This is a genomic window from Pseudomonadota bacterium (assembly GCA_018817425.1).
Taxonomy (GTDB): domain Bacteria; phylum Desulfobacterota; class Desulfobacteria; order Desulfobacterales; family RPRI01; genus RPRI01.
On the sequence record JAHITX010000014.1, the window covers coordinates 1 to 57,671 of the forward strand.

The following is a 57,671-nucleotide window of genomic DNA, read 5'->3' on the forward strand; positions in this document are numbered from 1 at the left end:
CCCGAAGCATCAGCACCACTGCCATCTTCTCCATCTGTTTTAGAATCAGTTATGTTTCCGGATTTGTCTCCCGAACCTTCTTCAGTTCTACCCTCTGATTCAGAGCCTGTTTGATCAGAACTACTTTTTGTGGATATTCCTGAAATATCTTCTTTGCCACTTTCTTCACTTTCCGATCCACCTTTGTCTCCGCTTTTATGTCCCGTGCCTGTTGGATCAGAATCGTCATCAGATATTCCGCTATTACCTTTTTCATCACCTCCTGCATCTTTAGATTCAGGGCTTGAACCAAACCCGCCATATTTTTCGGACATCACTCGGATCGTTTCTTTTAATTTATCAAGTTGATTCAGCTTATCCTTTACTGAATCAGTTCCTGAATCTGACAATATTTTATCGATTGCGCTTAATGCCTTTGCTACATCATCAAGGTTAACTTCCCCTTCTATCATAACTTTATTTGCAAATGTCTTCAGCGTATTATCTTTTGCTTCCTCTGACATTGAAAATATATAATTTGCCCCAATAACTATTCCTTCGGGGTTTTTATCTTCTTCATATATTTTTTTCAGGTCTGCATTTATGGATGACTTAAGGCTGTTTAGGTTTTTGCGTTTGTTATTAACGGCGGCTGGATTGTTCTCTGTATTCCATAGCAGACCGATTAGTTTCTTCGGATCTATTTCTTCCAAAGTCTCTACAGAACTGTCATCGTAATAAAACTCTCTGATAGCGTAAATAAGCTTATATTTAAGGGCATTTTTATTCCGATAATTAAGCCCTTCTATAGCTTGATCGATACCTTTTAGAGTAATTGCTTCATTCACAGGGAACTCCTTTCCATTAGAAGTGTTGAAGCAAAGTTCATACCATTCGCGCAATACCTCCGTTTTCCATTCTCAGATATCAAGAGTCTGTTATTATTTAACAATATCTTGATAAACATTAACCGTCGTAACGCACTGGCGATTAGTGGTATATTTGACGGATTCATAAGAAACCGGCTTATATATAAATTGGAATATATATAATAATAAACCATAATATTAAGCTGTTGCAACTATCATCAAATTATATTTATAAATGGTATATTATTTGCTTATTTTGTTAAGCTACAGAGGAATTATAAATATGGGGCGCATTATCTGCATAACTGCCAGAAAAGATGGCGCAGGAAAAACTACTACGGCCATTAACCTTTCAGCTGCATTTTCAATAGCTGAAAAAAAAACCCTTCTTGTTGATTGTGATCCTATCGGTCATGCCACAACAGGTCTGGGAGTGGATGAAACATTGATTACCAATTCTCTGTATCAGGGGATGGCCGGCAAAGTTCCGATAACAAAACTCATAATAAATAAAGGCCCGGGTTATCCTAATCTGATTCCCGCGAAATTGGACTTATATAGATTTCCAGTGGGCATAGGAAATAATAAGGAATCAGTTTTACGCAACCTTCTGGCAGAAGTTAAGGAACGGTATGATTATATTGTTATTGATACGCCTCAGACTCCTGTAATTTTAATGATAAATGCCTTTGTCGCAGCAGAGTTGCTATTAATAACCATACCTTGTGAATATCTATCACTTGCCGGGTTTGGTTATCTGTTTGACACGTTTCAAATGATAAAAAAAGGGTACGGCTTAAAAAATGATATAGCAGGAATACTTATTACAAAGATGAATAAACAGGAAAAATCTTCCAGATTGATTGCGGAAGAATTAAGGAATCGTTTTAAAAATATCATATTTGATACCAGCATTCCAACATGTGGCAAGTTAAGAAGTTCTCCGGCTTATGGTAAACCTGTATTTATGACTGATATAAAATCTGTTGGCGCAAGGAGCTATCTTAAGCTTGCTTCTGAAATAATGAATAAATGGGAAAATATAGCCATAAAACAATAAAGTTATATATTATGGAAACTAAATTTGCTGCTACCATTCTTTCCTCCATAATTTATAAGGGAGAATTTAAACATGAAAATAATTGATAAGGAAGTTATAAGAAATGGAGAGCAAGATCTAATAGATTCAATAAACGGTGACCTTGACTGGGGTACTGTTGAAGAAATATTCAAACAGCAGCATCGTATGGATATTGGTGATGATATAGAATATAAACATGGAGATATTGTTGTTTATAATGACCAGGTGGCTTACAGGCTTGAGTTTGATGTCAAGGTCAATTTTACTGTTTTATTGGATAGAGAAGGAAGCTGTCTTTTGGTAAACACGCCGGGATGTGATGAAAGCTCCTGCAAGGATACCATTCAAAACAATCTTCCTTGTGATGAATCTGCCAGCGAAGACAACCTTAAGAATATAGATAATGATGAAGAGGTAATATCGGAATCATACGATCAAAGTGATATTCATGATACTGATAATATGCAGGAAAGAATTGCACAGGCAGTATCTGATGTATCGGGCGCAATTACTGAAAATTAATGATATATTATATTTAAAAAGCCAGTTTCAAAAGGATAGGCTGTAGGATTATATATGGAGAATCAAACCGATAAACTTGAAATCAGAAGTAAATTTAATGAAATTCTTAAACAGCATATTACAAAACTAATAGGTGTATATGATGAAATTTTTGACTTATCTTTTACTTTGAAACAAATTGCGTGCCTTATACTATTACGGGAACAGATTGGCGGCCAATCTGATAATTTTCCGGTTTATATTGAAAAATATTTTAAAGAAACTTTATTTAACGAAATATCCGAACTCGGGTTGGAAACAGATGATGAACTCGATAAGATTTTTGAAGAATTAATTCAAAAAAAATATCTTCAAATTAATGAAGACAATACTATCTGCGTAAACAAATTAACATATAGTATTACAAATCTTTTAGACCTGATTTACCCTAGCATGAGTGGAATGAATTTCCCGGCCTACATAATTCAAACTATGGATGAAGTAATATCAGGCCGAAAAGAACTTGCCCATGCCCTTGATCAATTTGGTCAGACCTTACAACTTCATGGGGTTATGGTAAAAAAACAAGACAGCAAAACAAAGCAGCAAAAGTCTGACAGTTTAATTTCCGACAGTAAAATCATCAAGCCAAAAAAGACAGAAACCCATAGCAAAAAACAATTTTTCTCCGCTAAAAATAAGATAGAAACCAACAATGAAAGCAATATTATTAAGTCAGGAAATTTAATTAAGCCCTTTTTCTCTCCTTTTTCAGAATCTAAGATTACACCTGCATTTGAAAAGAAAGAGGAAATAATTATAGAAGAAACCTCTTTTATTGATAAAGAAATTACCAAACAAGCCATAAACAATTCTGAAGAAAATGAAGAAGTCATAAATATAACCGAAGTTGCAGAAAAAACAGATAAAAACGAATTAAACGCCTGTGATGATAATATTTCAATATGCTCTGATACCGAAAATACAGTTGAGCCTGATTCTGAAAACGATAAAATTCAAAATGATGAATTACTAATAAATAAAGAACAAATCATCACAGCTAAAATTCATGACAATGCAGACAAAAAAGATATATTGCCCGGAGTACTTGAAACGGAAAAGTATGAGGAAGAAATAAATCCCGGTTTAATAAATGAAGATAATATAGTTGAAAACCAGATCGCTGCTTTTGAAGAAGAATTGGCAATGCAATGCCCTGTATGTAATAATGGGAAAGTTATTTCAAATAAAACCATAAAAAATAAAGTGTATTTTAGATGCTCAAACAAACAATGCAGTTTTATAAGCTGGGGAAAGCCTTATTATCTATCTTGCCCTAAATGCGGCAACACTTTTCTTATAGAATCCACTCTAAGCAATGGGAAAGCCGTACTTCGATGCCCAAGGGCAACATGCCGTTATACTCGGGCTATTCCCGGAGAAGAAGCAGAAGGCTTAGTTGAACAAAAAGCTTCAATAATTGATTTGGCAGATCAAAAAACTAAAACAACCCGTTTGCCGGTCAAAAGAGCTGTAAGAAAAAGGGTTGTTCGGAGAAGAAAATAGAAAATGCTATATAATCTATTGACGGGAGGCCATCAATAGATGTCAATAATATGACACAAAGATATGCCGGAAATATTTTCCCCTTAACTTATTAAACAGTCAAGAACTTGCCCTATACTATTTAATTAGATGATCCAGTTTCAAAAGCAACCTTGCGGTTATGCTCCTGTAGTCTATTTACCATCATTTCCATATCCGTTGACATAAGGACACCTTTTTCCACAAAAAATGCACCTATTGGCCTTTGGAGACTGCTTTGTTTTCCAAGCAGTGCTAATCGCTGAAAAGAGGTTAAATAACCTTTCAGGCAGGCATATTCGACAAATCGCTTATCATGTTTTCGTTCAAGTGCCCGTTGTTTAAGTATAATGTATATATCATGTTTACTAAGGATTCCCCATTTAAGGGCTATCTGACCTACCGAGGGTCGCTGCATTTTTTGCCGGGCTAATGCATCAATTAGTGTTTTCCACGAAACTATGCCAGAATAGTATAGAAATTGGCCTATCAATAATTTTCGTTTGGGAAGAAATCCTCTGTAAAAATGGTCAGCAGAATTTTTGCTATTGTTTGTATTAGTATTTTTTTTCTTAAGTTCTTTGTTAATAATAGTAGTAGTACTGCTTTTGTTTATCACAGGGCTGCTGTTTTTGATAGCTGTTTGCAGTGTTTCGTAAGCAATATTCAGTTCAATGAATTGCTCATTCATTTCATTTTTCATTTTCCCTATAACCAAACAACGGTCAGGATGTGTTTCAAGTGCTTTTTTTCGGTAAGCGGTTTTTAACATTATCGGACGGATATCCATTATAGTATCAATCGAAACGTTAACTGCTGGCCCGAATATTATATTATAAGCATTCATAATGTCTTGAGTATGTAAAACGTTCGGCAAAATTTGCCCTCCTTGATACGTTATACTTAAAAGTTTGGCTTAAATACTTAAGCCTTGTTGTAAAGTACATATTTCAGCGATTTAATTATATGCATAATTGATGCCTTAACTAAAAGTTTTATATAATAAATTTTAAAAAATTAAAAGTAATAAATTTAAATATTTTAAATTGGTATAATTGTTGCTTCAATAATTGCAAATCTTGAATCTTTATGAAACTTCAAAGGAGTTAAAAAGAAACCGAAATGGCGGAAAAAGTATTAATTATCAGCAATAGCGATACTGATGTTAATCTAATTAGCAAAAGTATTAATTTTAAAGAATCTGATACTGTAATATTTACATCTTCTTGTGATATGGAGGAATTGATTTTCTCCGGAGATTTTGCAGCTATACTCGCAGACTATGATTTTGTTGGAGACAGAGTTTTAGGCTGGATAGATATGCTCCAGAAAAATAAGTCCACGTCATGTCTGATTCTTTACGGCGAGAAAAGCAGCGCTGAAAATATTGCAGAAATACTCCGAAAGGGAGCTTATGGATTTATACCACGTTCGCTGCTTGCAGAGCGAATCCATGACACACTTATAGACGGGTTGGAAAATCGGCGGGCTTTTGCTGAAATATTGGAGATTATTGAAGAACAAAAAACTGCAAATGAGCGGCTTGAACAGGAAAAAAATTCATTAAGAAATAAAAACAAAGAGCTAAATTTTATTAATCGCTTCAGCTGTGAGGTTTCTTATGATTTGAATTGGGAACATATTCTCCCTAATATGATTAATGCAGGATTCTTAAATATAATTGATGCTAAATTTATATCAGTGCTTTATAGGATCGGCAATGATTGGAATTTTTCCTGCTATTCACCTGATGGATTGTGTGATGAAAGTACTACAGATAAAATCAAGAATGATATTTGCGATAAATTTGTTTCAATATCAGGAGAAAAAATAGACAGCAAAGAGGTTTCAATGTCTGTATACCCATCAGAGTCCAAAGCATTATCCAATATCCCGATATTATCTTCTGATCAATTGATTCTGCCTTTAATATTTGGAAAACATCAGTTGGGAGTACTAACTATGCTCCCAAAAAGCAGTAAATCATCGATTAATAAAAACAGCGAAATACTGTCGACCATTTCAAATATCATGGCCATGTCCTTAAATAATGTACAAGAATATGAAAGAGTGAAAAAAATGACTGTCAGGGATGGTCTGACCGGGGTTTATAACCAGAAGGGTTTTAAAGAATTTATTGAAAATGAGTTTCAAAAGGCAAGAAGATATAAAAGATCGCTTTCTTTGATTATGATTGATGTAGATAATTTTAAAATTATTAATGATACTTTAGGCCATTTGGCCGGAGATTATGTTCTGATAGAACTGGCAAACCGCTTAAAAATATCTTTAAGAAACACCGATATTTTAGCAAGATATGGTGGAGATGAGTTTGCAATAATTCTACCGGACACAAAAAGTAAAGAAGCCGAAATACTTATAGAAAGAGTTCTGACTCATGTTAGAAATGATTTTATTGAGTGTAATTGTGAAAAGCTCTTAGTAGATGTAAGTCACGGCATTGCTGCGATTGATGAGCTTGAACTTACGGATAATGCCCTGGATTTAATCGCTGTCGCAGATTCAAAGCTTTACAATGCAAAACGGCGTTTGCACGAATATTCATCCATTGTGCTAAATGAAAGTGTTCCTTGTTTTGGAAATTCTTTAGCTTCCTGAGATCATGCCAGGATTTATTAGTACTATATTCTTGTCAGGATTGAAGGATATTTTCTGTTTAATCGGCTCTGTAATCTTGCAAAGCATGAATTTATCGGGAAGGAAACTAAGCGTAAAAAGATAAATAATTACTTACCAAAGGAAAAAGCAATTGAAAAAGCAACTTATTTTTTCCGGCAATTTTGTTGTCGGCAAAGAAAAAGATATAATTTTGGAAGCCTGCCTGGGCTCATGTGTGGGAGTAGTTATCTGGGATAAAGAAGCAAAAGTCGGCGGGTTGATTCACCTGCTATTGCCGGAATGGACAGGGTATGGCGAAATCCTAAAGCCAGCACTTTATGCAAAAACAGGGCTGCCTCTTTTCATTAATGCTTTGAGCGAGGCAGGAGCCGATAAAAGCCGCATGAAAGCATATGTTGCCGGAGGTGCTTTGATAGGACCGATATCTCAATTGGATATGGATCTTAATATCGGCGGCAGAACTGCTGATATTGTCCAGAAAATACTGGCTGATGAATCTATAGAAGTCTGCCAGGCTGAAACCGGTGGATTTTTTGGATATCGTTTAAATCTTGATTTAAGATCATTTAAAAGCTCCATTAATCTTATAGTTGATATGCCATCACAAGAAGATAATGATTTCAAAAAACCTGTACCTGCTGATATTATCCAGTCAATTAATGTGGTACGGCCGATTCCTCAAATCATTCTTAAGGTCGTACAAATGATAAACGACGGCAATTATAATATTAATGAGGTTGCTAAAGATATAAAAAAAGAACAGGTTATAAGTGCTGCAATTTTAAGATTGTGTGCTTCATCTTACCTGGGATTAAAGGAAAAGGTTACATCTATCAGCCGCGCGCTGGCTCTTTTAGGAGAAAAAAATCTTTTTAAAGTGATTGTTTCAGCTTCACTGGAGCTGTACTTTTCAGATGCCGCAAGAGGCTACTCTCTTTGCAAGGGAGGTCTGTTCCATCACGCTCTTGGCACAGCAATGATTGCTGAAGAACTGGCAAAGTATACCGCAATAATCAAACCCGATATAGCATATACAGCCGGGCTTTTACACGATATCGGAAAGGTAGTGCTGGATCAGTATATTTCATCGGCATATCCTCTTTTCTATCGACGTACTCAGATTGATATGGTTGGACTTGATGAGGCGGAAAAAGAGCTGGCCGGTATTACTCATTCTGAGGCTGGAGCAATCTTAGGTGAACGCTGGTCAATAAATGAATCCCTTATAGACGTGATAAAGCACCATCATCAGCCTGAACTGGCATCTAAAGCTCCGGAATTGACACACATAGTTTATGTGGCTGATTTACTTATGAGCAAATTTCAGGCAGGGCAGGAATTAGCTACTCTTGATAAAGGTGATATTTCTTCAAGGCTTAATAAAATCGGTTTGACAACATCAAAGTTCCCCGTTATTGTGAATCTTATTCCACAAAGCATATTGGAAGGAACAATAAATCTTCCCGCATTTTCTCAATAACTATTTTTGCTTAATATGTTTGATAAATGCTAATGACGTAACTAAATCCCTATAGACTTATGTAATTCCCCGGAAACCGGCAGGTAATACTCTTGATCTTTTAATCCTTTATTTTCTTCACCTGATAAAGACTGGAAATCATTTTGCTTGTGGCTTTCTATAAATGCATCAACTACTTTTGGGTCAAATTGGCTGCCCGAATTTTCTGTAATAATATTTAATGCAACAGCATCATCCATTTTCTTCCGGTAAGAACGATCAGATGTCAATGCATCATAGACATCTGCTACCGACAGAATGCGTGAAAGAAACGGAATATCCTCCCCCTTTAAGCCATCAGGATATCCTTTCCCGTCAAATCTTTCGTGGTGGTGGTGAATTATTTTGCATTCATCGATCCACATGCCCAGATGTCCTATAATATTGCTGCCAATAACAGGATGCTTTTTTATTATATCATATTCTTCATCCGAAAGTTTTCCGGGTTTAAGAAGAATACTATCAGGAGTTCCAATTTTACCTATATCGTGCAACAAACCGCATATGTTTAGTTTATCTATATCTTCTTGTGAAAATCCTGCTGTATTGCCTATGGATTTTGCATATAAAGATACCCTGTGTGAATGTTCTTTTGTATAAGGGTCTTTTGCTTCAATAATTTTCACTAACGCATAAAGCGTTGAAAAAAGATTTTCAAAAATATTTTCATAAAGCACCTGATTTTCTACCAGAGAAGATGCTTTACTTAAAAGAAAATTCATATAATAAAGGTCTTTTTTTATAAAGTATCGGGCGTTATCATTGATAAACAATACAAGAACACCGAATGTATTGGTTTTAATTTTGAGAGGTGCTGCCATGGTGCTGCTGTAAATGTTATTACTTTTGATAATAAGCGGCATCCCTTCTTCTGCAACTTTTTTGATATTATGCGTTACTATCTTTTCGCTAACAGCAGCATAGTTGTTATCAAGCTGCGGATAAGACGCAAGAATAGTTGGATCTTTATGATATTTATCAAAGATACAGAAGTATGCTTCATTACATTTAGTAATTTCACCAGCCAGGTCCACAAGAATGTTTAAAACTCCACTTGTGCCCGGAGGGTTTTCCAGTTTATGAAGAATAAGGTTTATTATTTCGACTTCCTTAATTTTCTTCTGTAATTCCATATTGAGTTTTAGGACTTCCTGATTTTTTTCGTTCGCCTCGTTGAGTAGTATTCCGTTAACAAACAGTTCCCTTTCTTGCATTATACGCTGGATAGTCTGCTTAATTTTTGACATTTCAAACGGCTTGGTTAAAAAATCCACAACTCCGTTTTTTAAGGTATTTATTGCATTATCTGCTGTAGGATGGCCGGTTATCACAACTATCGGTATGGTATTATCATAAAGATGGATTCGTTTGGCTAGCTCTATCCCATTAATTTCCGGCATGGAAATATCCAGAAAACAGCAGTCGATTTTTTGCTGTTTAATGGTTTCTAAGGCAATTAATCCATTCGTTTCAGTAAATACTTTGTAATTGGTAGTGGCTTCAAGATATTCCTTGAAAATCTCCAGAATGGACTGTTCGTCATCAACGATAATTATGTTTAGATTATCTCTCATAGATCGCTCATTTATATTACTTTTCAGTTCTCATAAATTTGAGATAATGATTTTTGAATGTCCTGAATTCACTTTCCGTCAGCAAGCCTTTGTCCATAAGGGATGACAGTGCTTGCAATTTGTCTGTATAGTTATCAGGCGCGGAATCGTTATATATATAATGAAGACCGGCCATGCCTGATGAGAAAAAATTTAAACTCTTTATCTTTTCAGATTTATATTTTTGGCTATTTAAAAGCATTAATTCCTGGTAAACTTCCTTTAATTTTTTTTCTAACTCTTTATTTTGTCTGTTTAGTTTTATTTTATCTATAGCCCTGTTGATAACTATTTTTATTTCTCCCATTTTACATGGCTTCATTATATAATCATAGGCACCTTCTCTTACAGCAGCTACCGCTGTTTCCAGAGAAGCATAGCCGGTAACAATAATAACAAGGATATCCGGATTCTTTTTTTTTGCATATTTTAAAACATCCAACCCGCCCACATTGGGCATAATAAGATCAGTTATAATCAGATCGAAAGGTTCTTTATTGATCATACCAATAGCTTCGGCTCCATCATAACATACCGAAACCGATCTTTCCTGCCCATCCATTAAAGTAAGATCCTTTAATATATCTGCAATTACTTTATCATCATCGACTATCAGAACTTTAAAAGGATTAAACATATCTATTAATTTCGGATCGGGCATAGCCATTATATCAAACCTTTTTATCAAGCATCAGGCCTATGGTTTCTTCAAGCTTTGTTGCCAGACTGAGCAATTCCGAAGAAGGAATTTCCCTTATAACTTCACCGGTATTTTCATTGACAACTGTTACGATAATTTTGCCCGAAGCTTCATGAACTGAAAACGACAAATCAATATTTTGAAGAACTTTCATTTTGTTTTGCAAACTTGCAAATGCATCATTTGCATTTGCTGCATTTACAGGCTTTTTTTCTTCTTCTGATTTACTGTTTTCTTCCACGGGAGTCTGATCCCGGACTGCAACATTTGGTTGTGATAAAGAATCTAAACTTTTTCCTGATAAAGAAACAGGTTCAACATACATCAGTATCACCTCCTTTACTATTTAAATCATCAGAGCTTATCTTTTGTCATCAAGATATCTTGGAAATTGGTTTCCTTTTTGGCCATACCCTCTACTAGCATGCCTGACACTATTCATCTTAAGAAGCTCATCTTTAATGCTTCTGCTTTCCGCCTTAACCATTATCATTATACTTGCATCAATCGGCACAATTTGTTCCAAAAGAATTTTTATGCGGTTAAAATATTTATCGAAAATTTCTTTAAACCTATCGGAACCGTTATGAATGGCACTTTGTACGGACATGTCTATTCTTTTAATTTTATTTATACAGTCCAGCCTTTTCGATATAAAAATATTAATATTTTTCTCCGCTTTATGTTTCAAGGATTCTTCCATTTCCTTTGTGGCAGAAAGATATTGGGTAGTAAGAAAGATTTTTTTTTCAAGGAGTAGGCCAATATTAACATCTTCATCGATTTTATTCATTTTTTAATACTCCTGATCATATACTCATATAAAATTGGAAGCATGCTGTATACTTTCTTCTTTAAATCGGACAGGTTCATGCTGAGTTTTTTTATGTCTTCCATTAATGATTACCTCCCAGGCCGATAAAAGTTCTGATAGTATTCCAATAACTTCATCAATTCCATTAAGATCTTTGTTTATATCAGCCAAAAGAATTTTTCGGTTCATGTATTTATACAAATCCGATAAATTTCGTGCAATGGCACCGCCTTTTTCCAAATCAAGCGAGCATAAAAGTTCGTCAATAAAATCCATGGCCTTTTGTAAGGCCTTACATTTTGCCTCAAATTTATTTTCCAGGTACTTGATTTTTGTAATTTTAAGCTGATCTATAGCGCCTTCATAACACATTAATATCAGTTTCCCGGGATCAGCAGTGATTACGGTCGTTTTACGATAAGCCCTTATACCGTTATTGTTCATTTAAAATCTCCTTTATTTCTTTTTAATTATGATTAACCACTACACCCAACCGTTTTGAGCTGCACTTATCTGGCCTGCCAACCAATCGCTCTGGCTCTGTATCTTTGCAAGGGCTGTTTCCATAACCACAAACCGGTTGATCATCATTTCCATCTTTCGGTCTAAACGATCTTCCATTTGATCAATCTGGGTTTCATAACTTTCTATGTTATCCTGAAGGGATTTTTGTTTAAATCCGACATAACCTTCATATTGATCTGTAATGTCAAAAAGTTTTCTGTCAAATAACTCTGCAACTCCCAAGGTAAGTTTTACGGTACCGATTTCACCTGTTGTTGTTCCGGTATATTTTATAGACAGACCGTCAATATTTGCCTCACCGCTGTTTCCCCCGAGCATCTGACCTTTGCCGGTTGCAGTTTCACCATTGATTGTTCCGGCTACATCCACTCCATTGTCAACGGTTTGGTCACCCCCTGTCCACAACAGGTTGTTTGCCTGACTGATTGTAAATGAATTTCCCGTTCCGTAATTATTATGTTTAAGAACCATGTGATTTCCGGCATCAACAGATGCTGTTATGCCCATAGCATAGCGTCCTGTCTGCCCACCGGTATTTGCAGTAAGTACTGTTCCAAAATCGAGATCGTGTGCGCTTGTAAAATCAAATGTCAAAGAAACACTGCTAGCTCCTGATGAATTATCTGTTATCAAGATCTGTCCTGATGCATTAATATCGGCCGTAACTTCATTTCCGAAAGCTGTTTCTATGGAAGAAAGCAAACCCTGAACAGAATCTGCAGCAATATTCGAAATAGTATAAGACCCGTTTATCTCGGTTCCATTATGATCTACCGCTGAAAAGGAAATTACATCACCATTGACCAGATTGGCAGAATCGCCTGTTGCGTTATAAACGCTATCCCATTTTGTCGATGAGGTTATTGCCGCTGCCTGGCCCGAATCGGCGTAAAGCTGTTCGGATCCTGAAATAATCTGAGTATAGACTGTAGATAATTCACTGTTTACAGCATTAACCATTTGGGACATGGTCATTGAACTGGTAAGATTTACGACGGATGTGCCGCTTCCTTCTGTAATAGTAAGGGTTTCATCACTGCTTAAACTTGTGTTGTCCGATGCATCCGATGTACTTTGTGTTGCAGCAGTATCAATATTAACCGTGTACTCGCCATAATTGGTATCATTAGAATGTCCCAAATACTTTATAGTGCCAACACTTACTTCGCTGCTTGCTGTAAAAAGCTTCTTCACATCATTAAAATTGCTTTTGAGATAGCCGCTTAGTTTATCATTGTCTATGTTAAGCTTACCGTCCTTATCTACATTTATGCCGACTAAACCCATTGTGGAATAATCGTATGAAACACCCCAGACGCTCTGTGTTAAAATAGATGTCAAATCCGATTTGACCGATATCAGGGTTCCGTCTCCAAAAAGAATCCCTCCTGTTTCCTGGGTTGTTTCATCAAAAGAAAATTGGGATTGAATATATGATGAAATACTATTGTAGCTGGAAACAAAATTGCTGATATTTGATATAATGGCATCGGTATCACGACGTATATTAAGCGAAACGGTAGTTTCGGTATCGGCTTTCAACAAATTCAGAGTTACGCCGGAAATTATATCGTCAATCGCATTTTCAGAACGTGTGACAGTTACCCCGTCCAATGTAACGGAAGCATCTGCTCCTGCAACTATTTCACGTTTACGGGCAGTGCCGGAAAGGATGCCGTCCGTATCAAATTTGAGAGTAGTATCATCTGTTCCGCCGGAATCTTTTACTCCTATTCTTATGTCAAGATAGCTGGTTCCTGATGTATTATTCACAATCATTAATTTGCCGTCACCGTTAACAGAGGCGGTTACATTGCCAAAAGCCGATTCTATCTTTGAAAGAAGATCACCTAAAGTGGTTGTATCGGTAATGATAAGAGTATCATCTGATACAGGATTGTTATCCGTATCCGTGCCTTCCAGATGTATGTAATCTGTATTCAGAAATCCGGTATAGCCGTCAATATCCATGATTAAAGTATCTGAGGTAATTACAGCTCCACCGCTTGTGTTTTCAATATCGCCTGTTACGCTTGATTCATCTGAAACGCCGCCTTTTATTATACCCAGTGTTTCAAGAATATTATTCTTATCAGTATATGTATTGGCGGCCCCTTCAACCATCAGTCTGTAATATGTGTTGTTATTTTCCGTTTCGGAAGTAATTGAAGCCGTAAGGCCGGCAGCGGCAAATTTGGTCTGCAAACTGCTTAAGGTGTCTGTGCTTAGATCTATATCGCCAATTGACATGCCGTTAATTATAATTTCCCCGGCGCTTGAGGTTTGAGTGGTTGAAAGGTTAAGAAGAGATTTTATGGAGATGCTGGTACTGCTGAACCCATCCGTCTGGTCCCCACCGGTGAGATGGTTTTTTGCAGTTCTGTCGGCATCTGTAAAGCCAAACTCATAAAGAATATCAGATACTCCGCCGTTTTGCAGTCCGATTCCCGAAGCGCCTGTTGTATCACTGGTAAGTACCAACCGGTGGTCACCTGTTCCATAGCTTATAATGCTGGATGTAACTCCGGTCGGATTTGAGCCTGAATTTGCATTGTTAATTTTATTGCTTACATCAGCCAATGTATCGGTTGCTGCGATATTTATAGCAGTTCCGTTTATCAGGATATCACCGGAGTAATCTGATCCCAGAGCATCGGATATTGATGCAAATGACCCTGAAGACAGTTTTTGGGCAGCAGCCAGATTATTGACTTTTAGTGAATAGGAACCTATGGATGCCGTATCGGATGTACTGACAGTCAGAAGGTCGGAAGCTTTAACTGTTGAACTATCAGTTGTCATAGACGCTTTGAATATATTAAAATCATCGGTATCCTTAAGAGTACCAACTGCTGTCTTTAAGGATAGCAATTTGCTGTTTAAAGACTGCCATTCGGTAAGTTTTGATTGTGTTTCAGTTTTTTTTCCGGTAACAAGATCGACTCGACGGTGTTCAATTTCCATAAGCGAATCAATCATGGACCGCCAGTCAAATCCGCTCGAAAGACCTGATATTAGGTTGGTGCTCAGAGCCATGTTACCTCCATTTTAATATGTTACCAAAACAGACCGGAAAATAATTCCGGTCCATATTTCGTTTATCGGAAAAATTTGTTAAAAACTTGAGTCTTTTGTTGCTTTCCAAATACATAGCAAAATGCCTGCCATAAAAAATCCCGTTTCCGGAAATCCGAAAACGGGATTTTTGTTTAAGTTACAAGTTACCAAGATAAAATTGTTTATGGCTCTTTTTATAAAAGTATTTACGACCTCATTATCCAAACAATGAGAGAACACCCTGAGGCGCCATGTTAGCCTGAGCCAGCATTGAAGTACCGGCCTGAAGCAGGATCTGGTTCTTTGTAAAAGTCGTCATTTCTGAGGCCATATCCACATCACGGATTACAGATTCAGCCGCCTGAGAGTTTTCAATTGTAGTTGCCAGGTTCGCAGCGGCATAAGAAAGCCTGTTCTGAGCCGCACCGATATCACCTCGCCGTGACGCAAGGGTGTCGATGGCTGTGTTAATGGTTGTTAAGGCAGCTTGCGCCCCTGTTGCAGTACTTAGATCGATACCGCTGATGTTTAAACCTGACGACCCTGTCGTGGCATCCCCAACGCTTATGTCAATCCGGTCATTGGATGTGTTTTTAGCTCCTACCTGGAAAGTGGACGCTCCGGAATTGTCGACGGCAAAGGTTACAGCATCATAGTCGCCATCCGCATATCCTGAATCAAGAGTTAGCTTGATACCTAACTGATCAAAGTCCAGTGTTTGTGCAACGCCGTCAGTAGTTGCAACCGCTTGGGATGCTCCAGTGGTTCCATTAGTAAGTGTCATGGAATTTGAAGCACCAGCATTAGTAATAGTCCAAGTTCCGGTCGCAGTGGAACTTCCTAACGACATAGATGAATAACCAACATCGGCTACTATGATAGTATCATCAGCTATATCTGCTGCGGCTAGAGTACCAGCACCGGTTATAGTCAATCCAATATCAGCGAACGTTATGGCATTGGTTGCTGAATCGTAGGAACCAGCATATACCGCACCGTCTGTCGCACCGGTCATCAGAACACTACCTACAGTTGAGGATATAGTAGCAGCACCGGTTGACAAAGTGTATGTCTGCGCAGCAAGGTTAGATACATCGCTGCTGAATGAAAAACTCATTGTTTCGGTATCTGTACTATCATCAGTGAATGTGTACTTGTTGCCATTGACTGTATCAAGAGCGACAGTGGTAGTTGCACCAGTAGTTTGCCAATCGGCCGAAGATGCACCAAAGGTTCCATCAAGCAGCTTACTGCCTGCATACTCGCTGGAGTTTGCAATACGATCAATTTCATTAATCAGCTGTACTTTTTCTGCCTCGATCTTGTCCAGGTTGGACGATGCATTGGCTGAAGCAGCCTGTGTTCCGAGTTCCTTTAAGCGGGTAAGCATGTTGCCGATCTGGTCCATGGCACCTTCTGCAACCTGTAAAAGCGAGTTTGCTTCCGATGTGTTTCTGCTTGCCACTTTGTAACTGGCGATATCCGCACGCATTCCCGAAGAAATTGCCAGTCCTGCGGCATCATCTGCCGCCCTGTTAATCCGGTAACCTGAAGAAAGTCTTTCAAGAGATTTGCTCATTCCGCTGTCAGCGATCTGCAGATTCTTGTGTGCGTTCATTGCTGCGATGTTGTTTTGAATTCTAAGTCCCATTGTTTAATCCTCCTTGATTTTATGTGATTTTTGCCGTTTATCCGGCTCAGTATTTTCGGGCGTCCCTGCCCAAATGTTTACGATCCTATCAATAAGAATTTGCTTATCACCTCCTTATTTTTTATTGGATCGTTTTAACCTTTAGCTGAATTATCGGATGAAGGATAAAAAAACTTTAAAAAAAAATCACGATCTGCGGATTTCTTACGGATTCATCAATCGGAAGGAGATAAACTTTAACAAATAGTTTGGGAGTGTAGAGCAAGCCTTGTCAAGCGTTCATCCTTTGGATTCAGGGATAAACCTGTTTCCAGTAGCCTAACCGCCGTGCCGTATTCACCCTTTTCAATAGACTCACGGGTAAGATCAGCAATTATATCTGTGTTTCCCGGCCCCAGCCTGAGCCCGATATCTACAGCCATTTCAAATGGCGATGCACAACTTTTGGCCAGAAAGCTGTGTGCAATCATCAAATAAAGGTCTGCAAGATCCGATATGGATTGCAGTATGCTATTCGATGGTAATTCCAGTATTCTGAGCAATGATTCGCAAGGTCCTATCATGCCCTCGATATTCCCGGTTTCCAGACAGACTATAGAAAGAGTCAATGCTATGTGAATATCTGCCGGATAAACGGCAAAAGCTATTGCAAGAAAATGCAATGCTTCCTGATGACACGATTTTTGAAACAAAAGCAGGCCGAGGTTCAAGGCAGCCTTTGGAGATTCAGGATCAATCAGTAACACTTTGCGGTATTTGTCTTCGGCCTTTTCAAACAGCCGCTGTTTTTCAAGAGCAATGCCCCAGTTTATAAAAGCATCTGAATTCTCCGGTGCTTTGGCCACAACAGTTTCAAACGCTCCGGATGCTCTATCGTAATCGCAAAGCTCCAGAAGCAACAACCCCATACGGAATGGTATATCAGTATCCTCCGGCAAGAGATCCTGAAGTTTTTGATAGATGGAAACGGCCTCATCTTTGCGACCCGACATTTTATAAGCCCTAGCCAGGGCGTGAATACCTTTGGAAAAACCAACTTGTTCAGTAGGAAGCATTTCCAGAACTTCGATTGCTGTATCGCTTAGTCCTAGCTTCAAGATGTTTATGCCTATTTCTTCTATGATTTGAAATCGCGCATTCTTTGAAACACTCTTTACGGCCTTTTTTAAAAATACGACCCCTTGATCCTGCTTCCCCAAATAAATACTTGCATAGCCCATGCTCCGGTAAACCACCCAGTCCTGATGCACTGTCTCAAACTGAAATACAGGAAAGAAGCTGATATCAGTGGTGAGCTTTTCACAAAGGTCCAGGAATGTGTAACCGTGCTTTAAGGTGTTGTCATAATCATTTTCAGAAAAATAAATTTGAGTCAGGCAATGATGAAGATCAATGCTCCAGACAAAACGCTCCAGACCTTCAAGGCCGGTGGTTTTAGCTTCATCGAATCTTCGCATCTGTAAAAGTGAATTTGAAGCTACAAAATATGTCCAGGAAAGCTGTGATGAGCGCTCTTCTTTAGCTCTGGCCATATCTAAGGTGAGCGCTGCCTCCCGGTAGGCTCCTTCCCAGTCCTTTTCGGCCATCAGCGTCATGGCCAGGTGGTGATGAGTAGGAATATCATCGGGCCACTCGGCTGCTTGCTGGCGCAAAAGTGCAAGAGAACGCTCAATCTTGGTACGCTTTTTCTCAGGGGTCAGGTCATAGCCGTAATGCCATAGTACAACCGGAGATGGAGTAAGCGATTCTTTAAAAATTATTTGGTTATGAACCTTGCCACGATAGTAAATGTCCAAACCGTTTTTGAATAATCTGGGCGAACTCCCCTCACTGTAATATGCGCCATCCTCCAGGTAACTCCTTACTTTAAATAAGATAACTCCAGTTGGAGCATTTCTGACAAGCGTCCTGACAATATGGCCGGTCTTTGCTTCCAGCTCTTCGTCCGCATCTATTATCAGAATCCATTCGCCGGTGGCGTATGAAATAGACTGATTGCGGTGCTTGCTGAAATCATTTTCCCAGAGATGGTGATAGACCTTAGCACCGTAACTTTTGGCTATCTCGACTGTGCTGTCCGAAGACCCGGTATCAACCACGATAATTTCATCCACTACATCTCTTATGCTTTTCAGGCAATTAGGAAGCAGTGCCTCTTCGTTTTTTACAATCATACATGCCGAGATGAGAGGTTTGCCCAACTTTTTCTCTTTCGCTTTTACTTTCTTTATTTTTTTGCTCATGACAATGTTTCCTTTGCTACCGGCGCTTGCTGGTATTTTCCAATATCATAACCAGTTGAGTACCAATCTACCTTTTCTGTTGTCAAATGTTTGCATAGAGCACCCTATAAGACAGCCTTTAGTGTGCATCTTGGAAACCGAATCCTTTTTGTCGAAATGATATTAGCAACATTAGTGCCAGAAACTTAAAATAGCTTAATATAGACTTAACAGCGGGTGCAAAACTTCCACGATGATGATGTGACGCCTGATGGCACTTTGAACAACAATGCCCCATGAGGAAGGTGGAAAGTATTTCATAAAGAACACCATCACAGTAAAAGCATAATCACCGACCACCAGCATAGCTGGTGGTTTAATGTAAGGCAATTTATGAGCTGTACATTAAAGTTTACCCTATTAATAGGTTGTGGGGATTGGTTTCTTGCTCTGGGTATTTGCTTGGCTCAAACCTCTTTCGTGAAAATAGTGCGTATCTTTTGCGGGTGGTAAAATAGGAAAAGAAGTCAAATCTTTGACATAGTGTTTTTATAAAACAGATTTATGGTTTAAGTTTTATTCTCAAACCTTTCTCGCTCATTTTATATTGATTTCCGCAGGTCGTGCAAACCAGATCTTCTGTAAGCCGTTCCCCGCATACACATACCCAACCAATTTGCTTTGCAGGATTACCCACTATTAGGGCATGATCGGGAACGTCTTTAGTAATTACTGCTCCTGCACCGATAAATGCAGATTGGCCTATGGTATGCCCGCATACTATGGTGCAGTTGGCCCCTAATGTCGCTCCTTTCTTAATTAGAGTGGGGCGTACCTGATCCATTTTGGAAATTTCTGCTCTTGGGTTGTATATGTTGGTAAATACCATGGAGGGACCACAAAAAACTCCGTCTTCAAGAGTGACACCTTTATATATCGAAACATTGTTCTGAAGCTTACAATTATTTCCAATAATAACATCATCGGCCACGAACACATTCTGCCCTATAGAGCAGTTTTCTCCGATGACAGCGGTGGAGCTGATATGCGTCCAGTGCCAGATACGTGTTCCTGCGCCAATTATTGCACCATCGTCTACACAGGCCAATTCGTGTATGAATATTTCAGACATATCCAACCTCATTTTACTTTATGGCAGAAAGGATGGTATTCACCAATAAGCCCTTTGGCGTCAGCATTGCGAATATTGTGAACCGTCTCAATGCTCGACCGCGCTTCCTCCACGCCGAACCCTTGCCCGGCCAGGATCGCCTCATAACTTCGGGTGTGCAGCTCCTTAAAACCGCCTGAGAATTCAATTTCCTCCCCGTCCACGGTGATCGACCGGTAGGTGCGCATATTACCACTTATTACCTCATTGGGCAAATATTCGGCATTCACACTAAGAAACCAGCGTACCCGGGCGTGCGCCAGCTTAATATAGCCAGCAGCCGTGTCCTTGTGATGGATGTGCACGACATGTATCTCCACCGGGCCGAAAATCCAAGTCAGCATGTCAAAAAAGTGAACCCCGATGTTCGTAGCTATCCCCCCGGATTTCTCCGGATAGCCCTTCCAGCTTACGGAATACCACCGGCCTCTGGAGGTAAGATAGGTCAGATCGATATCATACATCTTTCGGGGATCTTTAGCAATTTCCACAGCTACCTTGTCTTTCAAGGCAATGATGCTGGGATGTAGTCGAAGTTGGAGGATATTCCAGACCCGGCAGCCGTACTCGGCCTCGAGTTCGGCCAGGGCGTCCAGATTCCATGGATTGAGCGCCAGCGGCTTTTCGCATATCGCCTCGGCCTTGATGCGTAACGCGAACCGGATATGGGCATCGTGTAGGTAGTTGGGGGAGCAGATACTCACATAATCAATGGGTTTCTCCTTGCGACGCAGTTTTTCGGCGTGGCGATCAAAGCGCTCAAATTCGGTAAAAAAGGCTGCCTCGGGAAAATAGCTGTCGATAACGCCAACTGAGTCGTTAGGGTCTGCTGCGGCAACCAGCTTATTCCCGGTCTCCAGAATGGCTTTCATATGCTGCGGGGCGATATATCCGGCAGCACCTATTAATGCAAAGTGTTTGGGGTCCATTTTGTTTTTCTGATCTATCAGGTTTGAATGTTTAATGGTGGAGATATCCCTCTGTTTAAAATTTATCCTAAAAGATTTACCATAAAATTAAGCAATCAATATGCCAAGTTCTTTTAACTGTTAAATATTTTGTGTAATTGAATAATTGGGCTTCATATGGAGATATCTGCAAGGCGCAACCGGAAACAGTGTTGGTTTTCTTTTTCCCGATTTCTGCCTGTCCATGGTTTATGCTGTTCTTTTTAGTACAAGAGCGCGGTAGGGTAAATTAATGGCCGTAATCTCCAGATGGCTCAGAAGATGCTTATTGGGCGTGCTCTGACCACAAATTTGAATTTTAACAATTTCGATTTCAAAGTTATTCAGATCTATCTCTTTAAACAGACAACGTTTCACCGCAGCTGTATCGTAGATTCGGGCATAATCGCCCAACCTTGCGCGTTGGCATGGCAAGGGCGTTGACGATGATCAGGCGGTAGCCAGGAATCGATTAAAAACCTGAACGATTAACGTCCTTATAATCCACACTCATTTAATTGGTTGGCGCATTTTTTGTAGGCGTTCATTAAATCTTCTCTTTCAGGAAAGAAGAACATCACCTCCTGAAGCCTCTTCAAAAGCCCTGAAATATGAAAATGATCCAATGCGTTGATACTTTCATTACGGATTTTAGAACCATTTGTCTGATTACACTGATGATAAAAAACACCTTCATTGATCAAAGCAATGGCGCGATCAATTTCATGGGTCATCCCTTGGGTGTATTTTGTTTTGAAACATCTTCTTACTTCCTGCATCAACTGATCTTTATCGGATTCACTTAGGGCGGATTGATTCAGCACTTCGAGATGGGCATAGGCTAAATGACCATGGGGAAAGCTTATCCCTTCTTTGAATAATTTTGGATCTGCTTCAGGCATCAATTGAATGTTCCGCTCATCGTAGGAATGATAATTATAGTCTCTGGTCAACCTCCTGCAAAAAAGTGGTTTCTCGATTTGAACAAATTTTCTATAAAAGCATAATATGATGCGATTTTACCATTTGTAAGCGTACGACAAGTTTCCAACGTATCTCCTTGTGAAAGCTCCGCCTCCCTTTTTCATTAGCTGATCAATAATTTTGGATTTCATGTATTTAGTCCTTTAATGGGTTTTTTTATAAGGAAATTTTTTAGGCCTCATCCAGCAATTTGTAAAACTCCTTGAATTTTTCCAGATCTATTGTACTGGCCAGATATTTGTCAACATAGTACTCAGGGGTCTTTGTCATAATTTCACCATGCACGCGGCATATTTGTGGAAAAAAGGATAACACAGTCATCTTTCCTAGGCTGCCATCCGTACTCAAAAAATAACCTTTATCCTTGCAAAAATCAGGGTAGATAACAGATGGTGGAGAATTTGTTAATCCGGGATGGTAGTTAAATCCGGTTCCTGACACTTTAATAAGCAAACCTATATGGGGCGATAAAATGCGTCCCAATTTGACATTGTTATCAGAAAAAACAAATGCATTATCGTCAGGATTTATAATGAACCTGGCCTGTGAAAATATGTCTATTTTTTCAGTTAAATTTAAAGTTGCGGGGTCAATACACTCAAAGCCCTGCTCCTTTAAAAACAGCATGATGGTCTCCTGAACACCCATTGCACGCGTAGCGCCGTGTGTTTTTTCGCCCACGATTCTGAATATCTTTTTTGTAGCGGGTAGCTTTGAACGTCGTGGCCCCACAAAGCGATCTTCAATCATTTGAATATTTTTAGGGCGTCTTTGAAAGTAATATGAGCGAGGACCATAAAAAGATACCTTATCTGCCGTTAAAAATTCACCTTGTTTAATAGCTAAAAGATACTCTTTGGGAAACCCGATTGGCTCAAAAAATTCAACCATTCTGTCATAATTCCTACCTTCCGCAACATTTACGTAATTAAAATTCATACCATCAAACCAGAACATAGGAAAAAAGCTCTCCCAGAGGTGGTGTCCGTAGCCCCCACTGGGATTTGCCATGGAAAGCAGATTCCCTTTAAAGTGACCTTTATAGGGTAAGTTAATATTTTTCTTTATATGCTCAATTGTCAAACACCTTCCATCATTAATTCCAATCAAACTGCCTGTTTCAGCAATCAGGTAACCATCCGGCGTAATGACCATGCCGCTATTGCCAATAACCATGCCGTTTTCTATGGTCGCGGCATAGGCTTCAGGAAATACCAATTTTGTTGGCCATTCCCCGAAATACTCTGCAAGGTCTCTCAACATTCTGGTTTCCTGCGGACGACGAATTGCAGAATCATAGCCCAAACGCTCCATATTAACTGTTTCTTCAGGTAAGTGTTCGTGCACCTCAACCCCATATTGCCTATGAGTATCCGCTACTATATCTCTGAACCACTTTACTCCAAGTATTGGTTCCCAGTTTTTTGCCATTCTTGAACCTCTATATGTTAAGGTATTCTTTTATTACCCAGATTGTTTGTAGAAACTATGGACTTTAATTTTTTACATGCTGGTAATAATCTTTTGTTGATGGGTTGCTGCAATATTATAATTGTTCGCCTGCGGGTATTAATTTATCATTTATATAAGAACCAACTCCATTGCAATAACCGCAAATATGCGGTTGGTCATAAGTAGTTGCCTGTAAAAAGAACTTAACTATATCTATCGGGTTATCTGTTGTTTTAACATAATCAACCCGCTCTTTCCCTGGTGACAGCTCATTTATGCCTCCGGTATATACCGAACAAGATGCAGTGCAGGGATATATTTTATCTGCGAACATACATTTATACATCCGCATAGAACAATTCAGATACAGTTCTTCATTTTCTCTTTCAGACCTGTTTTTGGGCAGACTCAAATCTCCTATATCATTCCACCTTACCTCTTGTGCTCCTGTTGCGAAGCTGTTGAAAAAGTGCTTTATACCGTATTCATTAAATAGAGATCTCAAATTATCAACTTTTAAGAATTTTAGAATGTCGGGGTGAACATAATGTGAAATTTGTATTGAACCAATATGCTTTTGAAGGGCTTTAAGCAGCTTTTCATCCGGCAGTAACGTTCCGTTAGTAACAAACGTTAGTTCGTTATATTTATCCCTGTAATTTTCTGAAATATATTCAATGATTTTATCCAGCTCAGGGTGTAAAAGTACTTCGCCTGTTGTTAAATGGAATATACCTATGTAATCAATTGCTTTGAATACATTATCAATGTTTTTTCTTACTTCTTTAAAAGGCATAATATAAGACTTGTATTCATTAAGGTAAGGTACCTGCGCAATGCAATGTTTACATTTTAAAGAACAGACAGTTGTGATAATAAACTCAAGGTTTGGTAAAACAATTTTGTTTTTTTTGAAATAGCTGTAAGCTGTAAAAAAATCCCTTGAGGTACAAAAGCAGTTTTTATCATATCCCGCTTTTAATAATTCTTTAGAAATTTCCCGATACTGGGAGTTATTTGGCATTATTATAATTCTTGTGTTTTGTTTATCTTCGTTTATTAACCTCTCTGGAGAGAGAATTTTGTAATCGAGAAAATCCGTTCCATGTAAATTTTTATTGCTGTCCACAATATATTTTATATTCAAAGCATCAGCATATCTGAGCAAGGGAACAATCATTCGTCCCTTTCCCCAGAAGATTATTTCTTTTTTTTCAAATTGACTCAGAAATTCATCAGACTTGATTATAAACTCCTGATCATTTTTATATTTGCCGGATAAATTCATAGCTTACCTCCATTTGACAGGATTATTTTAAAATGTAATTAATGTGTGTTCCAGAACACCATCCAGATCATTTACTAAGAATATATCTCTTTCAATCGATTTATGTGATCATCAAGTATATCTTCGGGAAATGGTCGACATTGCACAACAGAGCAAGTCTCACAGGCAACGCCTTTATAGTTTTTACTGCCATCCAGCATCTTTTGCTGTACCTGCCTTATTATTTTACCATTCCATATATCGAAAAAACTTTCTTTCTTAATATTCCCTATGCCTATCATTGTTTCATTAGAACAGGGAACAACCCTTCCGTCAGGGCATACTGTAACTAAATGATAGGGCTGAGGACATATGTTTATATCCGGCAAACTAAAGCCTAACGCATTATAGTTAGGTGTCTTATCCAACCATTTTGAATAATCCAGTTTCTGAACATTCGGGACAACCTGTTCAATCGCATAAGAATCACAATAATCTTTAAAAAGATCAATAAAGTGTTTTTTGTCACTTTCATCATCCAGTGCAACGTCCATAGTTTTTACATAAACATTCAGGTTCTTGTTTTTTCGCTCTTTTTCCTGGTAAAAATATTGCACATTACGAACGATAGAATCAAAATCAACCTTTCTTCTGCAAATCTCCTCATACTTTTTATTTGAAAGTCCATAAATGGAAATCCTTAATCTTTCCAATCCTGCATCAATCAAGTTCTTTGACATCTCAGGGGTGAGTAATGTGCCATTTGTAATTAACTCCAGCTTATCAGACACTTTTTTATCTGCGGCATAGCGAACAAACTCGACGATATTTTTATTAAGTAAAGATTCTCCGGCTCCGCAGAAACGCAGCATTTTAATTTTCTCCGGCATTTCAGCCAATTCATCTATAAGTTTTTTAAAAACAGAAAGCTCCATAAATGTCTCAGAACTCAATTTAGGCCGTATGTTTTTGCCCAGACCATAATGACAAAAAGTGCAGGCAAGGTTGCATACATATGTATCAAAGATTTGAACAACTAACGGGGCTTCTAGTGGTAATACGTCGGCAAGCCTAACACGCCTTCCTGACGGAGCCTGCTTTTTTGATATATTTTCAGAACTCATGATTTTACCTCTATTTATATCTATTGTTTACGTTCGGGACGGGCAATTGTATCCCTGCAGGAACCGGTTTAGGATCAAAAGCTAATTCACAGTAACGACAAGCATCTATAAATGGTAAATGTTCAAATTTTTCGAGAACTGGACCAAGGTTACCGTTATTGTGACTGTGAATATCTATACATTCGTGCGAATATTCTTTAATTTTTCCCAATTGAATACCCGCATAATGATGTGGGCAAAGATACAGCTTCCCTTTATAGGCACGGTGACAATTTTTTAAGAAACAGCGGTAAAATGCTTTTTTGAGATAATCATTTTTCACATCGTGCTTTTTGAAGTCTTTAAAATCAAGCCACTCAAAATTTATTGTAAAAAGAAAAGGAATTCCATGCTCATTTAGTTTTCTTCTGGTTGCAATAATATTATCAAGCAATTTGCCAGACGTGGTCTTTTCATAATTTGATACCTGAAGCATAAACCGAGTATTCTTCATAATATCACATAATCTGTCGGAAGGGATAACTGTGCCATTAGTAAAAGATTTTATATAACCAATATTTTCAATCTCCAGTAATCCTTCTATCAATTCCTCTATGCGCGGATGCAGAAAAGGTTCTCCGCCGACCAATTCCACAAAATTGAGAAAATATGAAGCATCTGCTATTTTCTTAACATCAGAAAGAATAGATTCTACAGGTGTAAAGCCTTTATCAATGAGAAGAGGAATTTGTTCGCAGCAATGCTCACACCGCAACGTACATTTTTGGCTGACAATATATCCAAACCAGCCAAAAGATGTACTTCGCCTGTCATCTTTAATATCTACATGATTTCCCATTTCTTTCAGGCAGGATGAAGCTACTTTGCAGTGATGACGCTCAAAGCCGCAATTTTCACACTCGAATATATCGATCGTCTTTTTTTCTTTTGTTCTGGATGAACAAATGGGCATCTTCAATCTTCGATTTAAAGCCCAGCCATCGTGTATTTTTAATTCATGGTTTCGTTCCAGTACCACTTGTTTTAAAAGTTCAAATTGAGTTTCCCAATTAACTGAAATAATGACCTGGAATTGAGAATCCAGTTTGCTGAAAATGTCAGGAGGATGGACAACAACCCCATTGATCGATTTTAAGCTTTCATAAGCCCTATCTACATAATATGCTATATCTATATCGTATTCTGAAAGAGTCTTCTGTAATTGTTGTCCTAGCACACCTGCTGGGTAGATAATAATCTTTTTGCTTGATAATTGATCGAGAACTTCGTCTATTTCTTTATTGTTGATAGCTTGAGTTTTACTTATTTTTGTATTCACGCCAACCCCTGTTCAAATTAGTAGTCTAAGAAGATTCAAAAAATAACATGATGGCTTCTTGTAGACCATTTAATTTTTTACTATTCTATCCCCAAATGGGAATATCCTTATTGAACGAAAATGCGTCATCTGCATAAAATTTATCGGTTATAGAGCTGACAATGCAACACTTATTGGAAAAAAATATGCCAAAGCTTTCTTCAATAATGTGAGAATCTATTAGAGTTTCTACAGGATTTGGCAGCAGGGTAACGAGATTTTTTATAAACTCACCTATACCATAATGTATGCCAATTTTGTCTTTATAGCGTTTTTGATTCATTTTACCTTCAGCCTGTACGAATTTGCCATCTTCTTTGCAATACAGGTACATACCTTCCGGAGCTGCCAGCACAGATTCAATTATCAGTTTATTTCTCATTACACTGCTTTGATCAGCGGTCTGTATATCGCCTTTTCCTTGGTATAATCCCTGAATATATCCACCGATACCGTATGGATTAGAATTACCCATTCGAGCGCAAAAATAGTATCCCTGAAGCTGTCTTCCGATTAAATTACCCAGATAATATTGATTTGTTCCACTATAATGGGTATCCGCACATACAGTGTTTGATATATCAAGGTTTAAAGAGTCGATATACTGAAGATAAGCCGTTCGTTCCTTAGAAGCTGATTCAAGAATATCGCGTCTATAGGGTTCAAGATAATTTATGATTCGGCTTTTTTCTGTTTTGGTATTTATCAATAAATCCTTATGGGGATCATCTTTATAAGCTGATATGCCAAATCGAATAAAGGTATATTCCGCGAAAGTACCGGTAAAAGAGAGATCAACTAATTGATTAATATCAGCATCGGAATAAAGTGAGGGAACAGTAACAGCCCTGCGAGAGGTCTTGAAATAAATGCCCTTTGCTGTGTTTTTAAGGTTTAATAATTTAGTGAGCAGATTATAGTAACGTAGCAGCAGTAAACCATCCCGTGCAAAAAACAGAATGTTTTTAATCGATTTATCTCTTGTTATTGAAAGGAGCCAGAAAAGATAACCGGATAATAAGGGCCCGAACGCCACAAATCCTAATGCCTTGGTATCTGTAAATGTAACTTTTCCCGAAGTGTGGGATAATGCAAAAGGTGAATTGAAAAGGACTTCCATAATCAGCCCCATCATGATTGACTCCTGCATATTTCTTGCTTGAGAGACTAATGAAGATATTGATGAAGTGCGAAATAAGTCATAGGCCGATCTTACGATTATAGCGTTTATGCCGCATTCCTCTGCCCTGTTCCCGTCTGATTCAGGATTATCACCGATATGAAGGATCTTTTTGCCTGGAACTTCAGAACAAAATATCCGCCACAATTGACCCGAATTTTTATCAGCTCCTTGATTGCAGGAAAGAAAAAGTTTTTTATAGCCTGTAATCTGATTTTCTTTCAGGATCAAAGCAACAACATCCTCTGGCAAGTACATATCTGATATAAGATAAACAGATTTCCCTGCTGATAAAGCATAATTATAGAGATCAACAACATCTTTTCTTTGCGTAAGAAATTGTTTTTCAGTTTCTATTTCCAGATTACAGATATCATTTTTATACTCAACGGGTAGCCCAAAATCTTTGACCATCCGGTCATATACCTGATTTAATGTAAATGTAAATCCTGTCTTCTGTTGTAATTGAGCCGCAGCGTATCGTCTGGATCGTGCATAATCAAATGTTTCTCCGTATAAATCATAAACCTTTTGTTCGACTACTAAAAAAATGTCTTCGGGCGTAAGAACCTTTCTCATAAGCAGGGTATCAAATACATCAAAAGAGATGATATCACTAACCTTTATACTCTTAATAATTTGCTCTTTTGTAAGCTTCCAGTATGGATCATTTTCATAGTCAATATCTTCAGTTTCTGGCTTTGAACCATCCTGAAAATATACCGGTATATTATATTTTTCGGTTTGTTCTCTGATACGATTATAAATTACTTCCCAATAATTTTCGTTTGAAATAATAATAATTAAATCTGCATACTTTTTTACATCATCTAATGTAATTACCGAAACACCATTTATCTTTAACCCTACATTCTCAGGATCCCTGTCTAAAAGCGCGGTAAATAAAAACTCCTTTAAGTATTTAGTTAAAATATATGTATTATTACCTGTTCCATACAGTGCAATTCTCTTGTTTTTTGCGTGCTGGAAATTAACTAAGAAATTTTCAATAAATGAAATAATTTGTTTATCTTTTAATTTGTTTCCAGTTTTCATAAACACTGAACTTTCTTATTGAGGTATTTTCCATTTGCAATAATCCTTTCTTCATAACCATCCAGGACATCTTCTTCAAACATTCCGAATTTATAGGCTTCACATTTTGAGCAGATATTATTTTTTTGTTTTTTTAACATTGCAAATTGAAATTTTTTCAGATTTTCTCCGTTCCACACATCAAATATGTTTTCTTTTTGTGAATTGCCACATACAAAGGGTGTTTGCATGCCGCAACACGGAACGATATTGCCATCTGGGTTAATTTGGAGCATATAAAACGGCTGCGGGCAGATCTGTGCATTTTGCACGGCATTTCCGTTTTGTGTGGTGGCAAGAGGTGTGTTGCTCAGTTTTGTATAGTCAATATTTGGCACTGCCGGAGCAAGGTGTTCTATCGCTATTTTATCGCAAATATTGCCAAATATATCGTAGAATTTTTCTCTTTCATTTTCTTCTAATGCACAGTCAATGATTTTGATATAAATTTTGCATTCTTTTTTGTTTTTATAAAAATATCTGATATTTTCTGTAAATTTATCAAAATTAATATCTACCCTGCAAATCTCTTTGTATTTTTTAGATGATAACCCCTGAATTGAAATTCTCAGCCAGTCTAATCCTGCTTCTATTAAGTTATCCGACAATTCATTGGTTAAAAGAGACGCATTTGTAACAATGTCGAAAGATTTTGCAACCTTTTTATCCCTAGCATATTTAACCATTTCTGCAATTTGGGGGTGGAGTAATGGCTCACCTGTGGCCGCAAATCGGAGCATTTTTAACTTTTGAGGGAATTCGGCTAACTCATCAATGCATTTTTTGTACAAATCAAAATCCATCATTGATTTGTCGGCAATAAAGCCCCTGCCTTTTTTCGGCAGGGAATGAATGCAGTAATTGCACCTGAAGTTACACGCATAGGCCGGGAAAATCTGCACCATAAAAGGTGTGTAAAGGGGTATGGCTTCTGCCAGTCTGGTACGTTTGCCGCCTACAGACTGTCCGTTTATTTGCTCTGCATTCATTCAGGTAATCTTTCTAAGATAATATCTGCGTCTTCATCCAGGACATCTTCCGGTTGAGATACATCGTCAGGGGCGCAACAAACCTTGCAATGTGCATTAGTGTAACGTTTTTTTGTTAACTGAAGTCTCCAGAAGTCAAGATGCTTTTCGCTTTGCCATATATCCGTAATGCGGTCAGAATTAACATTGCCTAACACGACAGGAACATAAACTGAGTCACATGGCTTTACATCACCATTAGGCAGTATTCCAAGCATGAAAAATGCAAGAGGGCACACCTTCCTTTTTTCTATTACCCTGCCTTGTCTGTCATAATTTATATCCAGGCTGTCAGTGGCTTTTACTCCGTCATAGGTCTTTTGTACCTTTTCAATGAACATCCTGTCTGAGCAACCAGAGAAAAGATTATAGAACTTTTCTTCTTCATCTTTTTCAAGAGCAATATCCAGAATTTTTACAAATAACTTTGTATCTTCTTTGTTTTTGTAAAAATAATTAATATTGTCCATAAATTTTTTAAAATCTATATTGGTTTTGGATATTTCCTGGTATTTAAAAGAAGATATGCCTTGTATGGAAATTTTAACAGCATCTATTCCGCTGGATATTAAGTCATCAGACATACCTTTTGACAAAAGCGAGCCGTTGGTAATAATTTCAACCCTTTCAAATGCCTTGCTTTCTTTTGCAATTTCAACCATTTTGGCAATGTTTTTGTTAAGAAGAGGCTCGCCATGTCCGGTCAGGGATAGTAGTTTAATTTTACTAGGAAACCGGCTTAACTGCTCAAAGGCCTTTTTATATGTATCAAGTGTCATGGTCTCTTTTACAAAACCATATCTTTTTTTCATTTCAGATAGTTCAAGTGAATGAGCACAATAGATACATTTAAAATTACATACACTTGTTGGGGATAAATAAATGCTAAAAGGGATATTAAGGGGAACAACGTTTGCTAATTTAACCCTGTTAACATCATAAATCGGTTTTATTTCAGACATGCTCATTTCTCCCAAAGATATTTATCAGTAATTCAGGGGTCTTATCATCAAGATATTCAGACTCGTCAGTTATTACATTGTAGCAGACGCAAGTTTTACATTCAGGCATTTTATCTTTTTCCAGTTTGAGCATCATCTTTAAAAAAGACATCCTTTTTTTTCCGTTCCATATATCCAAGATGGAGTTCTTATTTAAATTTCCTACAGAAAAGCCCTTTCTCAGGCCGGGAATTGAACAGGGAAACAGGTCAAGATCACAGCCTACCTGCAAAAAATAGAAACATTGCCCACAAACTTTTCTATCTGCAGAACACTCTTCTCCATACATGTTTTTAGATGCTGTAACCTGGTCAAGAATTTTATCGTGCTGCTGCTGCATCTGAACAATGTGTTCCACATAGATTTTGTCGGCAAAGGGCGAAAATATTTTTAAAAACTCGTCTTTATCTGTGTCCTTTTTAAAAGCAGCATCAATTGCTTTTATATAAATTTGAGCCTTACCTTTTATTTTGTAAAGATACTTAAGAGTGTCAAGAAACTTGTTTAAATCTATTTTTTTACCGCATGTTTTTTCATATTGTTTTGAATTTATGCCCTGAACAGATATGTTGATATTTGTAATGCCTGACTTAATCAATTTTAGGGAGAGCTCATTATTTAACAGGAGTCCGTTTGTTATTATTTCCACCCTGTCTGATATTTTACTGTCTGCCGCAATTTTTACAAAATCAGGCAAAAGGGGATTTGCAAGAGGTTCACCGAGGCCGGAAAAAACAATTCTCTTAATACTCCCTGAAGGAAATGTCGCCAGTTCACCGATTACCTTTTTATAGTCATCTGAAGGCATGTGCTTTACTTCGTATCCCAGTTTATTGAATTCACTGTTTTTATCGTCTCTGGTTGAATGAATGCAGTAATAACACTTAATGTTACATACCCTGGTTTGTTCTATATAGACTGTAAAAGGAGCTGGCAAAGGAATAATATCTGCCAGGTTCTGTCTGTTTGTATCTACATTTGTTTTTATTTCAGCCATAAAAAATCCTCTCACTACAACAGATAAACATCACCTTTAAAGTTGCCTTCAAATAGCAAGCTCTTCAACTTTGAAGAGTATGGGCCTGTTGGTATAACTATGATAGCGGATTTATCCAATTGAAACATAATTTCAGGGGAGTTTATTTTATAATTTCTGATTGTCCTGGTTTGTTTATATTCATCAGAATCATGGAGGCCTGCAATATTGCATCTGGGTAAAAGGTAAGAAGCCAGCAGATATAACATATAGGATGATAATCCCCAAATATATACAGGGCGAGCGCTGTCATAATTTTCCAGAAATTGTTTTATTGGCCCTGGTGTCTTGAACAAATTCCCATGCCATTTTTCTGATAATAAAAAGCTTGGCCTTATTTTATGCATAGAACCATTTTTTTTTACAATGCAGTACAAACATTCTTCTTCTGCCTGGTCATGACCGTCAAAGGATTTGTTTCCAACTTCAAGGCATTCAAATCCATTAATATTTACAAGGTTTTTAAGCGCCGGTTTATCAAAATAATTAATATGTTCATGGAAAAAATCATATAGAGGTGCATCTCTATAGGTTGGGTAGCTGGCAGCATCAGGAATTTCGATATAGGCAATGCCGTCAGCATCGAGTATTCTGAAAAGTTCTGACATGGCCTTTTTCAGGTTAAACACATGCTCAATTGTATGAGTTAAAAATGCCATGCCGCATGATACATCAGGCAGAGGAACATCTGTTGCGGTTCCTGTGCGAACATCAGCAACAGCAGTTTCCTGCAGTCGATTGATATTTGCATCTAATGAATCAACCCCACACAGATTGGTATAACCTTTTTCTTTAAGAGTTCTTAAAAGTCCACCCTTGGCACAGCCAATATCAACACTAATTTTACTATCTGGAATATCATATTTTTCAATGAGCTTAATATAGCTCAAAAAACGGTTCTGGTCTTTTGATGTCTCCCCGCCCATACCCTGGCTTTTTGTTGTATAGTAATAATTGTGTTTTTTATAATATTCATTGTAGTCATATTCAGTAGATGGTGTTTCATAAAAGACCATTCCGCATTTGTTGCAGGATACAAGTTTTACGTCATTTCTAACAGGGTAGTTGTCATAAATTGCATATTTGATGTCACCGAGCAAAAAGGCCTTGTTGTTGTTGCAAACAGGGCAAACCCTGGATAACTTAATGGCAGCAGAAGAACTTATCATTGTATAGTTCCATATTTTTCCAGATACTTTAATTTTTCATTGTCAAAGAAAGCGCTGTAATGTTTTATGCTTCCCCTTGTATTGCCTTTAAAAATCTGAGGCAGCTGTGTAGCTTTTTCGCTGAGTTCAAGAGGTACATCATCAGGGTAATACCCAAGTATCTTTTTATAAATGTGGGAGGCATCACACTCCCCAAATGCTAACAGAAACAGTGAAACAGCAAAGTCTGAGCTTTCAAATTTATTGAATATGCATTTTGATTTTGGACGGGACAAGAGTTCCTGATATATTTCCAGCCAGCTTCTTACCGGTTTGTCTATGGTAAAGTTCTCTTTTGCATAATTTTTTGACGCGACGGACATTTTTTTTCGCAAATCATCATTACAGTACAGCTTTTGTATCAACTCAATAAATTCTTCTTTGCTGTTTGCGACAAACCCTGTAAGGCCATCCTGAACAACATGTTCCTCTGGGCCGCCCGCAAATACAACCTGTGGAATTCCCGCGCTCATTGCCTCTATTAAAACCTGTTCTCCTGTCCCGTAGTTCTCTCTTTGCAAGGGGTAGGCAAAAATGTCAAATTCAGCTAAATATCCCTTAACATCGGTAACTTTTCCAGTGAATTTGAACTTGTTAATACAGCCTTTTTCTCTGGCTTCTTCTTCCATACTTATATGAGAATCTCCTCCCACAATTATAAACCGGGCATTCGGAATATCTGCTTTGTTGAACATATTTATAAAATCAGGGTGGATTTTGCAGTAATCAACTGTGCCTATATAGCCGATGTTAAAGGTATTATGTGGAATCGGATCTATTTTATCAAAGTTATTCAGTCCGCAACATGAAGGAATTGATCGTATATGGCTGCGTTGCCAGTCATTACTTCTTTTTATGATATCTTTTTGTGTAAGGCTAAAATCTGTTGTTGTGACAAACATTTCAGGAAAATCAAATATTGAGTCGTTAAATAAATATGGTGCATAATGCCCGTTTACATGGCTCCACATTACAACACGGGCCTTTTTGCCTGAAAAAGAATATAGCAACTTATATAAAAGCGGGTGGTTCCAGAAATGGATATGGACAATATCTGCGTTTTGCATTTTTTCATGCAGCCAGTTATTGTCAGGCGATATTATCTCATATATCTTTATTCTGTTAGCATTACTCCAGAATTTGGCTTTTTCATTAGCGTATTCAAGGCTTACAATTTCGTGTTCAAAATCATCCCTTGTATACAGATTAAAAACAAGTGACATCAGGACACAGCCGACTCCGCCACCAAAATGGGGCGTTATGTGAAGTACCTTTTTTTTATTCACTGAATCCCTTGTATGCTTTGGACTTAATCATATGACAATGAATTTATAGTGTTTTTTAAACCATCACGTAGCGAATATTTTGAAGTCCAGCCAAGATTTTTCAATCGTGTGTTATCACCGCATATAAAAGGAGGCTCCCATGCCCTGTAAGATATTGCGCCTGGCTGAATTAAATCATTTTGATTCATCAGTTCCCCTATTGTTTCAAGTAATTGTCGAATCGACACAGGGGATCCGCTTGAAATATTAAATATTCCGTCAGCCCTTTTTTCTAATAATGTGGAAAAAGCCGAGGCTACATCCGAGACATGAATATAGTCGCGTATCTGTTCCCCAGGACTTGATGGAAAGGCCATACTTTCTTTTAATGAATTTATTGCCGCTGGCACCAGTCGTTTTGGATTTTCCTTTGGTCCGTAGGGATAGAATATCCGTGCCCAGGAAAAGGCAACATCATTTTTTGTTGCTAACTGGCTTCCTGCCAGAAAACATGAAAGCTTGGTTCCAGCATAAAGGCTTGCAGGAAGGGTAGGGGTGTCCTCGTTTAGGTATCCAAAGTTGGTATTATATTCGAAACACGTACCTGCCGCAATGATATGCCTGCAACCAGCCTCGATGAGTGTCTGAAATAGTGTCAGGCTTGATGTTAGTGCCTGGATATTTTTTATTGAATCAAGGTACTTCCCGGGTTCAGCATACCATGCGAGATGAATACAGGCTTCCGGCTTAAATTCATTAACAACTTCTTCCAGCATCTGAGTATTTTCCAGAGTAGCGTTGATGACTGTAAAATCATTCTTTAATAATTGTAAACGGGGCATAGGGTTATCAGGAGTAATCAACGCCACAACCTGATGGCCTCCTGAAAGAAGCTTTTCCATTACATGGGAACCAATAAACCCGGGGGCTCCTGTTACAAATACTCGCATTATTCGCTTTTCCAATCGGGATGAGATGCATCCTTTTTTGAGATAGTGCTGACAGGAATCGGCCACTTGATACCAAATGCAGGATCATTCCACCTGAGGCCGTTTTCAGCTTCGGGATGATAAAAGGCTGATACCTGATAAAACACCTCTGTATTATCTTCAAGTGTTTGGTAACCATGAGCAAAACCTACCGGCACATAGAGCATTTGATGATTAGACGCAGAGAGTTCTGCTCCAAACCATTGCTTAAACGTTGGTGATTCAGGCCGAAGGTCAATGATAACATCATAAATAAAGCCGGAAGTGCATCGAACAAGTTTCGCTTCGGAATGCGGGGCTACCTGATAGTGCATACCTCGTAAGGTGCCTTTTTTTCTATTAAAGGAGATATTGCATTGAAACAGGTCAGGATTTAAGCCATGATCTATAAACTCATGTCTGCAGAATGCCCGTGCAAAAAAACCTCTTTCATCTTTAATAAGATCAGGTGTTATGATAAAAGCCCCTTTAAGTTTTATTTCTGTAAATTTCACTATTTCAACCAGGGAATGCGTTTTATTTTCGCATCTGAGATATAATTATTAATATGCTCAAGGCTTAGTATATTGCCGGATTCGTAAAATTCCTTGTACCATTGTGCTGTTTTTTCAATGGTCTCATCGCTTGCCCAAACCGGTAGCCATTTTAATTTTGTCCTGCCTTTGGAACAATCGAGTTTTAACAGACCTGCCTCATGGGGTTGATGGGGTGTTTGATTTATTTCATAATCCATTTTGGAGCAAATCTTTTTAATTTTCTGAAGTATTTCCTCTACTGTAATACTACCTTCATCTGAGGGTCCGAAATTCCAGGCTTCAGCAAAATCCTTTTGTCCATCCAGAAGTTTTTGACCAAGGAGTAAATAACCGCTTAACGGCTCAAGTACATGCTGCCATGGTCGAATAGCACCTGGATTTCGTATTATTACTGTTTTTTGCTGATGGATTGAGCGCATTATATCAGGAATAAGACGATCAGCTGCCCAATCGCCCCCGCCTATAACATTCCCTGCACGTGCGCTTGCGAGAAGAGTCTGATGTGTCTTGCCGTAGTCTTCAGTATTGAAAAATGATTTTTGCCAGCAGCTGGTGAGTATTTCTGCACAGCTCTTTGAGGCACTGTAGGGATCATATCCTCCCACCTGATCAATTTCACGATATCCCCATGCCCATTCTTTATTTTCATAGCACTTATCACTGGTTACATTAATAATAGCCCTGACACTTTCAGTTCCTCTTGCCGCTTCGAATACATTTACTGTCCCCATTACATTACTGCTGAATGTTGTAAACGGATCTTTATAGGATTCCCTTACAATTGCCTGAGCCGCTAAGTGGAACACTATATCGGGTTTTTGCTCTTTGAAAACCTTTTTCAGTTTGTCAGCATCACGAATATCACCAATCACGGATTTTATATCCATGTTGAGAAGCTGAAAGTGATTAGGTTCTGTTGGTGGATGAAGGGAGTATCCGGTAACTTCAGCACCCATATGTGAAATCCACAGAGCCAGCCAGGAACCTTTGAAGCCTGTATGCCCTGTGATAAGGACTTTTTTATTATTATAAATCCCTTTGAACATGCGCTGTTTTAACCTTAATCCCAGATTTTCCATTTTGCCTGGCCTGATGACCAGAGCTGTTCAAGTATTGCCTTGTCTCGTATAGCATCCATGCACTTCCAGAACCCCTGATGTTTATATGCAGAGAGCTGTTTATCCTGTATAAGTTTTTCTAAAGGATATTCCTCCCACATCAATTGGTCTGCGTTTTCAGGAAGGTAATTAAATATTTCGGGCTTTAGTACAAAAAAACCACCATTGATCCATCCACCGTCTCCAAGTAATTTTTCATTGAATTTTTCCACATGGGAGTCAGTGTCAATATCAAGCAAGCCAAATCTGCCTTCCGGTTGTACTGCTGTAACAGTTCCTATTTTACCATGTTCATGGTGGTGGGCTATCAGTTGTTTTAGATCTATATCAGCAACACCGTCTCCATAGGTTAATAGAAATTCCTCATTACCGATGTAATGTTGTGCACGTTTTAAACGACCGGCTGTGCCTGTATCAAGGCCTGTATCAACAAGTGTAACTCGAAAATCCTCTGCATTGGAACGATGGACTTCAAAACTGTTAGTTTGAAGATTGACGGTAACATCTGAATTATATACATAGTAGTTTAGAAAATATTCTTTAACCATATAGCTTTTATAACCAAGGCATATGATAAAATCATTGAATCCCTGTGCCTCGAATATTTTCATGATATGCCAGAGGATAGGCTTCTCTCCAATCTCTATCATTGGTTTGGGCTTCAGGTGGGATTCTTCAGATATTCGTGTACCCAAACCTCCTGCGAAAATAACTATTTTCATAACATTATGCCTTCCTTTAGAGTTTGTTCAATTACGACTAAAATTGTTTTGTACCATGTCTACTATAGCATTACTTGTATGAGCCACTTTCAAAACGTTTCAGTTTGGTCAAGCTCAAGGCGGGAGAAAATTTCAACCACAGGAATACATTTAGTATTTCGAGGATAGCGCTAAAGGTTAGCGCTTATGCTTCACTACGTGTCACTTCGTGTGAAATTTGAGCCCAACGCAGAGATTGGCCAAAATGGGGCGTTTTGTAACTGGCTCGTATAAGTTTCTTTTAATTTATCCTGCCATGACACTGTGGTGATCATCTGCTCAATCCAGTAATCAATAGCTTGAAATGGTTTGGGTAAGTATTATCTGCCGGACAGGCTCCGCCCCCTTCGGTTACACCAACTTTTATTGGCGTACCGACTGAAAACATAGTTTTGTCAGCCTTTATAACAGAACTGCTCATCCTGAAAATTTCCAGCATCAAAGTTATGGGCATCATATTTAAAGATATAAATCGGTATGCCCCACACTAAAAAAACCTGCTTTCACAATTACATAACAAAAACACAATAGCTAAAAACAATATTTACTTTAGATTAAGCAATCAATATGCCAAGTTCTTTTAACTGTTAAATATTTTGTGTAATTGAATAATTGGGCTTCATATGGAGATATCTGCAAGACATAATCGGTAAGTTTTTTTTGATTTTTGCACAAACCAAGGCGGGTATTGCCTGCCGCTTAAATAATTGTGCTAATTGAAACTCATGGCACAAGGCTTCGGAAAATTTACCCGCTATATAGATTCAATGCTCAGTTCAAAACAAGTTCTTTATTTTGATAGTCAAATTCATGACGCGTCAAGCTTTTTTTAAACATTGAAAGAAGCGTCAAATAATTGCCGTTTAGCAAAAAATAAAATAAATTATTTTTTTGCTAAAGTTTTATTTTATATTGCCGATAAAATGTTTGAATGGATTTTATTTATTTGTACAAAACATGGAGTAGTTTTTATGGTTATTTCAGCATATCAAGTTAATAATGTATTACGGGTTTACCATGATCAGCTTAGAAACAGCAGAGCATCGAGTAAAGCTGTTAAGAATCCTACTCAATCGCCGGATAGTGTTACTATATCAAGCACTGCTAAGCAAAAAGCTGTCAGCGAAAAAATTGCTACGAGTATTGCAAATAAAATAAACGGTTACAGCACAAAAGATGAAATTGGAAATAAACTGTTAAAAAAATATGAGGCTAATTCTGAAATTCAGTCGAAAGTATCTCAAAATATTTCTGAAGATCTCCTGTTTAAGATGATAGATGAAGAAGGAGAAACTATAAAAATGCTTAATGTTGACGATATTAAGCAGATTGGTAATTGAGGTTAATAATGAGAATAGATGATAAGATTACAAATTATGAAATTAATAAACAGCTGGCAAATGCAACGCCTAATATTCAGGAAGGGCAACAACTTCCGGATGGGCAAAAAGACAGCAAAATAAATACTGAAAGCCAGGATGCTATAGTTAATCTTTCCCAAGCCTCAAAAGAAGTCAGGCTGGCAAATAAAGTTATATCTTCAACCCCGGATGTCAGAGAGAAAAAAGTTTTGGAAATAAAAGAAAAGATTGAATCAGGAACTTACGAAATTAACAATAATGCTGTTGCAGCAAAGCTTGTAGATGCTTTTATGGATGATGTTTTCTAAGACTTTACTAAAGCAGTAAACTATAATATTCCGATTATAAGGTACCGGCTATATGGCAATTGCCATATAGCCGGTACCTTTCAACACTATAAATCCAGCCTTATTATCTAATCAATCTTTTATATTTTATAAAACTGTTCTTTGACGACTTCACAATAAAATCGTCAAAGAACTTTCTATATAAGGTTTACTTAAAAATCCTGAAAGTCATCTTCTTCAAAAGGGATTAACTGTTCAGGTTTTAGTGCTTTATTATCTCTTCCTTGTTTTTTCTCATGCTTATTTATATGAGGGGGCGGAAGAGCGGTTTGTTCTTCGTATTTATATTGTTGATTACTTTGTTGAGCTACTTTATTACTTCTGGCAGATAAAGGCTTGGAGCTGATTATATCGTTGGCGTTTTTTCCTCCTATTACTAATACCAAATCTCTTACATATTGCTTGAGTTGCTTTGCCTGGGCATTCATCTGACCGGAAGCGCTGGCAGATTCTTCTGCATTGGCAGCATTACGCTGTACTATTTTATCCATCTCTGCAACAGCTTTGTTTATTTGTTCAATGCCCTGAGACTGCTCTTTTGATGCGGCTGCAATTTCTCCCACCAACTCACCAACTTTTGAGGAGCTATTGGATACATCCTGAAAGGCTTTATTGGTTTTTGTTACCAGCTCAGAGCCTTCTCTGACCTTCTTTACAGTTCCTTCAATCATTTGCGCAGTGTTCTTAGCCGCATCTGCCGACCTCATTGCTAAATTTCGCACTTCATCGGCTACTACCGCAAAACCTGCACCAGCTTCGCCTGCCCTGGCAGCTTCTACCGCAGCATTTAAAGCAAGAAGATTGGTCTGGAAAGCTATTTCGTCAATAGTTTTGATGATCTTGGATGTTTCGTCACTTGCTAATGAAATATCATACATGGATTTGGTCAACTCTTCCATGGAGTTGTTTGCCTGTTCTACAACCTGATTAGCTTCTTTCATGAGATTATCTGCCTGGGTTGCATTATCCGAGTTTTGTTTAGTCATGGAAGACATTTCTTCAAGAGAGGATGATGTTTCCTCTATTGATGCAGCCTGCTCGGAGGCCCCTTCGGCAAGCGACTGGCTTGATGAGGATACCTGTAGAGTCGCAGATACTACCTGTTCTGAACCATCAGTAAGTCCTTTAACCACATAATTAATCGGTTTTGTTATGGTTTGCGTCAGAAAAAAGGCTATGAAAGATCCCAATAAAATTGCAGCTATCGCAAGAGATATCATTATATAACGGGCGCTGGTATAAGCGCTTTTAGCATTATTAAATGCCTGATCGCTTAGATGGCCCTGATACTCAATAATTGCTTCAACAGCTTCAATCATTTGTTTTTGGGGTGTAAGCATATCAAGCATAATTACATCGGCTGCCCTGGCATTGCCATCGAGAGAAGTCAGTGTGCCGACTGATGTCACATTAGTACTATCAGAAGAAGCATATCCTGACATACAAAAGTCTACGGCTTTATTTACCAGCAAGTCAATTTTTTGCTGGTGCTCAACTACGGCAGACAAAAGCTCCTTACCTTTTTCATCTTTGACTTTAGCCGTCAGTTGAAGATAAATATTATTGAATTCGGCCCGGGCTTTATCAATATTATTTTTCTCGTTCTTCACAATATCCAGTCCAACGCTTAAAGCAATATTTCTTATAGATTGAGTTATTATATTCATCTCTTTGCTTAAATCATTGGCCAGTAGTACTGCAGCATTTTTATTGCTGATAATATCTTCCATATACGAATTAATAGTTTTTATTCTGGTAAGGCCGATTAATGCAGTAGCACCTAATAAAAACAAAATGATTCCAAAGCCGATTCCTATTTTCGTGCCTAACTTCACATTTTGAAAAGACATAACTCTTTCTCCTTATAATTCATCATTGAACTTTAAGCCGCTTTAAAACCATACGGTAAGAACTAATTAAAGTCAGACTTTTTCTATTATAGCAACTTCATCACGGCTTAAAACCTTATCGATATCGAGAAGAATTTTGATTCCGCCTTCGAATTTAGCCATCCCAAGTATATAATCGGTATTCAGTTTCGTGCCGAAGGTAGGTGTTTCTTCCATATCTTCCGCTTTTATGTTTAATACTTCCGAAACAGAATCAACCACAATGCCGATCATAACGGTCTCAGCCTCGCCTGATATTTCAACAACCACTATGCAGGTCCGTTCAGTGTAGTCCATTCTTTCCATTCCGAACCTGAGCCTTAAATCTATTACAGGAATTACCTTGCCGCGAAGGTTGATTACTCCTTTTATAAACTCAGGTGTTTGAGGAACCGGAGTTATCGGCATCATTCCAATAATCTCTTTTATTTTTAAAATGCTTATTCCGTACTCCTCGTTGGCCATTGTAAAAGTAAGATATTTTCCTTCTCTGTCAGTCATTTCATTTATTACCTGGCCTAATTTTTCTGCCATTTTTGCCATTTGCTTTCGCCTCCTTTTTATAGATAAAGCTAAAATATCTCTTGTAAATCTTAACATAACACTCCCTTTTGGCAGTGCTAATATCGAATATACAAAATCTTTCTTGAGTTGAGCCTATTATCGGTAATAATCAAGAATAGCTTTAGGTTGTTTATAGTTTAAGCTATGAATCATTAAACGCTCTTATTCTATAACATTTTAATTTTGATACCAATAATATCAGTTATAGTTTTTCAGCAAGGCTTGGCTTTATTATAAATACTCGGTTGTGCATACTTAAAGGGATGATTAATAGTATTTAAGCTTTCCGCACCGCCTATAATAAGGTAACCGGACATCTTCAAAGCGCTATATAATTTGTGCGCAACGTTAGACTTTGTTTCATTATCAAAATATATAAATACATTCCTGCAAAAAATAATGTCGAAAGTTTGTGATGGTAAAGGATCTGAGATAAGGTTGTATCTTTTAAATGTAACCATCTGTTTTATTTCATTTTTTACACGAACGTGATTGCTCAGAGAGTTTATGCCTTTTTGGAAATATTTTTTTAAAATATTGGGCGGAAGATTTTTTACTTTTTCTAAACCATATACTCCGTTTTGTCCCATACGCAGCATTCTTGTTGATATATCAGATGCAATAATTGTTGGTTTAAAGCCTTGCTCAAGACAGTATATAGCCACTGAATATGGTTCTTCCCCGCTGGATGAAGCAGCACACCATATATTCATATGTTCTTTCGTAAGACATTTGAAATGATGGCTTTCTCTGAAGAAATAGGTATGATTGGTTGATACTGCATCAAGAAAATTTATTAATTCTCTCTGGTCGTTTTCTAGTATTCTTATATATTCTTTGACAGATTTTATACCGGTAGCACGCAACCTCTTGTCAAGTCGAGATTGCAAAAGTGACTGTTTTCCATCATGAAGGTTTATTCCACATTCATGATGGACAAGTTTGCTAAGTTTCTTAAATTGCCTTGTTGATAAATCCATATGACAAAACCATGACCATTTCATTTTAGGAGGGTCAAATTAATAATGCAGTTTAATAGTAGAAGACTTTTTTAAAACTATTAAAACAGTATTTTGCCCGGTTAAAATAGCGATTTTTAATCAGTTCTTAGAATAATAATACTTGCTGTGTTTTTCCGGATTATTAAATATGGCCTGACACGATATCTTTTCATTTTCCAAAATATTAATATAGCAAAGTTTATGCCATGAGAACCTACCATAAACTTTGGCTTAAGCGTCTCCGGCCTGTTAATAGAGTTTTTGCCGGTTAGCCAATGATAACAAAGTAATAATTAATATAAGGTGGAAATTTTTTCCTGGTTCACAAAACCCATTAACAGGAGCAGATGCATCGTCAAGACTTTGACGGTGACGCCAAAAATACAGACCTATAGCTGTTATGCATAGGCTATATATAATATAGCTTTCATGATATTACTGGCTTTGTGATGCTCCCAAAAGATTATACACAACATGGTATAAAAATTGCTGCTTGTTTATCAAAAGCACTATCCTGCTATAAACAGCATTCTATTATGAAACCGGACTTAGAAGCTGCCAATACTAGTTATATGATTTTTACAGTCTGGAGATACAAATGATTTCGAAAAGAAAAGAATTACGCTCGTATGTGAGAACAGCTTTATCATATGCTGTCAACTATGAAATTATTTCTCCCGAAGAATACAATTTTCTTAGCAAAAAGTCCGATTCACTTAAAAACAGTGATAGAAAAAAATTAAAGATAACCCATATGCTTTCCGATAATAATAACAAGGTAGATTTTGATTCCAAGATTGATGGATATGATGATTTTCTGGTAGAATTTCTTGTTAAAATGGATGAAAAACTGGACTGTATTTTATCTATGCTATTATCAAATGAAGCCCAATCCAAAACATTAAATCCGGCATTTATAAATTCTGGGATTGGGAATAATATTAGCGCATCAGGCATCAGCATACTAACATTTGAACCGGCAAATAAAGGCCAGATTATTCATGTGAATATAAATTTATGCAAATTACCTCCGGTGTTTATTGACACATACGGGGAAATCATACGGGCAACCAGTATAATTAAAAACAACAAACAAATGTATGATTTAGGCATAAACTTTATTGATATTGCCGAAAAAGAAAGGGAAAAAATTGTAGCCTACGTATTCAGTAAGCAAAGAGAAGCACTTCGAACCGAAAAGCAAAACCATGCCCGGAGCGAACAACCAACGGCTTAGGGGAAAAACGGAACAGCAAAGTAATGAACTCAAAACAAGTCTTTATTGACAAGCATCAAAGATATCAACCCCATTATAACGGATTGGTCAGCTTGAGTTCGTTGGAGATCATTTTATTATGCTAATAACAACGAGCAGAAGGATATGATTGATGACAGAGACATTAGAAATAATTAACAAAAAGATAGAGACTCTAGCGCTTGAAACTGTAATTCTGGATTCCGAAGATATTCCAGGCCTCGGAAAGACTGTACAATCAATCGAAACTATTATGGAACTGTCTAATGAATTAAAAGAACAGTCCATGATCTCAGTATGCGAGGCAATGAAAGAATATATTGAAGCAGTAATCTTAAGGGAGAAAATAGATTTGGGGCCTTTTGAAAAAGGCATTTCTTCCATGCAGAAAATAGTTGGTAATTTATCTAAAGGCATAAGTTACGAAGGTGATATAGCTGAGCTGATAGCCGGTTTGGGTTGTCAGGTTGAAGATGGTTGTAAATCCGATAATGAATCAGAGTCTGGAGAAGACAAAAAAGACAGCAACTCTACAGCAAGCTTGGCACCCATAAAAATTAATGATGAAGACAAGGAAATTATTTCCGATTTCATTGTCGAATCTCTTGATAACTTAGCCTCTATTGAAATCAGTCTTATGGATCTGGAGCAGGATCCTACCGATGTGGAGACAATCAATGCCATATTCAGACCATTCCATACAGTTAAGGGTGTTTCGGGGTTTCTAAATTTTAATAAGATTAATCAATTTGCACATAAAGTTGAAAACTTGCTGGACAAGGCACGAAATGGTGAATTAACTATTAACGCTGATATAATTGATGTGATTTTAGAAAGCGTTGATTTATTAAAGGGAATGATAGAAAATGTAAGAAGCTCTCTCGATACAGGAATAATATTTGAGGGCAGTGAAGACACCAAAGCATTTGAGCAAAGAATCGAAGGACTTCTTTCTCCGACAACAAAGGATAAGAAAAAACTTTTGGGAGAAATGCTTGTTTCATCGGGATCACTTACTACCGCTGATATTCAGGATGCGCTGGAAATTCAACAAAAAAGCCCTGACAAGAAATTAGGCGAAATACTGGTTGAACACGAAAAAGTAAAAACCAAGGTGGTTGTTTCATCCTTAAGAGAACAAAAACGCGCGGATGCTCCTGAATCGCTTCAGGTAAAAGTTGATACTGTTAAGCTTGATAATATTGTTGATATGGTCGGAGAATTAGCAATTGCACAATCAATGCTAAAGCAGCATGAAGCTATTTTAGACAACAAAGACAGAAAGCTGCTTCAAATTACCAATCAATTAAATCTTATTACATCCTCTCTGCAAGATACTGCCATGTCAATGAGAATGGTGCCGATAAAAACTACCTTCCAAAAGATGCTTCGGCTTGTCAGGGATTTAGCCAGGAAAGCGGGCAAGGATATACAACTTGTTATGTCGGGTGAAGAAACAGAGATTGATAGAAATCTTATTGAGGAAATCTATGAACCTATGGTCCATATGATTCGAAACTCAGTTGATCATGGCTTGGAAGTAGCGAAGGAAAGACTTGAAAATAATAAGACCGGGCAGGGAACTATATTTCTTAAAGCATATCACAAGGGCGGCAATATAGTTATTGAAATTGGAGATGACGGCCGTGGTTTGAACAGAGAAAAAATCATATCAAAGGCTCTTCAAAGCGGCCTGCTTAAAGAGGGAGAAAAACTTACTGACTTAGAGATAGATAATCTCATATTTCATCCGGGTTTTTCGACTGCCGATAAGATTACGGAGATTTCAGGAAGAGGTGTCGGTACAGATGTTGTAAAAAGCAAAGTAGAAAAACTAAGAGGAAGAGTTGAAGTCCGGTCTAATTCCGGTAAAGGTGCAACGTTTTTTATTCGCCTGCCTCTAACTCTGGCCATAGTCGACGGGATGATTGTCAGAGTAGCAAATGAACGTTTTATTATCCCGACATTAAATATTCAGGAATCATTTCGGCCCCAGAAAGAAGAATTTTTTACAGTAAGGGGTGAGGAAGAAATTATAAAAGTAAGAAATAATTTAATTCCTCTGGTCAGACTTGACCGTTTGCTTGGGCTAAAAACAAAAAGCGCTTCCGAAGAAACAGAAATGCAACCATGGGAAAAACTTGTTGTTGTTGTTGAAAATCAGGAGAAAAAGAAATGTCTGCTGGTGGACGAACTTATTGGCAGGGAAGAGGTTGTTATCAAAAGTATGGGCGGGTGGCTTAAAGACATCAAAGGAATAGCCGGTTCTGTTATTATGGGTGATGGCAGGGTCGGGCTTATTCTTGATATAGGAAGTATATTTCAGATGGTATCGAGGGAATCATGATGAATATTGTTGTCGGCGTCGGTGATATGAAAGTAAGCAATGATCCTGATGCAGTGCTGGTTACATACGCTCTGGGTTCATGCATAGGGATCGGAATATATGACCCTGTTGCAAAAGTTGGAGGAGTGCTTCACTATATGTTGCCCGACTCCGAAATTGATCTGGTGAAAGCGGCTAAGAATCCTTTTATGTTCGGCAATACCGGCATACCCCTTCTTTTTAAAGAAACATATAAATATGGAGCCTCAAAAAACCGTCTTAAAGTTCTTGTATTAGGCGGAGCACAGATTCTTGATCAAAACGGGCTTTTTAATATAGGAAAACGTAACCATACTGTTCTTAGAAAGATGTTCTGGAAAAATAATATAATAGTAGATTTTGAAGAGGTGGGAGGCACTGTAAACAGAACTATTAAGCTTGAAATAAAAACCGGCGAAGCCATTATGAAGATATCCGGTACAGAGGTGAGAAGAATACCATGGATTTAGAAAAAATTATAAAAGAAATCGGCTCGCTAAGTCCTGTTTCCTCTACAGGAACTAAAATTATGGAAATAATTTCCGATCCTAACAGTTCTTTGGGGGAGATCGTAGATATTATCCAATACGATCAAAGTATGACCGCCAATCTGTTGAGGGTATGCAATTCATCTTTTTTTGCTTTGAGGGAAAAAGTTGCATCAGTGCGACAGGCAGTTGCCTATTTGGGAATGAATAATATAGCCAATATAATTATAATGGGAAATTTTTCAAAAAACTTCCAGTCATCCCAGGAGGGTTACGGTTTGGATGAAGGCGAATTGTGGAAGTATTCGGTTTCTTCTGCCCTGATAGCCCAAGATTTGGCGGAAAAACGGAATTTAAAAAACATTCCCCGCCTGTTTACATCTGCATTGTTGAAAGATATTGGAAAAGTAGTATTAAACAATCATGTTAAAGATGTATTTCAACAAATCGAATTAAAAGTGCATGAAGATGGTCTGTCTTTTTTGGAAGCGGAAAAAGAAATTCTTGGGATTGATCATGCTGAGTTAGGCGCTATGGTTGCTAAAAAATGGAATTTTACTCCGGAAATGGTGTATATTATCAGAAATCATCATAATCCAATAAATATTCTGATAGAAGATAGTCTTTCAATTCCGATTATTTATCTGTCCGACTCAATATGTATGATGATAGGAATCGGCGGAGGAGCTGACGGACTTGCTTACAGGTATTATCAGGAAGTTATTGACAGGCTAAACTTTACTGAAGTTGAGTTGCAAAAAACCATCGCCGCTTTCTGGGAAAAAACCAAAGCTGTTGAGGAGATGGTTACTTTGTCAGGAGGGCGTTGAAAATGGCATTTAATGTTCTGATTGTTGACGATTCTTCGTCAATGCGGGCAGTTATAAAAAAGGTTATTAAAGTTTCCGGCTTTAATGTAGGCAATTATTTCGAGGCTGGAGACGGCATTGAAGCCTTAAAAGGACTTGAAACCGATTGGATAGATATTGTGTTAAGCGACATAAATATGCCGAATATGGACGGCCTGTCGTTTTTATCCGAAATGAAAAAAAATGAGCTATTCAAATCGATTCCGGTTGTAATGATTACAACTGAAGGAAGTGAAGAAAAAATCCAGGAATCGATTAGGTTGGGAGCAAGCGGCTATATTAAAAAACCGTTTTCTCCGGCGGATATAAAAAATACTCTTAGCGGATTATTGGAAGAGGAGGTCTCTGATGGCAGAGGAATTGATGAAAGCGATGAAGAAGGCGATTTCTGAAGTAATGGATAAAATGTTTTTTATGCCTGTCCAGGTCAATGAGAAATCGGGAGCTTTAAGCGATTGGTTTACATGCGAAGAGCCTATAGTTGGCGCTACTCTGGATTTTACCGGCCCCAAGATGGGGTTTTCATATTTTCTTATACCGGCAGGGTTCGCCAAAGAAATATCAGCGAATTTTTTAGGATCTTCAGAAGATAGTATAAGCGATAAACAAGAACAGGATACATTAAAAGAGGCTTTAAACATGATAGTCGGTTTTATGTTCTCACAACTTGAAAATGGCTTCAAGATTGGTATTCCGCAATATATAAAGGAAAGCGACTTTATAGCCAGACATTTTGAAGGCGATTATAACGTCTCTTTTTCTATTGAAACTAACAATAATTTTATTGCAGCCGGCCTTATAATAAATTCGCCCTGAAAACAAAGGGATTTATCCTATGGGAAAACCAATAAAAGTACTGATTGTAGATGATTCGGCTGTGGTTAGAAAAGTTTTTTCGGAAGAACTTTCGAAAGAAACTGATATAGAAGTTGTAGGTACAGCTCCTGATCCTTATGTGGCAAGGGATAAAATTGTAAAATTGAATCCGGATGTTGTTACATTAGATATTGAAATGCCCCGAATGGACGGACTTAGTTTCCTGAAAAAGCTGATGCGCTATTATCCGCTTCCGGTAATAATCGTAAGCTCGCTGACTCCAAAAGGCGGGAAGATGGCTTTGGAGGCTTTATCTCTCGGAGCTTTAGAAGTAATTTCAAAACCCTCCGGTGCTTATTCTGTGGGAGAAATGAGCATTCAGCTGATTGACAAAATCAGGGCTGTGGCCGGAATCAAGGTAAATCCGCCCAAGCTTGACAGTAACGATAATAATATACAACCTAAAAAAGCAACTAAAGCTCTCACCGAAACAACCAACAAGATTGTTGCTATCGGTGCGTCAACAGGCGGAACGGAAGCATTAAAGGTTGTTTTGACGTCAATGCCTCCTAATGCACCTGGGATTCTTGTTGTACAACATATGCCGGCAAACTTTACCACTTCTTTTGCCGAAAGGCTAAACGAACTTAGCGCTATCACCGTAAAGGAAGCCTCTGACGGTGATTCATTGGTTAACGGGATCGCACTGATTGCACCCGGGAATTTTCATATGCTGCTTAAAAAAAGCGGTGCAAGATATTATGTTCAGGTTAAACAAGGCCCGCTGGTTCATCATCAGAGACCGGCCGTAGATGTTTTGTTTTATTCGGTAGCAGAATATGCGGGAAGCAATGCAGCCGGAGTAATTCTGACAGGTATGGGTCATGATGGCGCAAAAGGATTACTACAGATGCGTGAAGCCGGAGCACGAACCATTGCGCAGGACGAAAACAGCTGTGTTATTTTCGGGATGCCCAAGGAAGCTATCAAATTAGGTGCCGCAGAAAAAGTGGTTCCCTTAAAAGATATTAGAAAAACAGTGTTGAATATGATTATCGGAGAAAAATAGTATAGTGAAAGAGAGGATAACTGCATGACGAAACATCTGGAAGAAAAAATTCACAAGATTATTGACGGAAAGCTTTCGGCTGAAGAAACAACACAAATCATAGGGTTTATCTCTCATTTGACTGGAAGCAGTATAAATGAAGATGAGCAATTTTTTCAAAATATTGCATATGGAATGAGTGGTGCAATAAAAGATCTGGCTTTGCTTATTATTGATTTCAGGAAGGATTTAAGATCTAAAATTGACCCTGGATTGACTGATATGACGACAAAATATATTCCGGAGGCATCTGATCAGCTTGAAGGAATTATTGATACTACCGAAAAGGCTGCTAACAAGATTATGGATAATCTTGAGTTGCTTCAGGAGCAAACAGCACAAATGGAAAAAATTATCAAATCCTTAAAATCCGGCAAACTCAAAGTGCCGGCGGATGAAGCTAAATCAACTGATGTACAAATCGATACGCAAACTATCGAGAAGCTGAGTCCTCTTTTTAATTATATGGAATCAAGTATTAAGAACTATGATACATTGACAACAGATATCTTCGTTCATATGAGTTTTCAGGATTTGACCGGTCAGCGGATTAAAAAGATCATGATTCTTGTAAAACAGATGGAGGAAAAACTGAAAAACATGCTTGTTTGTTTTGGAATAAAGCTTTCTACAAAAGAGAGAAATCCGGATATTTCGAATGAAGACCTACAAAAAGTCGTAGACGACAAAGTTTTTGAACTGGCTGGCCCGCAGAAGGAAGGCAACGGACTCGTCCAGACAGATATAGATGATATCCTGGCAAATATTTGAGGCTATATCTATTTATCAGGTTTATATATACAATTATATTAAGATATGGAGGTTAAGTAACAATGGATTTAAATATGAAGGTTCTTGTTGTTGACGATTTTGCCACAATGAGACGAATTGTAAAAAATATTTTAAAGCAGATCGGATTTAGCAATATCATTGAAGCCGAAGACGGAAAAAGCGCTTTTAAATTATTGCAGAATGGTAGCTTTGATCTGATCATGTGTGACTGGAATATGCCTGAGATGCCCGGAATAGAACTATTAACAAAGATTAGGGCTGATGAGCAATTAAAAACGATACCCTTTGTGATGGTTACGGCAGAGGCCCAGAAAAATAACATTTTAGATGCTGTCAAAGCAGGTGTAAGCAGTTATATTGTTAAGCCCTTTACTGCTGAAACCGTAGACCAGAAACTAAAAAAAATATTTAATTAAATATTTTATATAATTTGATCAGCCATTCACCGACAACAAATTGAATGCTATCAAATAAATATTATTAAAAAGGTTTCCGTAGTTGATTTTAAATAATATTTATGGCAAGAGAAAGGTAAAACAATGAATATAAACAAAATAGACCAGACCGACTGTTTGCGGCAGTCAGGCCTTAACAAAATAACAAGCGATAAAGGATTCAAACAAGTCTTTGATCAAAAGCTTACCGAAATCAACAAGATTGCTCAACCGGCTTTTTCGAAACATGAAACAGATATAATTAATCATAGTGATAAAGTGCTTAATCTCCTTGATGATTATGTAAACGAATTGCATAATCATCAAAAAACATTAAGAGAGATTGAACCTCTTGTTTCCAGTATAGAAAAAGAAATAAGCCTTGTTGAATCAAAGACTGCCGGCATTGTTCCCAAAAACGGGGAAATTGAGCAATTTGTCAGAGAGCTTTCGCTTACTGCTAATGTTGCCATGTTGAAGTTTCAGCGTGGGGATTATGTATAGTTAACTTTTTATATTGTTTTGTTTTCATATTTGGCTTGGTTTTAAAAAAGGCTATGCTCATATCAAAAGGGTTTTTGATTTCCTGCCGCAAGGTTTTTAAACATCCCAATAATAATATTTACTAATTTGTCATATTTTTATATCAGAAAGGCTGCATGATATGCAAAAAATCTTGATTATAGATGATAATCTTACTGAGGCAGAATTAATAGTAAATATCTTAAAAGAAAAAGGCTTCGAATCAACATCGGCTCCGGATGGGGCTTCGGGAATAAAAGAATTGGATACTAACCATTATGACCTGGTTTTAACCGACCTGATGATGCCGGGTGTTGATGGAATGGCTGTACTGAACCATGTTGTATTAAAATATCCCAAAACGAAATGCATCATTTTAACCGGTCACGCAACAATCAAAGGTTCGGTAGACGCTATTAAGAAGGGCGCTTTTGATTATATAACAAAACCCATCGCACCAGCTGAACTCATTGTGGTTGTGGAAAAAGCTGTCAGATTTAAATTTCTTGAGGAAGAAAATCTCCGTCTTAAAAAACAGTTAAAAAAAAGATATTCATATACTAATATTATCGGCTCCCACAATGTTATGCAAAATATATTTAACCTTATTGATAAGATAGCTGACACTGATATTTCAGTTCTTATTCAAGGTGCAAGCGGAACAGGCAAGGAGTTGATAGCAAGGGCCATTCATTATGACAGCTACAGGAGTGAAAAGCCATTAGTCGTTATAAATTGCGGAGCAATTCCGGAAGCATTACTTGAAAGCGAACTTTTCGGGCATGAAAAAGGAGCCTTCACAGGAGCTTATAAAAGCAGAGCCGGCCGTTTTGAAATGGCAAACGGTGGAACTATATTTTTAGATGAAATAGGTGAAATGAGTCCGGCATTACAGGTAAAACTTTTAAGGGTGCTTCAGGATCAGCGCTTTGAAAAAGTAGGCGGAACCAAAACTATTCATACGGATGTTCGTATTATTGCAGCCACCAATAAAAACTTATCAGTCGCTATAAATAATAACTCATTCAGAGAAGACCTATATTACAGGTTAAATGTTATCTCAATTAAGGTGCCTTCATTGAAACAGCGCAAATCCGATATCCCTTTGCTTATAAACTATTTTTTAAAAAAATTTCAAAAAAAAGAGGGCCATATAATCAGCGGGTTTAATCCTGCCGCAATGGATGGAATGCTTGCTTATAACTGGCAGGGGAACGTAAGAGAGCTGGAAAATGTGATTAAGCGCATAGTTGTTCTTTGCGATAAGCAGGTAGTTGAGTTTGAGGATCTTCCCGAACATATACAGCAGGCTGAAATATCGTTTCCCAAGGGCGATACTACTCCAGCGCTTGATGGAGTTATTTCCTTTGATACTGCCGTTCAGGATTATGAAAGAAGGCTTATAATGGAAGCCCTTGAAAAGAGCGATGGAGTTAAAGCAAAGGCTGCAAAGCTGTTAAATATCAAAAGAACAACTCTTGTTGAAAAAATGAAAAAAAAGAATTTTTCCAAATCGGTCTGTGCTTAGGAACCGGCTGAAGGTTTTTCGATATTTTTCTATTATTTTATGTTATCAGCATCTTCGTCAAAATAATGGCATCTTACATATATCATCGCTTATAAACCTATCTTCAACCATTAAAATTATCATATAACACCTCCAATTTATAATCAAAAACCAACCGTGTTCCATTGGCATAACAATTGCTTTTAACAGGAGATATGCGAAGCCTGTTTATTTATAGAGTTCTGTTTATTATTATAGCCGTTATGTTAACTGTTGTGCCATATTCGGCTGCTGTTAGCGGCAGTAGTTTTGTTTCCGTTATAGATGATATACGAAAGGAAATTATTTCAATTTCCACAACAGGAAAAAATAACGGAACAACCATTACCGTTTTAAGCGGCAAAACAATGACGGTTTTAAATAATATGGTTATAAAATCACCCAACAGAATCATATATGATATCAAATATGATGGCCCGTCATTTACATCCGTAAGCAAAAATTTAAAAACCCCGAATTTAAAAAGCTTCCGAGTTGGATATCATTCGGGTAATATCAGGATAGTATTGGATGTAAACGGGACAAAAATGCCAAAGTTTTCACATCGCGTAAGCAATCATGAACTAATTATCTTTGTTGAAACAGAGCAAAAGGGCAATGGCAAGAAAGTAAAAGCTAAAGAAGTTCCCAGGCAGAATATACCGATAGCTTCCAAAATATCAGTATTGCCTGAAGAAAATAATCATACAAATCCTGATAAAGATTTATCCGTCCAAAGCCTGAAAGAACCTTCAATAATAGTTGAAGAGCTGGAGCCAAAACACATTGTAACCGAAAAGGTACCACAGATTGATCTATCAGTATTATTACTGAAGAAAATGACCGAATTCGAACCAAATGGACAAAGCGAAGAAGCAGCTCTTTTTTTAACAGGAATTACTGCTTTTAAAGACAAGGATTTTCAGAAAGCGGGCGATAGCTTAAAAAATCTCATAAAGGCATATCCAAAGGGACAATATTCAGAAAAAGCGTATTTTTTGCTTGCAAAATCACTTGATCAGCTTTACGTAACAAGTCTTTCAGAAAATTATTTTGTGATCAAAAATTCTTACGATGATGCCATATACAGGTATCCATCTTCAGTATTTGTTCCCGATGCCTTGCTGTCTGCCGGAAACCTTTGCCTCAAAGCCAAGTATATCAGCGAGGCTATAGCTTACTATAATCGCATTATCAAAAAAAATAATGATTCTTTTTTTACAGTCAGGGCATTGCTGCAAAAAGGCGAGGCACTGTATCAAAAGAAAAAATACTCAGAAGCACTTTCTATATACGAGAATATAACCCTAAACCATAATGATTTCGAAAAAACGGAAGCAGAGCTTGGCATTGCAAAAATACTTTTTGGGATGAACAGTTTTCAGAAATCCATCAACCTTCTGACCAATCTTGAAAAAGATCCTGAAAACTTATCTCGTTATCCTGATATTCTTCTTTATCTCGGATATAATTACTATCAGAAAGGATATTTTACTGAGGCAATTAATAATCTTTTTCAATATTCTAATATATGTCCTGACAGTAGTGAGAATCATCTGATATTAAATAAAATCGGAGATGCCTACAGGGCAAAAAGTATGTCTGACTCTGCGTCCAAAATATACAGGCTGGTTTTTGATCGATTTCCAAAAACGGAAGGAGCTCTGATAAGCCTGACTCGTCTTGCAGAACAATTGGAAAGCGGGGAACTAAAAAATAAGCATAATTTTATTTTTTTTAGTGATAGCGGGCAAGAACTATCCTCAGCATACCAAATTTATGAAAAGGTTATCAGTGAATACTTGAGCATAGATAGTAAAAGTCCCTTGCTTGAATATGCCATGCTTAAACTAGCTCTTCTTTACAAAAAAGATAATAATTACTCAAAAAGCATGGAAGTATTAGATAATTTGTTAAATAAATATCCTTCGTCAAAATTACGTCCGGAAATCATATATGCCTTAAGCGATAATTTTGAAACAATTATTAAAGACAAGAAAAACAGCAAAGATAATAACGATGCATATTTGGATATAATTAAGATTTATCTTAAGAATAAACATATTATCCAGCGGCTTGCTCCTCCAAGAACATTGTTTGCAGTTGCATTAGCATGCATACGCCTGGGACTGGAAGATACTGCCATAGAGCTTTTCATGCAGGCAGATAATATTTTCCCTGACAAAGAAAAACCCGAGGAACTTCTTTATTATCTTGGAAAACATTTGCTTGAAAACGGGCAGCAAAGAAATGGGTTAATAAAACTTGATTTACTGATCGCTCAATATCGTTTGGGAGAATTTGTTGCAAAAGCATACCATGTAAAAGGAACACTCTTTTGGGACAATAAACAATATGCACAAGCTATAGATATGTTTTCACAAGCTTTAAACAGCCATCCTGCTGTAGAAGATAAAATTATGATACTTACCGATATGGCTAAAGTCTTCGACATGTCGGGATTAAAAGCCAAAAGCCTTGAAGCACTAAAAGAAGCAGAAAACATTCTTGCCAAAACCCCGCAACAAGATGAATTTGTCTACCAGAAGATCGGCGAGATTTATCTTAATCTCGGCAAACCTGAAGATGCTCTTTTGTTACTTAACAATATAATGGCCACTCAAGAAAATAATAAAGAAAACCTTAAATCCATGTTTATAGTTGCTCAATGTTATGAAGCACTTAACAGAAAAAGCGAGTGCATTTCTGTATATAACCAACTTGTCAAAAGTGATGACCCATTGTGGAGCAGCCTTGCTAAGGAAAGGATGGAAGCAATAATATTTAAAGAGCTGCTAACCAAATCAGAGCTCAAGAAATCCAGGAGATAGACCCGGTTATGCAAGACAAATGTGTGTTACTTGTAGAAGATGATAAAACGGATGCTGCTTCAATAACCGGTCTCTTTAACAGGGCCGGATACAAATTGTCATCAGTAAGTGATGGATATGCTGCCCTTGATATTATATCGGACACCCCATACGATATGGTAATTTCGGAACTGAATCTGCCAAAAATGAGCGGAATGGATCTATTGGTTAAGATAAAAGAAATAGATTCATCTCTACCCGTAATTCTTATTTCTAACGATGTATGTGTTAAGCAAGCTGTCGAAGCCATGAAAAACGGTGCTGATGATTTTATTTTAAAGCCTTTAGTGGCTGAAACGGTAGAATGTATTGTTTCGGGAATATGCAAGAACTCTGTTATCGCAGAACAACCCTTAATGAATGGCAAATATGCAATCGTTACTAAAAATAACGATATGAATCAACTTATGCAGTACGCGGAAGAAATTGCAAACAGCCGTGCTTCAGTATTTATTCATGGTGAATCGGGTACAGGGAAAGAACTTTTCGCAAGGCACATACATAAGAACAGCTCTCGTCACGATAAACCCTTTATAGCGCTAAATTGCGCTGCTCTTCCTGAAACACTTATGGAAAGCGAGCTTTTCGGCTATGAAAAGGGTGCTTTTACAGGTGCTACTGCAAGAAAAAAAGGGAAGTTTGAATTGGCAGATAAAGGCACTATTTTATTGGATGAGATTAGTGAAATGGATTATCAGCTCCAATCAAAACTATTAAGAGTTCTTCAGGAAAAAGAAATAGACAGGGTCGGCGGAACTGAATCTATACCGGTTGATGTAAGAATTATTGCCACTACAAACAAAGATATTGAAAATCTAATGCATGAAGAAAAATTCAGGGAAGACCTTTACTACCGTTTAAATACCATTCCTCTTAATTTACCTCCATTAAGAGAAAGACAAGACGACATACCTTTGCTGGCCGATTATTTTATCACTAAGTATAACAAACTTGAACATAAAGATGTCAAAGGCTTGACAGATAATGCGGTTATTGTACTAACGGAAAGACCCTGGAAAGGCAATGTCAGAGAATTGGAAAATGTAATAGAAAGAGCAGTTCTTATGTGTAAAGGAAATTTAATAGACGAAAAGCTGTTGCAATTAAATGGCCGTTTAATGCCTGTCGAGCCACCGGCGCGAAAGATACAGCCCATAAATCCGGAGGTAT

At 37.6% G+C, this 57,671-nt stretch carries 51 protein-coding genes (1 of these 51 running past the window's edge); 20 read left to right on the top strand and 31 right to left on the bottom strand.

The genetic code is table 11. From position 1 onward, the window contains the following. Nucleotides 1-827 (bottom strand): hypothetical protein (locus KKC46_03050; protein MBU1052792.1); only part of this gene is annotated, 827 nt, incomplete at its 3' end. Nucleotides 828-1,131: 304 nt separating this feature from the next. On the opposite strand from KKC46_03050, the gene KKC46_03055 reads away from it, so the two are divergent. The 3 genes from KKC46_03055 to KKC46_03065 all read left to right on the top strand — a co-directional run bounded on the left by KKC46_03055 (nt 1,132) and on the right by KKC46_03065 (nt 3,996). Further along, nucleotides 1,132-1,908 carry a ParA family protein gene (locus tag KKC46_03055; protein ID MBU1052793.1) on the top strand — a complete coding sequence of 259 codons (777 nt, stop codon included), beginning with the start codon at nt 1,132-1,134 and terminating at the stop codon, nt 1,906-1,908. Between the two features lie 72 nt (nt 1,909-1,980). Further along, entirely contained in the window at nt 1,981-2,451 is a 471-nt protein-coding gene (locus KKC46_03060; GenBank protein MBU1052794.1) for a hypothetical protein, read from the top strand. A 54-nt stretch (nt 2,452-2,505) separates the two neighbouring features. Next, nucleotides 2,506-3,996, top strand: coding sequence for a hypothetical protein (locus KKC46_03065; GenBank protein MBU1052795.1), 1,491 nt, complete (start codon nt 2,506-2,508; stop codon nt 3,994-3,996). Between the two features lie 121 nt (nt 3,997-4,117). Here KKC46_03065 and KKC46_03070 read toward each other — a convergent pair whose 3' ends face one another. Then, the gene (locus tag KKC46_03070; protein ID MBU1052796.1) at nt 4,118-4,891 is read right to left on the bottom strand and encodes a J domain-containing protein; all 774 of its coding nucleotides are present in this window, start codon (nt 4,889-4,891) and stop codon (nt 4,118-4,120) included. A gap of 245 nt (nt 4,892-5,136) precedes the next feature. Between KKC46_03070 and KKC46_03075 the strand changes: the two genes are divergently transcribed. Both KKC46_03075 and KKC46_03080 read left to right on the top strand, forming a co-directional pair. After that, nucleotides 5,137-6,633, top strand: coding sequence for a diguanylate cyclase (locus tag KKC46_03075; GenBank protein ID MBU1052797.1), 1,497 nt, complete (start codon nt 5,137-5,139; stop codon nt 6,631-6,633). A 151-nt stretch (nt 6,634-6,784) separates the two neighbouring features. Continuing rightward, nucleotides 6,785-8,134, top strand: coding sequence for an HDOD domain-containing protein (locus KKC46_03080; GenBank protein MBU1052798.1), 1,350 nt, complete (start codon nt 6,785-6,787; stop codon nt 8,132-8,134). 41 nt (nt 8,135-8,175) lie between these two features. On the opposite strand, the gene KKC46_03085 is transcribed toward KKC46_03080, so the two are convergent. The 26 genes from KKC46_03085 to KKC46_03210 form a co-directional block, all read right to left on the bottom strand. After that, nucleotides 8,176-9,747 (bottom strand): response regulator, encoded by a 1,572-nt coding sequence (locus tag KKC46_03085; GenBank protein ID MBU1052799.1) that lies wholly within the window; start codon nt 9,745-9,747, stop codon nt 8,176-8,178. A gap of 16 nt (nt 9,748-9,763) precedes the next feature. After that, nucleotides 9,764-10,453 carry a response regulator gene (locus KKC46_03090; GenBank protein MBU1052800.1) on the bottom strand — a complete coding sequence of 230 codons (690 nt, stop codon included), beginning with the start codon at nt 10,451-10,453 and terminating at the stop codon, nt 9,764-9,766. Between the two features lie 4 nt (nt 10,454-10,457). Continuing rightward, complete coding sequence (locus KKC46_03095; GenBank protein ID MBU1052801.1) at nt 10,458-10,811, bottom strand: flagellar protein FlaG; 354 nt, start codon at nt 10,809-10,811, stop codon at nt 10,458-10,460. A 36-nt stretch (nt 10,812-10,847) separates the two neighbouring features. Beyond that, nucleotides 10,848-11,279, bottom strand: coding sequence for a hypothetical protein (locus tag KKC46_03100; protein ID MBU1052802.1), 432 nt, complete (start codon nt 11,277-11,279; stop codon nt 10,848-10,850). A gap of 24 nt (nt 11,280-11,303) precedes the next feature. Beyond that, nucleotides 11,304-11,744, bottom strand: a complete 441-nt coding sequence (fliS, locus tag KKC46_03105; GenBank protein ID MBU1052803.1) for a flagellar export chaperone FliS — start codon at nt 11,742-11,744, stop codon at nt 11,304-11,306. A 39-nt stretch (nt 11,745-11,783) separates the two neighbouring features. Then, nucleotides 11,784-14,861 (bottom strand): flagellar filament capping protein FliD, encoded by a 3,078-nt coding sequence (gene fliD, locus KKC46_03110; protein MBU1052804.1) that lies wholly within the window; start codon nt 14,859-14,861, stop codon nt 11,784-11,786. A gap of 238 nt (nt 14,862-15,099) precedes the next feature. Next, nucleotides 15,100-16,533 carry a hypothetical protein gene (locus KKC46_03115; protein MBU1052805.1) on the bottom strand — a complete coding sequence of 478 codons (1,434 nt, stop codon included), beginning with the start codon at nt 16,531-16,533 and terminating at the stop codon, nt 15,100-15,102. A 236-nt stretch (nt 16,534-16,769) separates the two neighbouring features. Next, nucleotides 16,770-18,776: a glycosyltransferase gene (locus KKC46_03120; protein ID MBU1052806.1), complete on the bottom strand. Its 2,007-nt coding sequence runs from the start codon at nt 18,774-18,776 to the stop codon at nt 16,770-16,772. 541 nt (nt 18,777-19,317) lie between these two features. Next, a complete protein-coding gene (locus KKC46_03125; protein MBU1052807.1) occupies nt 19,318-19,887 on the bottom strand; it encodes an N-acetyltransferase in 570 nt (189 codons plus the stop codon). 8 nt (nt 19,888-19,895) lie between these two features. Continuing rightward, nucleotides 19,896-20,855, bottom strand: coding sequence for a Gfo/Idh/MocA family oxidoreductase (locus KKC46_03130; GenBank protein MBU1052808.1), 960 nt, complete (start codon nt 20,853-20,855; stop codon nt 19,896-19,898). A gap of 515 nt (nt 20,856-21,370) precedes the next feature. After that, a complete protein-coding gene (locus KKC46_03135) occupies nt 21,371-21,775 on the bottom strand; it encodes a hypothetical protein (protein MBU1052809.1) in 405 nt (134 codons plus the stop codon). A gap of 253 nt (nt 21,776-22,028) precedes the next feature. Then, nucleotides 22,029-23,288 (bottom strand): glycosyltransferase family 61 protein, encoded by a 1,260-nt coding sequence (locus KKC46_03140; protein ID MBU1052810.1) that lies wholly within the window; start codon nt 23,286-23,288, stop codon nt 22,029-22,031. 115 nt (nt 23,289-23,403) lie between these two features. Continuing rightward, nucleotides 23,404-24,597, bottom strand: coding sequence for a radical SAM protein (locus tag KKC46_03145; protein MBU1052811.1), 1,194 nt, complete (start codon nt 24,595-24,597; stop codon nt 23,404-23,406). A gap of 74 nt (nt 24,598-24,671) precedes the next feature. After that, a complete protein-coding gene (locus KKC46_03150; GenBank protein ID MBU1052812.1) occupies nt 24,672-25,700 on the bottom strand; it encodes a radical SAM protein in 1,029 nt (342 codons plus the stop codon). Between the two features lie 10 nt (nt 25,701-25,710). Next, nucleotides 25,711-27,018, bottom strand: a complete 1,308-nt coding sequence (locus tag KKC46_03155) for a radical SAM protein (GenBank protein MBU1052813.1) — start codon at nt 27,016-27,018, stop codon at nt 25,711-25,713. Nucleotides 27,019-27,103: 85 nt separating this feature from the next. Further along, on the bottom strand, nt 27,104-29,293 hold the full coding sequence (locus KKC46_03160) for a hypothetical protein (protein ID MBU1052814.1): 2,190 nt from the start codon (nt 29,291-29,293) through the stop codon (nt 27,104-27,106). Continuing rightward, nucleotides 29,290-30,321 carry a radical SAM protein gene (locus tag KKC46_03165; GenBank protein ID MBU1052815.1) on the bottom strand — a complete coding sequence of 344 codons (1,032 nt, stop codon included), beginning with the start codon at nt 30,319-30,321 and terminating at the stop codon, nt 29,290-29,292. The genes KKC46_03160 and KKC46_03165 overlap by 4 nt, the downstream gene beginning before the upstream one ends. Next, nucleotides 30,318-31,322, bottom strand: a complete 1,005-nt coding sequence (locus KKC46_03170) for a radical SAM protein (protein MBU1052816.1) — start codon at nt 31,320-31,322, stop codon at nt 30,318-30,320. The genes KKC46_03165 and KKC46_03170 overlap by 4 nt, the downstream gene beginning before the upstream one ends. After that, nucleotides 31,315-32,358 carry a radical SAM/SPASM domain-containing protein gene (locus KKC46_03175; protein MBU1052817.1) on the bottom strand — a complete coding sequence of 348 codons (1,044 nt, stop codon included), beginning with the start codon at nt 32,356-32,358 and terminating at the stop codon, nt 31,315-31,317. Before KKC46_03175 ends, KKC46_03170 begins: the two co-directional genes overlap by 8 nt. Nucleotides 32,359-32,372: 14 nt before the next feature. Continuing rightward, the gene (locus tag KKC46_03180) at nt 32,373-33,566 is read right to left on the bottom strand and encodes a class I SAM-dependent methyltransferase (protein ID MBU1052818.1); all 1,194 of its coding nucleotides are present in this window, start codon (nt 33,564-33,566) and stop codon (nt 32,373-32,375) included. Next, nucleotides 33,563-34,891 (bottom strand): glycosyltransferase family 4 protein, encoded by a 1,329-nt coding sequence (locus KKC46_03185; protein ID MBU1052819.1) that lies wholly within the window; start codon nt 34,889-34,891, stop codon nt 33,563-33,565. Before KKC46_03185 ends, KKC46_03180 begins: the two co-directional genes overlap by 4 nt. A gap of 23 nt (nt 34,892-34,914) precedes the next feature. Then, entirely contained in the window at nt 34,915-35,820 is a 906-nt protein-coding gene (locus KKC46_03190) for an NAD(P)-dependent oxidoreductase (protein MBU1052820.1), read from the bottom strand. Next, the gene (gene rfbC / locus KKC46_03195) at nt 35,820-36,353 is read right to left on the bottom strand and encodes a dTDP-4-dehydrorhamnose 3,5-epimerase (GenBank protein MBU1052821.1); all 534 of its coding nucleotides are present in this window, start codon (nt 36,351-36,353) and stop codon (nt 35,820-35,822) included. Before rfbC ends, KKC46_03190 begins: the two co-directional genes overlap by 1 nt. Next, nucleotides 36,353-37,474 carry a CDP-glucose 4,6-dehydratase gene (gene rfbG / locus KKC46_03200; protein ID MBU1052822.1) on the bottom strand — a complete coding sequence of 374 codons (1,122 nt, stop codon included), beginning with the start codon at nt 37,472-37,474 and terminating at the stop codon, nt 36,353-36,355. Before rfbG ends, rfbC begins: the two co-directional genes overlap by 1 nt. Continuing rightward, nucleotides 37,456-38,235, bottom strand: a complete 780-nt coding sequence (gene rfbF / locus KKC46_03205; GenBank protein ID MBU1052823.1) for a glucose-1-phosphate cytidylyltransferase — start codon at nt 38,233-38,235, stop codon at nt 37,456-37,458. Before rfbF ends, rfbG begins: the two co-directional genes overlap by 19 nt. Nucleotides 38,236-38,545: 310 nt before the next feature. Continuing rightward, entirely contained in the window at nt 38,546-38,695 is a 150-nt protein-coding gene (locus tag KKC46_03210) for a hypothetical protein (protein MBU1052824.1), read from the bottom strand. 415 nt (nt 38,696-39,110) lie between these two features. Here KKC46_03210 and KKC46_03215 point away from each other — a divergent pair, with 415 nt between their 5' ends. Beyond that, entirely contained in the window at nt 39,111-39,614 is a 504-nt protein-coding gene (locus KKC46_03215) for a hypothetical protein (protein ID MBU1052825.1), read from the top strand. Between the two features lie 8 nt (nt 39,615-39,622). Continuing rightward, nucleotides 39,623-39,943 (top strand): flagellar biosynthesis anti-sigma factor FlgM, encoded by a 321-nt coding sequence (flgM, locus tag KKC46_03220; GenBank protein ID MBU1052826.1) that lies wholly within the window; start codon nt 39,623-39,625, stop codon nt 39,941-39,943. 191 nt (nt 39,944-40,134) lie between these two features. Here flgM and KKC46_03225 read toward each other — a convergent pair whose 3' ends face one another. From KKC46_03225 to KKC46_03235, 3 genes are all read right to left on the bottom strand, one after another. Further along, a complete protein-coding gene (locus KKC46_03225; protein ID MBU1052827.1) occupies nt 40,135-41,832 on the bottom strand; it encodes an MCP four helix bundle domain-containing protein in 1,698 nt (565 codons plus the stop codon). 72 nt (nt 41,833-41,904) lie between these two features. Then, complete coding sequence (locus tag KKC46_03230; GenBank protein ID MBU1052828.1) at nt 41,905-42,414, bottom strand: chemotaxis protein CheW; 510 nt, start codon at nt 42,412-42,414, stop codon at nt 41,905-41,907. Nucleotides 42,415-42,647: 233 nt separating this feature from the next. Beyond that, the gene (locus KKC46_03235; GenBank protein ID MBU1052829.1) at nt 42,648-43,415 is read right to left on the bottom strand and encodes a protein-glutamate O-methyltransferase CheR; all 768 of its coding nucleotides are present in this window, start codon (nt 43,413-43,415) and stop codon (nt 42,648-42,650) included. 619 nt (nt 43,416-44,034) lie between these two features. Between KKC46_03235 and KKC46_03240 the strand changes: the two genes are divergently transcribed. The 13 genes from KKC46_03240 to KKC46_03300 all read left to right on the top strand — a co-directional run. After that, complete coding sequence (locus tag KKC46_03240) at nt 44,035-44,673, top strand: PilZ domain-containing protein (GenBank protein MBU1052830.1); 639 nt, start codon at nt 44,035-44,037, stop codon at nt 44,671-44,673. 151 nt (nt 44,674-44,824) lie between these two features. Then, on the top strand, nt 44,825-47,038 hold the full coding sequence (locus KKC46_03245; GenBank protein MBU1052831.1) for a chemotaxis protein CheA: 2,214 nt from the start codon (nt 44,825-44,827) through the stop codon (nt 47,036-47,038). Then, nucleotides 47,038-47,526: a chemotaxis protein CheD gene (locus tag KKC46_03250; GenBank protein ID MBU1052832.1), complete on the top strand. Its 489-nt coding sequence runs from the start codon at nt 47,038-47,040 to the stop codon at nt 47,524-47,526. Before KKC46_03245 ends, KKC46_03250 begins: the two co-directional genes overlap by 1 nt. After that, nucleotides 47,517-48,374, top strand: coding sequence for an HDOD domain-containing protein (locus KKC46_03255; protein MBU1052833.1), 858 nt, complete (start codon nt 47,517-47,519; stop codon nt 48,372-48,374). The genes KKC46_03250 and KKC46_03255 overlap by 10 nt, the downstream gene beginning before the upstream one ends. 2 nt (nt 48,375-48,376) lie before the next feature. After that, nucleotides 48,377-48,805: a response regulator gene (locus tag KKC46_03260; protein ID MBU1052834.1), complete on the top strand. Its 429-nt coding sequence runs from the start codon at nt 48,377-48,379 to the stop codon at nt 48,803-48,805. Beyond that, a complete protein-coding gene (locus tag KKC46_03265) occupies nt 48,762-49,229 on the top strand; it encodes a chemotaxis protein CheX (GenBank protein ID MBU1052835.1) in 468 nt (155 codons plus the stop codon). Before KKC46_03260 ends, KKC46_03265 begins: the two co-directional genes overlap by 44 nt. A gap of 19 nt (nt 49,230-49,248) precedes the next feature. Continuing rightward, entirely contained in the window at nt 49,249-50,298 is a 1,050-nt protein-coding gene (locus KKC46_03270; GenBank protein ID MBU1052836.1) for a chemotaxis response regulator protein-glutamate methylesterase, read from the top strand. A gap of 24 nt (nt 50,299-50,322) precedes the next feature. Further along, the gene (locus tag KKC46_03275; GenBank protein MBU1052837.1) at nt 50,323-51,108 is read left to right on the top strand and encodes a protein phosphatase CheZ; all 786 of its coding nucleotides are present in this window, start codon (nt 50,323-50,325) and stop codon (nt 51,106-51,108) included. A gap of 62 nt (nt 51,109-51,170) precedes the next feature. Continuing rightward, the gene (locus KKC46_03280; protein MBU1052838.1) at nt 51,171-51,545 is read left to right on the top strand and encodes a chemotaxis response regulator CheY; all 375 of its coding nucleotides are present in this window, start codon (nt 51,171-51,173) and stop codon (nt 51,543-51,545) included. Nucleotides 51,546-51,668: 123 nt separating this feature from the next. Continuing rightward, nucleotides 51,669-52,067: a hypothetical protein gene (locus KKC46_03285; protein ID MBU1052839.1), complete on the top strand. Its 399-nt coding sequence runs from the start codon at nt 51,669-51,671 to the stop codon at nt 52,065-52,067. A 160-nt stretch (nt 52,068-52,227) separates the two neighbouring features. Further along, complete coding sequence (locus KKC46_03290) at nt 52,228-53,613, top strand: sigma-54 dependent transcriptional regulator (GenBank protein ID MBU1052840.1); 1,386 nt, start codon at nt 52,228-52,230, stop codon at nt 53,611-53,613. Between the two features lie 194 nt (nt 53,614-53,807). Then, nucleotides 53,808-56,462: a tetratricopeptide repeat protein gene (locus KKC46_03295; protein MBU1052841.1), complete on the top strand. Its 2,655-nt coding sequence runs from the start codon at nt 53,808-53,810 to the stop codon at nt 56,460-56,462. An 8-nt stretch (nt 56,463-56,470) separates the two neighbouring features. Next, on the top strand, nt 56,471-57,671 hold the 5' portion of the coding sequence (locus KKC46_03300; protein MBU1052842.1) for a sigma-54 dependent transcriptional regulator. The gene runs 149 nt beyond the window's last position; the window shows 1,201 of its 1,350 coding nt (coding positions 1-1,201); its start codon is at nt 56,471-56,473; its stop codon lies off the right edge, out of view.

Excerpts from the sequence above, each read along its gene's own strand:
- KKC46_03175 (MBU1052817.1), bottom strand. The coding sequence starts at position 32,358 with ATGGCTGAAATAAAAACAAATGTAGATACAAACAGACAGAACCTGGCA.
- KKC46_03095 (MBU1052801.1), bottom strand. The coding sequence starts at position 10,811 with ATGTATGTTGAACCTGTTTCTTTATCAGGAAAAAGTTTAGATTCTTTA.
- KKC46_03120 (MBU1052806.1), bottom strand. The coding sequence starts at position 18,776 with ATGAGCAAAAAAATAAAGAAAGTAAAAGCGAAAGAGAAAAAGTTGGGC.
- KKC46_03180 (MBU1052818.1), bottom strand. The coding sequence starts at position 33,566 with ATGATAAGTTCTTCTGCTGCCATTAAGTTATCCAGGGTTTGCCCTGTT.
- KKC46_03225 (MBU1052827.1), bottom strand. The coding sequence starts at position 41,832 with ATGTCTTTTCAAAATGTGAAGTTAGGCACGAAAATAGGAATCGGCTTT.
- KKC46_03065 (MBU1052795.1), top strand. The coding sequence starts at position 2,506 with ATGGAGAATCAAACCGATAAACTTGAAATCAGAAGTAAATTTAATGAA.
- KKC46_03160 (MBU1052814.1), bottom strand. The coding sequence starts at position 29,293 with ATGAAAACTGGAAACAAATTAAAAGATAAACAAATTATTTCATTTATT.
- KKC46_03260 (MBU1052834.1), top strand. The coding sequence starts at position 48,377 with ATGGCATTTAATGTTCTGATTGTTGACGATTCTTCGTCAATGCGGGCA.
- KKC46_03275 (MBU1052837.1), top strand. The coding sequence starts at position 50,323 with ATGACGAAACATCTGGAAGAAAAAATTCACAAGATTATTGACGGAAAG.
- KKC46_03285 (MBU1052839.1), top strand. The coding sequence starts at position 51,669 with ATGAATATAAACAAAATAGACCAGACCGACTGTTTGCGGCAGTCAGGC.
- KKC46_03085 (MBU1052799.1), bottom strand. The coding sequence starts at position 9,747 with ATGAGAGATAATCTAAACATAATTATCGTTGATGACGAACAGTCCATT.
- KKC46_03245 (MBU1052831.1), top strand. The coding sequence starts at position 44,825 with ATGACAGAGACATTAGAAATAATTAACAAAAAGATAGAGACTCTAGCG.
- KKC46_03140 (MBU1052810.1), bottom strand. The coding sequence starts at position 23,288 with ATGGCAAAAAACTGGGAACCAATACTTGGAGTAAAGTGGTTCAGAGAT.
- KKC46_03295 (MBU1052841.1), top strand. The coding sequence starts at position 53,808 with ATGCGAAGCCTGTTTATTTATAGAGTTCTGTTTATTATTATAGCCGTT.
- KKC46_03270 (MBU1052836.1), top strand. The coding sequence starts at position 49,249 with ATGGGAAAACCAATAAAAGTACTGATTGTAGATGATTCGGCTGTGGTT.
- KKC46_03265 (MBU1052835.1), top strand. The coding sequence starts at position 48,762 with ATGGCAGAGGAATTGATGAAAGCGATGAAGAAGGCGATTTCTGAAGTA.
- KKC46_03130 (MBU1052808.1), bottom strand. The coding sequence starts at position 20,855 with ATGGACCCCAAACACTTTGCATTAATAGGTGCTGCCGGATATATCGCC.
- KKC46_03125 (MBU1052807.1), bottom strand. The coding sequence starts at position 19,887 with ATGTCTGAAATATTCATACACGAATTGGCCTGTGTAGACGATGGTGCA.
- KKC46_03210 (MBU1052824.1), bottom strand. The coding sequence starts at position 38,695 with ATGAGCAGTTCTGTTATAAAGGCTGACAAAACTATGTTTTCAGTCGGT.
- fliD (MBU1052804.1), bottom strand. The coding sequence starts at position 14,861 with ATGGCTCTGAGCACCAACCTAATATCAGGTCTTTCGAGCGGATTTGAC.
- rfbF (MBU1052823.1), bottom strand. The coding sequence starts at position 38,235 with ATGAAAATAGTTATTTTCGCAGGAGGTTTGGGTACACGAATATCTGAA.
- KKC46_03055 (MBU1052793.1), top strand. The coding sequence starts at position 1,132 with ATGGGGCGCATTATCTGCATAACTGCCAGAAAAGATGGCGCAGGAAAA.
- KKC46_03250 (MBU1052832.1), top strand. The coding sequence starts at position 47,038 with ATGAATATTGTTGTCGGCGTCGGTGATATGAAAGTAAGCAATGATCCT.
- KKC46_03235 (MBU1052829.1), bottom strand. The coding sequence starts at position 43,415 with ATGGATTTATCAACAAGGCAATTTAAGAAACTTAGCAAACTTGTCCAT.
- fliS (MBU1052803.1), bottom strand. The coding sequence starts at position 11,744 with ATGAACAATAACGGTATAAGGGCTTATCGTAAAACGACCGTAATCACT.
- KKC46_03100 (MBU1052802.1), bottom strand. The coding sequence starts at position 11,279 with ATGAATAAAATCGATGAAGATGTTAATATTGGCCTACTCCTTGAAAAA.
- KKC46_03240 (MBU1052830.1), top strand. The coding sequence starts at position 44,035 with ATGATTTCGAAAAGAAAAGAATTACGCTCGTATGTGAGAACAGCTTTA.
- KKC46_03145 (MBU1052811.1), bottom strand. The coding sequence starts at position 24,597 with ATGAATTTATCCGGCAAATATAAAAATGATCAGGAGTTTATAATCAAG.
- KKC46_03075 (MBU1052797.1), top strand. The coding sequence starts at position 5,137 with ATGGCGGAAAAAGTATTAATTATCAGCAATAGCGATACTGATGTTAAT.
- KKC46_03290 (MBU1052840.1), top strand. The coding sequence starts at position 52,228 with ATGCAAAAAATCTTGATTATAGATGATAATCTTACTGAGGCAGAATTA.
- flgM (MBU1052826.1), top strand. The coding sequence starts at position 39,623 with ATGAGAATAGATGATAAGATTACAAATTATGAAATTAATAAACAGCTG.
- KKC46_03255 (MBU1052833.1), top strand. The coding sequence starts at position 47,517 with ATGGATTTAGAAAAAATTATAAAAGAAATCGGCTCGCTAAGTCCTGTT.
- rfbG (MBU1052822.1), bottom strand. The coding sequence starts at position 37,474 with ATGGAAAATCTGGGATTAAGGTTAAAACAGCGCATGTTCAAAGGGATT.
- KKC46_03150 (MBU1052812.1), bottom strand. The coding sequence starts at position 25,700 with ATGAGTTCTGAAAATATATCAAAAAAGCAGGCTCCGTCAGGAAGGCGT.
- KKC46_03170 (MBU1052816.1), bottom strand. The coding sequence starts at position 31,322 with ATGTCTGAAATAAAACCGATTTATGATGTTAACAGGGTTAAATTAGCA.
- KKC46_03090 (MBU1052800.1), bottom strand. The coding sequence starts at position 10,453 with ATGGCTATGCCCGATCCGAAATTAATAGATATGTTTAATCCTTTTAAA.
- KKC46_03115 (MBU1052805.1), bottom strand. The coding sequence starts at position 16,533 with ATGGGACTTAGAATTCAAAACAACATCGCAGCAATGAACGCACACAAG.
- KKC46_03165 (MBU1052815.1), bottom strand. The coding sequence starts at position 30,321 with ATGAATGCAGAGCAAATAAACGGACAGTCTGTAGGCGGCAAACGTACC.
- KKC46_03060 (MBU1052794.1), top strand. The coding sequence starts at position 1,981 with ATGAAAATAATTGATAAGGAAGTTATAAGAAATGGAGAGCAAGATCTA.
- KKC46_03230 (MBU1052828.1), bottom strand. The coding sequence starts at position 42,414 with ATGGCAAAAATGGCAGAAAAATTAGGCCAGGTAATAAATGAAATGACT.
- KKC46_03280 (MBU1052838.1), top strand. The coding sequence starts at position 51,171 with ATGGATTTAAATATGAAGGTTCTTGTTGTTGACGATTTTGCCACAATG.
- KKC46_03135 (MBU1052809.1), bottom strand. The coding sequence starts at position 21,775 with ATGCCTGAAGCAGATCCAAAATTATTCAAAGAAGGGATAAGCTTTCCC.
- KKC46_03190 (MBU1052820.1), bottom strand. The coding sequence starts at position 35,820 with ATGCGAGTATTTGTAACAGGAGCCCCCGGGTTTATTGGTTCCCATGTA.